This is a genomic window from Microbacterium sp. KNMS (assembly GCF_053851835.1).
Genome location: NZ_JBSQBP010000022.1, coordinates 1 through 56,737, shown reverse-complemented (window position 1 = coordinate 56,737; position 56,737 = coordinate 1). Strand labels below are relative to the sequence as shown.

50 protein-coding genes (1 of these 50 cut by a window edge) are annotated in these 56,737 nt (G+C 72.4%); 34 read left to right on the top strand and 16 right to left on the bottom strand.

Annotated elements, in window-relative coordinates:
* Positions 1-603 carry the 3' portion of an FMN-dependent NADH-azoreductase gene (locus ACWXWW_RS13660; protein ID WP_455970314.1) on the top strand. Its footprint begins 48 nt before the window's first position, so only the last 603 of its 651 coding nucleotides appear in the window; its start codon lies off the left edge, out of view; it ends in the stop codon at positions 601-603.
* 43 nt (positions 604-646) lie between these two features.
* Here ACWXWW_RS13660 and ACWXWW_RS13655 read toward each other — a convergent pair whose 3' ends face one another.
* Positions 647-1,531, bottom strand: coding sequence for a LysR family transcriptional regulator (locus tag ACWXWW_RS13655; protein ID WP_455970312.1), 885 nt, complete (start codon positions 1,529-1,531; stop codon positions 647-649).
* A 113-nt stretch (positions 1,532-1,644) separates the two neighbouring features.
* On the opposite strand from ACWXWW_RS13655, the gene ACWXWW_RS13650 reads away from it, so the two are divergent.
* On the top strand, positions 1,645-2,580 hold the full coding sequence (locus ACWXWW_RS13650; RefSeq protein WP_271173039.1) for an aldo/keto reductase: 936 nt from the start codon (positions 1,645-1,647) through the stop codon (positions 2,578-2,580).
* A 295-nt stretch (positions 2,581-2,875) separates the two neighbouring features.
* Here ACWXWW_RS13650 and ACWXWW_RS13645 read toward each other — a convergent pair whose 3' ends face one another.
* The 4 genes from ACWXWW_RS13645 to ACWXWW_RS13630 all read right to left on the bottom strand — a co-directional run bounded on the left by ACWXWW_RS13645 (position 2,876) and on the right by ACWXWW_RS13630 (position 5,753).
* Positions 2,876-3,496 carry an ATP-binding cassette domain-containing protein gene (locus ACWXWW_RS13645; protein ID WP_455970310.1) on the bottom strand — a complete coding sequence of 207 codons (621 nt, stop codon included), beginning with the start codon at positions 3,494-3,496 and terminating at the stop codon, positions 2,876-2,878.
* 203 nt (positions 3,497-3,699) lie between these two features.
* On the bottom strand, positions 3,700-4,611 hold the full coding sequence (locus ACWXWW_RS13640; RefSeq protein WP_455970308.1) for an ABC transporter permease: 912 nt from the start codon (positions 4,609-4,611) through the stop codon (positions 3,700-3,702).
* 3 nt (positions 4,612-4,614) lie between these two features.
* On the bottom strand, positions 4,615-5,352 hold the full coding sequence (gene modA, locus ACWXWW_RS13635; protein WP_455970306.1) for a molybdate ABC transporter substrate-binding protein: 738 nt from the start codon (positions 5,350-5,352) through the stop codon (positions 4,615-4,617).
* A gap of 8 nt (positions 5,353-5,360) precedes the next feature.
* Complete coding sequence (locus ACWXWW_RS13630; protein WP_271173035.1) at positions 5,361-5,753, bottom strand: TOBE domain-containing protein; 393 nt, start codon at positions 5,751-5,753, stop codon at positions 5,361-5,363.
* 95 nt (positions 5,754-5,848) lie between these two features.
* Between ACWXWW_RS13630 and ACWXWW_RS13625 the strand changes: the two genes are divergently transcribed.
* The 3 genes from ACWXWW_RS13625 (at position 5,849) to ACWXWW_RS13615 (ending at position 7,916) form a co-directional block, all read left to right on the top strand.
* Complete coding sequence (locus ACWXWW_RS13625) at positions 5,849-6,214, top strand: hypothetical protein (RefSeq protein WP_282978882.1); 366 nt, start codon at positions 5,849-5,851, stop codon at positions 6,212-6,214.
* Positions 6,215-6,283: 69 nt separating this feature from the next.
* Entirely contained in the window at positions 6,284-6,850 is a 567-nt protein-coding gene (locus ACWXWW_RS13620) for an NYN domain-containing protein (RefSeq protein WP_419775773.1), read from the top strand.
* Positions 6,851-6,872: 22 nt separating this feature from the next.
* Positions 6,873-7,916 (top strand): glycoside hydrolase family 43 protein, encoded by a 1,044-nt coding sequence (locus tag ACWXWW_RS13615; protein WP_455970304.1) that lies wholly within the window; start codon positions 6,873-6,875, stop codon positions 7,914-7,916.
* Here the strand turns inward: ACWXWW_RS13615 and ACWXWW_RS13610 are convergent.
* Positions 7,903-8,820, bottom strand: coding sequence for an EamA family transporter (locus tag ACWXWW_RS13610; protein ID WP_455970303.1), 918 nt, complete (start codon positions 8,818-8,820; stop codon positions 7,903-7,905). The two genes, ACWXWW_RS13615 and ACWXWW_RS13610, sit on opposite strands and share 14 nt — an antisense overlap.
* A gap of 73 nt (positions 8,821-8,893) precedes the next feature.
* Between ACWXWW_RS13610 and ACWXWW_RS13605 the strand changes: the two genes are divergently transcribed.
* Positions 8,894-9,829: a LysR family transcriptional regulator gene (locus ACWXWW_RS13605; protein WP_455970301.1), complete on the top strand. Its 936-nt coding sequence runs from the start codon at positions 8,894-8,896 to the stop codon at positions 9,827-9,829.
* Between the two features lie 9 nt (positions 9,830-9,838).
* On the opposite strand, the gene ACWXWW_RS13600 is transcribed toward ACWXWW_RS13605, so the two are convergent.
* Positions 9,839-12,040, bottom strand: coding sequence for a beta-L-arabinofuranosidase domain-containing protein (locus ACWXWW_RS13600; RefSeq protein ID WP_455970299.1), 2,202 nt, complete (start codon positions 12,038-12,040; stop codon positions 9,839-9,841).
* A gap of 140 nt (positions 12,041-12,180) precedes the next feature.
* Between ACWXWW_RS13600 and ACWXWW_RS13595 the strand changes: the two genes are divergently transcribed.
* Positions 12,181-13,191: a DNA topoisomerase IB gene (locus tag ACWXWW_RS13595; RefSeq protein ID WP_455970298.1), complete on the top strand. Its 1,011-nt coding sequence runs from the start codon at positions 12,181-12,183 to the stop codon at positions 13,189-13,191.
* Here the strand turns inward: ACWXWW_RS13595 and ACWXWW_RS13590 are convergent.
* The gene (locus ACWXWW_RS13590) at positions 13,178-13,495 is read right to left on the bottom strand and encodes a hypothetical protein (protein ID WP_455970296.1); all 318 of its coding nucleotides are present in this window, start codon (positions 13,493-13,495) and stop codon (positions 13,178-13,180) included. The genes ACWXWW_RS13595 and ACWXWW_RS13590 overlap by 14 nt on opposite strands.
* 89 nt (positions 13,496-13,584) lie before the next feature.
* Here ACWXWW_RS13590 and ACWXWW_RS13585 point away from each other — a divergent pair, with 89 nt between their 5' ends.
* The 4 genes from ACWXWW_RS13585 (at position 13,585) to ACWXWW_RS13570 (ending at position 16,393) form a co-directional block, all read left to right on the top strand.
* Entirely contained in the window at positions 13,585-14,175 is a 591-nt protein-coding gene (locus tag ACWXWW_RS13585) for a TetR/AcrR family transcriptional regulator (RefSeq protein ID WP_455970294.1), read from the top strand.
* Between the two features lie 122 nt (positions 14,176-14,297).
* On the top strand, positions 14,298-14,639 hold the full coding sequence (locus ACWXWW_RS13580) for a hypothetical protein (RefSeq protein WP_455970292.1): 342 nt from the start codon (positions 14,298-14,300) through the stop codon (positions 14,637-14,639).
* Complete coding sequence (locus ACWXWW_RS13575; protein WP_455970290.1) at positions 14,636-15,154, top strand: DUF1697 domain-containing protein; 519 nt, start codon at positions 14,636-14,638, stop codon at positions 15,152-15,154. The genes ACWXWW_RS13580 and ACWXWW_RS13575 overlap by 4 nt, the downstream gene beginning before the upstream one ends.
* Before the next feature lie 243 nt (positions 15,155-15,397).
* A complete protein-coding gene (locus ACWXWW_RS13570) occupies positions 15,398-16,393 on the top strand; it encodes a PHP domain-containing protein (RefSeq protein ID WP_455970288.1) in 996 nt (331 codons plus the stop codon).
* 7 nt (positions 16,394-16,400) lie between these two features.
* Here the strand turns inward: ACWXWW_RS13570 and ACWXWW_RS13565 are convergent, their stop codons facing one another.
* From ACWXWW_RS13565 to ACWXWW_RS13550, 4 genes are read right to left on the bottom strand one after another with little or no spacing between them, the layout of a single operon-like run.
* Positions 16,401-17,327 carry a GlxA family transcriptional regulator gene (locus tag ACWXWW_RS13565; RefSeq protein ID WP_374727777.1) on the bottom strand — a complete coding sequence of 309 codons (927 nt, stop codon included), beginning with the start codon at positions 17,325-17,327 and terminating at the stop codon, positions 16,401-16,403.
* Positions 17,328-17,367: 40 nt separating this feature from the next.
* On the bottom strand, positions 17,368-20,853 hold the full coding sequence (gene cydC / locus ACWXWW_RS13560) for a thiol reductant ABC exporter subunit CydC (RefSeq protein ID WP_455970286.1): 3,486 nt from the start codon (positions 20,851-20,853) through the stop codon (positions 17,368-17,370).
* Positions 20,850-21,887 carry a cytochrome d ubiquinol oxidase subunit II gene (gene cydB, locus ACWXWW_RS13555; protein WP_271173021.1) on the bottom strand — a complete coding sequence of 346 codons (1,038 nt, stop codon included), beginning with the start codon at positions 21,885-21,887 and terminating at the stop codon, positions 20,850-20,852. The genes cydC and cydB overlap by 4 nt, the downstream gene beginning before the upstream one ends.
* Positions 21,888-21,907: 20 nt before the next feature.
* Positions 21,908-23,485 (bottom strand): cytochrome ubiquinol oxidase subunit I, encoded by a 1,578-nt coding sequence (locus tag ACWXWW_RS13550; RefSeq protein ID WP_455970284.1) that lies wholly within the window; start codon positions 23,483-23,485, stop codon positions 21,908-21,910.
* A gap of 164 nt (positions 23,486-23,649) precedes the next feature.
* Between ACWXWW_RS13550 and ACWXWW_RS13545 the strand changes: the two genes are divergently transcribed.
* Positions 23,650-24,009, top strand: a complete 360-nt coding sequence (locus ACWXWW_RS13545; protein ID WP_271173019.1) for a BlaI/MecI/CopY family transcriptional regulator — start codon at positions 23,650-23,652, stop codon at positions 24,007-24,009.
* 11 nt (positions 24,010-24,020) lie between these two features.
* Positions 24,021-24,833: a M56 family metallopeptidase gene (locus ACWXWW_RS13540; RefSeq protein ID WP_455970282.1), complete on the top strand. Its 813-nt coding sequence runs from the start codon at positions 24,021-24,023 to the stop codon at positions 24,831-24,833.
* A gap of 4 nt (positions 24,834-24,837) precedes the next feature.
* Here ACWXWW_RS13540 and ACWXWW_RS13535 read toward each other — a convergent pair whose 3' ends face one another.
* Positions 24,838-25,812 carry a LacI family DNA-binding transcriptional regulator gene (locus ACWXWW_RS13535; RefSeq protein WP_455970280.1) on the bottom strand — a complete coding sequence of 325 codons (975 nt, stop codon included), beginning with the start codon at positions 25,810-25,812 and terminating at the stop codon, positions 24,838-24,840.
* A gap of 105 nt (positions 25,813-25,917) precedes the next feature.
* Here ACWXWW_RS13535 and ACWXWW_RS13530 point away from each other — a divergent pair, with 105 nt between their 5' ends.
* Positions 25,918-28,137, top strand: a complete 2,220-nt coding sequence (locus tag ACWXWW_RS13530) for a beta-glucosidase (protein ID WP_455970279.1) — start codon at positions 25,918-25,920, stop codon at positions 28,135-28,137.
* A gap of 246 nt (positions 28,138-28,383) precedes the next feature.
* On the opposite strand, the gene ACWXWW_RS13525 is transcribed toward ACWXWW_RS13530, so the two are convergent.
* The 3 genes from ACWXWW_RS13525 to ACWXWW_RS13515 all read right to left on the bottom strand — a co-directional run bounded on the left by ACWXWW_RS13525 (position 28,384) and on the right by ACWXWW_RS13515 (position 32,131).
* Positions 28,384-29,562 (bottom strand): ROK family transcriptional regulator, encoded by a 1,179-nt coding sequence (locus ACWXWW_RS13525; RefSeq protein WP_455970277.1) that lies wholly within the window; start codon positions 29,560-29,562, stop codon positions 28,384-28,386.
* Between the two features lie 86 nt (positions 29,563-29,648).
* Complete coding sequence (locus ACWXWW_RS13520) at positions 29,649-30,659, bottom strand: ABC transporter permease (RefSeq protein WP_282978857.1); 1,011 nt, start codon at positions 30,657-30,659, stop codon at positions 29,649-29,651.
* A complete protein-coding gene (locus tag ACWXWW_RS13515; protein ID WP_455970348.1) occupies positions 30,656-32,131 on the bottom strand; it encodes a sugar ABC transporter ATP-binding protein in 1,476 nt (491 codons plus the stop codon). Before ACWXWW_RS13515 ends, ACWXWW_RS13520 begins: the two co-directional genes overlap by 4 nt.
* 155 nt (positions 32,132-32,286) lie before the next feature.
* On the opposite strand from ACWXWW_RS13515, the gene ACWXWW_RS13510 reads away from it, so the two are divergent.
* The 20 genes from ACWXWW_RS13510 to ACWXWW_RS13415 all read left to right on the top strand — a co-directional run bounded on the left by ACWXWW_RS13510 (position 32,287) and on the right by ACWXWW_RS13415 (position 56,694).
* Positions 32,287-33,339 (top strand): substrate-binding domain-containing protein, encoded by a 1,053-nt coding sequence (locus ACWXWW_RS13510; RefSeq protein ID WP_271173013.1) that lies wholly within the window; start codon positions 32,287-32,289, stop codon positions 33,337-33,339.
* A gap of 176 nt (positions 33,340-33,515) precedes the next feature.
* Positions 33,516-34,280: a sugar phosphate isomerase/epimerase family protein gene (locus ACWXWW_RS13505; RefSeq protein WP_455970276.1), complete on the top strand. Its 765-nt coding sequence runs from the start codon at positions 33,516-33,518 to the stop codon at positions 34,278-34,280.
* Between the two features lie 38 nt (positions 34,281-34,318).
* Positions 34,319-35,431, top strand: coding sequence for a Gfo/Idh/MocA family protein (locus tag ACWXWW_RS13500; RefSeq protein WP_455970274.1), 1,113 nt, complete (start codon positions 34,319-34,321; stop codon positions 35,429-35,431).
* A complete protein-coding gene (locus ACWXWW_RS13495) occupies positions 35,421-36,503 on the top strand; it encodes a Gfo/Idh/MocA family protein (RefSeq protein ID WP_455970272.1) in 1,083 nt (360 codons plus the stop codon). The genes ACWXWW_RS13500 and ACWXWW_RS13495 overlap by 11 nt, the downstream gene beginning before the upstream one ends.
* Before the next feature lie 17 nt (positions 36,504-36,520).
* A complete protein-coding gene (locus tag ACWXWW_RS13490; RefSeq protein ID WP_282978854.1) occupies positions 36,521-37,534 on the top strand; it encodes a sugar phosphate isomerase/epimerase family protein in 1,014 nt (337 codons plus the stop codon).
* A gap of 130 nt (positions 37,535-37,664) precedes the next feature.
* Positions 37,665-39,140, top strand: coding sequence for a C-glycoside deglycosidase beta subunit domain-containing protein (locus ACWXWW_RS13485; RefSeq protein WP_455970270.1), 1,476 nt, complete (start codon positions 37,665-37,667; stop codon positions 39,138-39,140).
* Positions 39,141-39,300: 160 nt separating this feature from the next.
* A complete protein-coding gene (locus tag ACWXWW_RS13480; protein ID WP_455970268.1) occupies positions 39,301-40,593 on the top strand; it encodes an ABC transporter substrate-binding protein in 1,293 nt (430 codons plus the stop codon).
* A gap of 177 nt (positions 40,594-40,770) precedes the next feature.
* A complete protein-coding gene (locus ACWXWW_RS13475; protein ID WP_455970266.1) occupies positions 40,771-42,060 on the top strand; it encodes an ABC transporter substrate-binding protein in 1,290 nt (429 codons plus the stop codon).
* 26 nt (positions 42,061-42,086) lie between these two features.
* A complete protein-coding gene (locus tag ACWXWW_RS13470) occupies positions 42,087-43,061 on the top strand; it encodes a carbohydrate ABC transporter permease (RefSeq protein ID WP_271173005.1) in 975 nt (324 codons plus the stop codon).
* Between the two features lies 1 nt (position 43,062).
* Positions 43,063-43,899, top strand: coding sequence for a carbohydrate ABC transporter permease (locus tag ACWXWW_RS13465; RefSeq protein ID WP_271173004.1), 837 nt, complete (start codon positions 43,063-43,065; stop codon positions 43,897-43,899).
* A complete protein-coding gene (locus ACWXWW_RS13460) occupies positions 43,896-45,404 on the top strand; it encodes a family 43 glycosylhydrolase (RefSeq protein WP_271173003.1) in 1,509 nt (502 codons plus the stop codon). Before ACWXWW_RS13465 ends, ACWXWW_RS13460 begins: the two co-directional genes overlap by 4 nt.
* On the top strand, positions 45,401-47,530 hold the full coding sequence (locus tag ACWXWW_RS13455) for a glycoside hydrolase family 3 N-terminal domain-containing protein (protein ID WP_455970264.1): 2,130 nt from the start codon (positions 45,401-45,403) through the stop codon (positions 47,528-47,530). The genes ACWXWW_RS13460 and ACWXWW_RS13455 overlap by 4 nt, the downstream gene beginning before the upstream one ends.
* A complete protein-coding gene (locus ACWXWW_RS13450) occupies positions 47,527-50,109 on the top strand; it encodes a hypothetical protein (RefSeq protein ID WP_455970262.1) in 2,583 nt (860 codons plus the stop codon). The genes ACWXWW_RS13455 and ACWXWW_RS13450 overlap by 4 nt, the downstream gene beginning before the upstream one ends.
* 99 nt (positions 50,110-50,208) lie before the next feature.
* Positions 50,209-51,003 (top strand): TIM barrel protein, encoded by a 795-nt coding sequence (locus tag ACWXWW_RS13445; RefSeq protein ID WP_455970261.1) that lies wholly within the window; start codon positions 50,209-50,211, stop codon positions 51,001-51,003.
* Positions 51,000-52,565: a GMC oxidoreductase gene (locus ACWXWW_RS13440; protein ID WP_455970259.1), complete on the top strand. Its 1,566-nt coding sequence runs from the start codon at positions 51,000-51,002 to the stop codon at positions 52,563-52,565. Before ACWXWW_RS13445 ends, ACWXWW_RS13440 begins: the two co-directional genes overlap by 4 nt.
* 100 nt (positions 52,566-52,665) lie before the next feature.
* Positions 52,666-53,064, top strand: coding sequence for a C-glycoside deglycosidase beta subunit domain-containing protein (locus tag ACWXWW_RS13435; protein ID WP_271172998.1), 399 nt, complete (start codon positions 52,666-52,668; stop codon positions 53,062-53,064).
* Complete coding sequence (locus tag ACWXWW_RS13430) at positions 53,061-54,167, top strand: sugar phosphate isomerase/epimerase family protein (protein WP_421075129.1); 1,107 nt, start codon at positions 53,061-53,063, stop codon at positions 54,165-54,167. The genes ACWXWW_RS13435 and ACWXWW_RS13430 overlap by 4 nt, the downstream gene beginning before the upstream one ends.
* Positions 54,164-55,198: a sugar phosphate isomerase/epimerase family protein gene (locus tag ACWXWW_RS13425; protein ID WP_271172996.1), complete on the top strand. Its 1,035-nt coding sequence runs from the start codon at positions 54,164-54,166 to the stop codon at positions 55,196-55,198. The genes ACWXWW_RS13430 and ACWXWW_RS13425 overlap by 4 nt, the downstream gene beginning before the upstream one ends.
* 11 nt (positions 55,199-55,209) lie before the next feature.
* Entirely contained in the window at positions 55,210-55,641 is a 432-nt protein-coding gene (locus ACWXWW_RS13420) for a C-glycoside deglycosidase beta subunit domain-containing protein (RefSeq protein ID WP_282978840.1), read from the top strand.
* A gap of 51 nt (positions 55,642-55,692) precedes the next feature.
* Positions 55,693-56,694: a sugar phosphate isomerase/epimerase family protein gene (locus tag ACWXWW_RS13415; protein ID WP_455970257.1), complete on the top strand. Its 1,002-nt coding sequence runs from the start codon at positions 55,693-55,695 to the stop codon at positions 56,692-56,694.
* Positions 56,695-56,737 lie beyond the last annotated feature (43 nt).

The window sequence follows — 56,737 nt, the reverse complement described above, 5'->3', positions numbered from 1 at the left end:
AGCCGCTCCCTCGGCGACCTCGTCGAGTCCGAGTGGACGGCAGCGCACCCCGATGACGTCGTCGTGCGCCGCGACCTCGCCGCCGAGCCCGTCTCGGCCACCGTGTGGCAGAACGCCGTGACGGCGGGCCTCGCGCTCGAGGCCGATCGCACCGAGGAGCAGCGCGCGGCGCAGGCGCTCGCCCGCGCCTTCGCCGACGAGCTCATCGACGCCGACGCCCTGCTTTTCACCGTGCCGCTCTACAACTACGGCGTCTCGCAGCACTTCAAGACCTGGTTCGATGTCGCCTACACCGACCCGCGCATCGACCCGCAGGGCACGGCGCTGCAGGGCAAGCCCGCGACGCTCGTGACCGTGCTCGGCGGCAACTACGCGCCTGGGACGCCCAAGGAGGGCTGGGACCACTCGACGGCGTGGCTGCGCCGCGTGCTCGAGGATGTCTGGGGCCTGGACCTGCGGGTCGTCCAGCGGCCGTTCACGCTCGTGGGCGTGAACCCCGCCCTCGACGCCTTCGCCGACGTCGCGGCGGACCTGCGGGCGGCGGCCGAGGACGCCGCCCGCGTCGCCGGCCGGGAGCTCGCGGAGTCCCTCCAGGCGGCGTGAGGTCGTGAGGAGGGTCGCTGTCTGGCGTCCCTCCTCACCCGCGTCACCGCGCGGGTGCCGCCTGGGTCCGCACGAGCTCGAGCGCGAGGGCGGTGGCCGGCTCGGACGGACGCCGCGCGATCGCCGAGACGACCCACGGAGGCGCATCCGCGGGCATCGGCCGCACCGTGAGCGCTGCGGCCTCGGGCTTCGCCCCGACGTGCGCGGGCACGATCGCCACGCCGAGGCCTCGGCGCACGAGGTCGATGAGCGTGTGGACGTCGCCGGTGGTGCACCGCACGCGCCGCGCGATGCCGCGCGCGGCGCAGACCGCGTCGTTGAGCGAGCGCACCGCCCACGACCCCTGGAAGTCCACGAAGTCGACGTCGTCGAGGTCGGCCCACGAGACGGGCTCCGCGCCCGAGAGCGGATGGCCGGGCGGCGTCAGCAGGACGAGCGGCAGGCGACCGAGCTCCTCCCGGTGAAGCGAGCCGAGGTGTTCCGTCGCCGCGACGAGACCGAGGTCGAGGTCGCCCTCGCGGACCCGCGCGGCGAGCTCGTGCGACCCGGCCTGCGCGAACTCGAGCTCGACGAGGGGATGGCGCAGGTGGACCTGCTCGAGCAGGCCCGAGACATCCACGAGGCCGAGGCACTGCTCGGCGCCGATGCGCAGCCTCCCGCTCAGCTCCTCCGTGGCGCGCGCGACGGCGCCGCGCGCTGCGGACGCCTGCGCGAGCATCGAGCGCGCGTGCGGCAGGAGCGCGCGGCCGGCCGGCGTCGTCTCCACCCCGCGGGGCGAGCGCGTGAAGAGGTCCGTGCCGAGCTCGGCTTCGAGCGCCCGGATGGCCGCCGACAGGCCCGACTGCGAGATGCCGCAGACGGCGGCCGCGCGCGTGAACTGCTGCTCGTCGGCGAGGGTGACGAGGTACTCCATCTGGCGCAGATCCATCAGCACTTCTCCTTCTGGCAGGCATCTGCTCCAGTTGTTGGATTTCTGCCGCACCGCTCCCTATCGTAGGAGCGCCCGCGGCGCCGTCGCCGGGCGGCACCGGAAGGACACCCATGAAGACCGTCTCCCTCGGCCCCGGAGGCCAGCAGGCTCCCAACGTCATCGCGGGGCTCATGCGCATCTCCGACAAGACCGACGCGCAGATCCGCGAGCTCGTCGACACCGCCCGCGAGGCCGGCATCGACTTCTTCGACCACGCCGACATCTACGGCACCGAGCTGCACCAGTGCGAGCGCCGCTTCGCCGAGGCGATGCGCCTCACGCCGTCTGAGCGCGCCGAGCTCACGATCCAGACCAAGTGCGGCATCGTGCGCGAGGGGCCGTACTTCGACTTCTCGTACGAGCACATCGTCACGTCGGTCGAGGAGTCGCTGCGCGCGCTCGACACCGACTACATCGACGTGCTCCTCCTGCACCGCCCGGATGCGCTCGTCGAGCCCGACGAGGTCGCCCGCGCGTTCGACGAGCTCGAGGCCGCGGGCAAGGTGCGCGCGTTCGGCGTCTCGAACCACACGCCGCGTCAGATCGACCTGCTCAAGACGGCCGTGCGCCAGCCCATCGTCGCCAACCAGGTGCAGCTCTCGATCACGCATGCGCCGATCATCACGCAGGGCATCGCGGCCAACATGCTCGGCGTCGAGCAGTCGCAGGTGCTCGACGGCGGAGGGCTCGTCGAGTACAGCCGCATCAACGGCATCACGCTGCAGGCGTGGTCGCCCTTCCAGGCCGGCTTCTTCACCGGCGTGTTCCTCGGCTCGGAGGCGCACCCCGAGCTGAACGCCGTGATCGACCGCCTCGCCGCGCAGTACGGCGTCGAGCCGATCGCGATCGCGACGGCGTGGATCACCCGTCATCCCGCGGGCATCCAGGTCGTCCTCGGCACGACGACGCCGGCCCGGGTCGCGGCGGCCGCGCAGGGCAGCGACATCCCGCTCACGCGCGCCGAGTGGTACGAGCTCACCCGCGCGGCGGGCCACATCGTCCCGTAGGGCGGCTTCGCGGGCCTGCCGGGAGGCCGGGCGGCCTGTCGTGCGGCCGGGCGGCCGGGCGGGCCGGGCGGGCCCGCCGCCCAGCCGACGACGCGGGCCTGCCGCAAGGCCGGGCGGCCCGTCGCCAGGAGGATCACGCTTTCCCAGGACGGATACGGCAGAACCGTCCTGGGAAAGCGCGATCCTCCTTTGAGGGCCGCGGGGTCGACGTCGGACCGGAGGTGGCGGCCGCTGTATGCGGGCGCGGGTCGACGCGCAGGCCACGTAGTGCCCGACTGGCGCGCGCCGGCGCACGTCAGCCGACGACGCGGCCCTCGGCCATCCGGATGGTGCGGTGCGCGAGGGCCGCGACGTCGTCGGCGTCGTGGCTGACGAGGATGGCCGTGCGCCCGGCGAGGACGCGCGCGAGGACCGCCCGCAGCTCGGGCCGGGCCGTCGCGTCGAGCGCGGTCGTGGGCTCGTCGAGCAGGAGGACGGCCGGCTCGGCCGCGAGGGCCCGGGCCAGGGCGACCCGCTGCGCCTGGCCTCCGGAGAGGTCGGATGCGCGGCGCTCGGCGAGGTGCCGTACGCCGGTCTCGAGAAGCCAGCGCTCCGCGGCGTCGCGCGCGGAGGACCGCGACAGGCCGGACGCGCGCGGACCGAACGCGACGTTGTCGCGGACCGTGAGGTGGGGGAAGAGCAGGGTCTGCTGCGTCATGAGGGCGATGCCGCGTCGATGCGGCGGAACCCAGCGGCGTCCGTCCGCCAGGGGCGCCCCTTCGAGCACGACGGCGCCCGCGTCGGGGCGGATGAGCCCCGCGACGAGCTCGAGCGCGGTCGACTTGCCCGCGCCGTTCGGCCCCACGATCGCGACGGTCTCCCCGCGCGCGACGTCGAGGTCGACGGCGACCCCGCGGCCCGTCACCCGTGCGTGCACCTCGAGGAAGCGAGCCGCGTCATCCGGGCTCTGCCGCGTTTCGGGGCGACCCGGCGTCGGTTCGCCGTGTTTCGGGGCGAGGCTGTGTGGGGGTTGCCGCGTTTCGGGGCGACTCGGCGTCGGTTCGCCGCGTTTCGCGGCGAACCCGGTGGGACCCGCCTTGGCCCCGGGGCCATCCTCGAACCCGCCCGCCTCCTCGTCGGTCACGGTTGCCCCCTCCGCGGACGATACGCCAGCACGACGCCGCAGATGGCGAGCACGATGAGCACGAGCGACAGCGCCACGGCCGAGGCGCTGTCGCTCTCCCGGACGAGATACACCTCGAGGGGAAGCGTGCGGGTGACGCCCTGCAGGCTCCCGGCGAAGGCGAGGGTCGCGCCGAACTCCCCGAGCGCACGGGAGAAGGAGAGGATGGCCCCCGAGAGGATGCCCGGCGCGATGAGCGGGAGCGTCACGCGCCACAGCACGCGCCCCGGCGATGCCCCCAGCGTCGCCGCGACCGCGGCGTAGCGCGTGCCGGCGGAGCGCAGCGCCCCCTCCACGCTCATCACGAGGAACGGCAGGGCGACGAACGTCTGGGCCATGACGACCGCCACCTCGGTGAACGGGATCTGGATCCCGAACGGCGTGAGCGCCTGCCCGACGAGCCCGCGGCGCCCGAACGCGTACAGCAGCGCGATGCCTCCGACGACCGGCGGCAGCACGAGCGGCACGAGTGCGAGCGCGCGCAGCGCCTTCAGCCCGGGGAAGCGCCCCCGCGCGAACACGGCCGCCATCGGAACGCCGATGAGCAGGCACAGCGCGGTCGAGACGAGGGCCGTCCGCAGGCTCAGCGCGAGGGCGTCGCGCGCGGCCGCCCCGGACAGCAGGTGCCAGAAGTCGCCCCACTCCGCGCGCAGCACGAGGGCGGCGAGGGGCACGAGGATGAGCGCGAGCCCCAGCGCGGCCGGAATCCACAGCCAGCGCGGCAGGTCGGTGGCGATCGGCCGCGCCGCCCGAGCGGATGGCCGCCCCGCCCGAGCGGGGCGCCCCGCCCGGACGGATGGCCGCGCCGCGGCGACCTCGGGCGGTCGCGGGGCGCGGGCCGCCGCGTCTCTCTCCTCGTGCTCGACCATCCGCTAGTCCGCCGGGAGGAAGCCCGCGTCGGCGAGGACGCGCTGCGCGGGGTCGTCGAGGACGAAGTCGACGAACGCGCGAGCGAGCGCCGGGTCGGGTGCGCCGTCGAGCGCCGCGATGGGGTAGTCGTTCACGGCGGCATCGGGCGCGTCGACCGGCACACCGTCGACCGCGTCGCCCGCACGGCGGACGTCGGTGGCGTAGACGACGCCCGCATCCGCCTCGCCCGAGGTCACCTTGCCGAGCACATCCGTCACGGCGTTCTCCTCGCTCGCAGGGTCGACCGCGACGTCGAGCGCCCGCTCGACCTCGGCCGTCGCGCGCCCGCACGGGACGGCGACCGCGCACACCACGACGACCACGTCGTCGCGCTCGAGATCCGCGAATCCCCGGATGTCGGCCGGATTGCCCGCGGGCACGGCGATCTCGAGGGCGTTCCGCGCGAACACCGCCGGCTCGTCGGCGGCGTGCTGTGCGACGGATTCCATGGTCGCCGTGTCGGCCGAGGCGAACACCGCGGCTGGCGCTCCCTCGGCGATCTGCGTCGCGAGGCCCGCCGACCCGTCGAAGCTCAGGCTGACCGAGACACCCGGATGCGCCTCCTCGAATGCGGCGGCGATCTCGGTGAAGACCTCGGTGAGCGACGCCGCGGCGAACACGTGAAGCTCCTGGCCTGCGGTCGGCGGCGCCGCGCAGCCGGACAGCGCGAGCGCGACCGCACCCGCCACTGCTGCGCGCACCCGCCGTCTCACGGCGTCTCCACGAGGACGGTCGTGGCCTTGACGACGGCCACCGCGACCGAGCCCGGCTCGAGGCCGAGCTCGCGCACCGCCTCCGTGCTCATGAGCGACACGACGCGGTGCGGCCCGCACTGCAGCTCGACCTGGCTCATGACGGTGTCGCTCGTGACGGCCGTGACGAGTCCCGTGAAGCGGTTGCGGGCGGAGCGGCCCCCGGAGAGCGGATCTTCGGGGGCGTCGGCATGCGACCGCGCGAATGCGGCGAGCTCGGCTCCGTCGATGACCCGGCGACCCGCGTCGTCGCGGTGCGCCGCGAGCGCGCCCGCCGCGATCCAGCGTCGGACGGTGTCGTCGCTCACGCCGAGCAGGTGGGCGGCGTCGCGGACGCGGATGTCGGGCATGCGCTTCTCGATTCGCAGATGCGGATGATCTGGGTTGATTCTGCCGCAGATGCGGCATGCATGGGCGTCCAAGGTCGAGCGGCTACCGTCGTCGCATGCGCCGACTCGCCATCCTCCCGCTCCTCGCCGTGGGCTTGCTCGCCGGCTGTGCACAGGCCGCCGACATCGCCGGCGACGCCCTCGGCGTCCCGGTCGACGAGATCTGCACGACCGCCGATGCCGCCTACGCGCAGTACCAGGCGATCCTCGAGCAGGGCGACGTGACCGCGGAGCAGGCCGACGTCGCGCGCGACGACCTCGTCGCGACCCTCGAGCGGCTCGCTGATGACGTGGGCGGCCAGCCGGGGGAGCTCATCCGCGCGAACGCCGAGCAGCTGTCGCAGGTGAGCGATCTCACGGCGCCCGAGACGGTCGAGGCCGTCGAACAGGCCAAGGGCGCGCTCGCGACCCTCTGCGGCTGAGCCGCCCGGCGCCCTCGTAGGATCGGACGAGGCCCCGCCACCTCGACGGCGCCGGATGGGGAGGCGCGCATGCGCGTGAGCGGTGAAGACGTGACCTGGGTGCTCGTCGACGGCGAGAACATCGACGCGACGCTGGGGACGTCGATCATCGGGCGACGGCCGCAGCCGGATGAGCGGCCTCGGTGGGACCGGCTCGTCTCGTTCGCGGCGCGGCAGTGGAACCAGCGCGCACGCGGCGTGTTCTTCATCAACGCCTCGTCCGTCATCCCGCAGAGCTTCGTCCAGGCGCTCAAGGCGATGGACTACGAGGTCGTGCTCCTCGCAGGCGCCCCCGACGAGAAGGTCGTCGACATCGCGATCCAGCGCACCCTGCGGGCCCTGGCTGACCGCGACGACGACGTGATGCTCGTGAGCCACGACGGGGACTTCCTCGACGACGTCGCGGCGCTCATCGGCGGCGACCGGCGCGTCGGAATCGTCGCGTTCAACGAGTTCCGGAACGCGGGGTATGCGACCCTGCCCGGCCTGCAGCGATTCGACCTCGAGTACGACGCCGCGGTGTTCGACGCGCAGCTCCCGCGCCTCCGCGTCATCCCGATCGACGAGTTCGACCCCGCGACCTTCCTGGGCGCGTAGGGCGGAGCCCGGGGTCGCGGCGGTGGCCGTCCCTTGGTATCGTGCACTTGTGCAACGTTGTAAATTCTCCTCGTACCTCTTCGTCCACTTCACGGGCGAAGACGACGACGCGGCCGAGCAGGTCCACTTCGCGGTGAGCGACGGCGCCTCCCTGAGCGACTGGGACCTGCTGGCGGACGGCGCGCCCGTGCTCACGTCGGAGCTCGGCACGCGGGGCGTGCGCGACCCGTTCCTGCTCCGCAAGGAGGACGGCGGGTTCGTGATCCTCGCGACCGACCTCAAGGTGCACGGGGCCGGCGGCTTCGGTGTGGGGCAGGAGAACGGCAGCACCGACATCCTCGTCTGGGAGTCGGATGACCTCGTGACCTGGACGGGCCCGCGTGCGGTCTCGGTGATGGGCCCCGAGGCCGGCAACGTGTGGGCCCCGGAGGCCGTCTGGAGCGCGGAGCACGGCGCCTACCTCGTCTACTGGGCTTCGAACCTCTACCCCGAGGGCGGCGAGCGACGGGCCGCCGACAGCTACAACCGGATGATGATCGCGCAGACGGCCGACTTCGCGACCTTCTCGGAGCCGCGCGTGTGGATCGACGTGCGCCGGGGGCCCGGGTACGGGACGATCGACTCGACTCTCGCGCGCGACGGCGCCCACTGGTACCGCTTCACGAAGGACGAGGAGCCCGGCACCATGCACGTGTTCGCCGAGCGCGGCGACGACGTGCTGCGCCCGACCGAGGGGCGCATCGGCTCGGCGTGGGAGCTGCTCGCCGAGGGGATCGGCAGCGACGTCATCTCGCACGGCGAGGGGCCGATCATCGTCCGCTCGCTCGACGAGCGCTCGTGGCTGCTCTTCATCGACTGGCCGCCCTACGGCGGCGGCACGGGCTACCGCGTCTTCGAGAGCGCAGACCTCGCGGATGGCACGTGGACGCCGAGCGCGCACGCGGTTCCGCCGCGCTTCCGGCACGGCTCGGTCGTGCCGATCACGGCGGAGGAGCGGGAGCGCCTGCTCGCGGCCTGGCCGTCGCGTCGCGTCACGACGGCGGAGGCCGCGGTCAGTCGCGGATGACCGGGATCGCCCCGGTGAGGGCGGATCCGGGTGCGTCCTCGCTCGCCCGCCGCGCCGCGAGGGCGGTGCCGACGCTCGCGGCGACGACGAGCGCGATCGCGGCGATCCGCAGCGGGCTCATCGCCTGAGCGAGGAGCAGCCATCCGGCCGCCGTCGCGATGACGGGCTCGAGGCTCAGGAGCACTCCGAACACGCGCTGCGGAAGCCGCCGCAGCGCCATGAGCTCGAGCGCGTACGGGATGACCGAGGCGAGGAGCGCCGTCCCGACGGCGAGCACGAGGAGGTGCGGCTCCGCGACCACCTCGACCGCCGCCGGCACGCCGAAGGGCAGCAGCGCGGTCGAGGCGATGACGAGCGCGACCGCGAGCCCGCCCATCCCCGGGACGAGCTGGCCGACGCGCGCGCTCGTGCGGATGTAGAGGGCCCAGAACGCGGCGGCCACGAGCGCGAACACCACGCCTGCTCCATCCAGGGGGACGCCGATGGCGCTGTCGACGCCCAGGAGCGCCATGCCGACGAGGGCGACGCCGACCCACGCGAAGTCGAGGGCGCGTCGCGTGAGCACGGCCGCGAGCACGAGCGGACCGAGGAACTCGATCGCGACCGCGGTGCCCAGCGGGATCCGCTCGAGGGAGGCGTAGAAGGAGCCGTTCATGGCCGCGAGGGAGAGGCCGTACGCGGCCACCCATCCCCACTGCTCGCGGGTCCAGGTGCGCACGCGCGGGCGCACCGCCGCGCACAGGATGAGCGCCGCGATCGAGAGGCGCAGCGCCGTCACGCCCCACGTCCCCAGCTCGGGGAAGAGCTGCACGGCGAGCGCCGCGCCGAACTGCAGCGACGTGCACGAGCCGATGACGAGGGCGACCGAGGCGGTCATTCCCCGAGGGCGGATCCGGGTGAGCATGCCTCCAGTCTCGCCGGAGGCCGCTGGTCAATCCAGCAACCGTTTCTTAGCACGAAGCGTAAGGTGAGCTGATGTGTTGAATGTCGCGCGCCTCCGCCTTCTCAGCGAGCTCAGTCGCCGCGGGACGATCGCCGAGACGGCGCGGGCGCTCGCGTACACGCCGTCGGCGGTGTCGCAGCAGCTTGCTCAGCTCGAGCGGGAGACGGGCGTGCAGCTGCTCGAGCGCGTCGGACGCGGTGTGCGGCTGACCGGCGATGCGCTCGCCCTCGTGGCGCATGCGGATGCCGTCTTCGCGCGGCTCGAGGAGGCCGAGGCCGAGCTGACCGCCGCACAGAGCACGCTGCGGGGACGGCTGCGCGTGGCCTCGTTCCAGAGCATCGTGCTCGCGCTCGCGCCGGCGGCGCTCGAGCTGCTCGCCGAGCGCCATCCCGAACTCGATGTCGCCATCGCCCAGCGCGACCACGGCCCGGCCTACGACGCGCTGCTCTCGCACGAGTTCGACGTCATCATCGGCGAGGAGTACCCCGGCATCCCCGAGGTCGTCCGCGACGGCGTCGATCGCGCCGAGCTCCTCGTCGACCCGCTCGGCCTCGCCCTGCCGGCGGAAGGGCGGCTCTCGCGGAGGCCGCGTCGCCTCGCGGAGCTCCGAGACGCGCCGTGGGTGCTCGATCCGGCCGACACCCCGACCGGCGCCTGGGGCAGGGCGCAGTGCCGCGGCGCCGGCTTCGAGCCCATAGTGCGCTTCGAGAGCACGGACCCGCTTCTGCACGCGCACGTCGTCCGGATGGGGCAGGCCGTCGGGTTCCTCCCCGCGCTGCTCGGCGAGCCGCACCTCGCCGGCACGCAGCTCGTGAGCCTGCTCGGCGAGCCGCACCGCGTGCTCTACACCGCCGTCCGCTCGGGTCGCGCGGGGCATCCCGCCGTGCGCGCGTTCCGGTCGGCCCTCGTCGACGCGCTCGCGGCGCGGCACCCCGCCGCTCCCGTCTGGAGCGCGGCGCTGGCCGAGTAGGACCCGCGCTCAGCGCAGGAGGCGCGCCGAGACCACGCCCGGCGCGGGAGCACCGTCGACGGGCGAGAGGGTGATCCGCGTGCCGGGCGACGGCGGCGCCATGACGACCTCGAGCGATGTCGCGCCGGGCGCGAGGCGCTCCTCGACGGCGAGCTGCTCGCCGACGCGCACCGCGATCGCCGTCGCCTCGGCGGATGGCCGCAGCTCGAGGCGCAGGCGACGCGACTGCCACGCGGGGTCGCGGAGCTCGATCGAGAGGCCGGTTCCGAGCTCGCGCCAGTGCGCGTCGCCCTCGACGCCGACGGTCGAGCCGTCGCCCGAGAAGGCGTGGTCGGACTCGGGCTGCTGCTCGCCGAACGCCACGGCGTCGACGGTCGCCGCGTCGATCGCGAGCCGGCCGTCCTGGGCGAGGAGCGCGTCCCTGCGGCCGGGGCCGTCGGCGACCGGCCAGTAGACGGTGTACCGGCTGTCGTGGATGCCCGCGAACGGCTCGAGGTCGACGGCGCCCGCCGGGTCGTCCGTCTCGAGCCGGAAGCGCAGCGGGCCGACCTGGGCGACCGCGTCGGCGCCCTCCGCGACGAGCGGCAGGTCGGCGAACGGGAGCAGCGGGCCCGACGCGATGTGGCCCATCCGGCTGTCGTCGGCGACGAGCCCGTCGAGCCCGTCCTCCCCCGCGCGCGCGGCGAGGACGACGGGCCCCGCGAGGTAGGCCTGCCACGGCGACCCGTCGGGCAGGCGCTCCGCACGCAGGGCGAGGGGCACGCGGAAGACGATCTCGTCGCCGTCCGCCCAGGTCCGCGTGATCCGCACGGCGCCGTCCTCCGCGGTCGCCTCCGCGTCGTCGCCGTTCACGCGGAGGTCGCGGAGTCCGTCGCTCCAGCCCGGCACGCGCAGGCGCAGCGCGAACGCGCGCGCGCCATCCGCCTCCACCGCGATCCGCACCTGCTCGTCGGCGGGGAAGTCCGTCGTCATGCGCAGCCGGACGCCGAACTCGGATGCGTCGAGGTCGGCGGGTGCGAAGAGGTTGACGGCGAGCGCGTCGCCCTCCTGACCGAAGATCCACTCGCCGTACCGGGCCTGCATCTCCATGCCCGTGCCGACGCAGCACCAGAAGCACTGGTCGGGCTGCGAGTAGACGCGGTAGTGGCGGGGGCGCATCGGCGTGAAGTAGACGAACCCGCCGCGCTCGGGATGCTGCGCCGAGAGCACGTGGTTGAAGAGCGCGCGCTCGGCGAAGTCGAGGTGGGCGGGATCGAGCTCGGCCTCGGCGAGGGCGCGCGTGAGCTTCAGCATGTTGTAGGTGTTGCAGGTCTCCGGCCCCTCGCGGTCCTCGATCATCGGCGCGAAGTCGTCCGGCGCGTGGAAGTGCTCGCGGACGCTGTTGCCGCCGATCGCGACCGTGCGCCGCTCGACGACCGTGCGCCAGAACGCGGCGGCCGCTGCGCGCTCGCCGGCGACCGCGTAGCCCACGGCCTTCGGGATCTGCGTGTTCGCGTGGCGCCCGGTCAGATCGTCTCGCCCCTCGCGGAGGGGGTCGAGGATGGCGCGGTGCGCGAAGCGACGGGCCATCGCCGCGAGGTCGTCGCGTCCGGTGAGCGCCGCGAGCTCCGCGAAGGCCTCGTTCATGCCGCCGAACTCGGTGTCGAGCATGGCCTCGAAGGCCGCGTCGTCGATGCCGTCGGCGATGTCGAGCCACCAGTCCGCGAGACGGACGGCGATGTCGAGCGCGCGCTCGTCGCCGCCGACGACGTGTGCGTCGATGAGCCCCTGGAACGTCTTGTGGAGGTTGTACCAGGGCACCCAGTGCCCGCTCGATGCGAGCGCCCGGGCCGCCGCCACGCCGCCGTCGCGGAGCCCCGCGAAGAGCTGCTCGCCGCCGGGCACGCCGCCGACCCACCCCGTGCCGCGCGCCTCCTGCGCACGCGCGAGCTCGCCCACGGCGTAGCGGAGTCGGCGAAGGGCCTCGGGATGGCCCGTCGCTGCGTGCAGGTGGGCGAGGGCCGAGATCCAGTGCCCCGCGGTGTGCCCGTCGAGCCCCGCATCCTCCCAGTTGCCGTACGAGCGGTCACGCGGCTCGAGGCCCGCCTCGCGCAGGAAGGGCGCGAGCAGCCGGTCGGCGTCGAGCGAGAGCACGTAGTCGAGGTCGACGCGCAGCGCGTCGGCGAACGGGCCGGCGGTCACGCGCACCGCGCGGGCAGGGAAGAACTTCATCGTGGCTCCCGGGAGGGCAGAAAGGGCGTCGAGTGTCGAGCGTAGGGCTACGACGTTGGAAAGCCCAACATCCGCGACCCTCTCCGGAGGCGCTGTCAAGGCCTGACGGGCGGCGGATGCCGTCGGGCAGACTCGACCGCATGCCCCGGCTCCGACGCACCTCTCCCCAGGAGCCGGGCTGGACGCGGCGCCGCTCCGGCCGCGGGTTCGTCTACCTCGATGCCGACGGCGAGCGGCTGCCCGCGGAGGAGGTCGCTCGCATCCGCGCGCTGGCCATCCCGCCCGCATGGCGCGACGTCTGGATCACGCCCTACCCCAACGGGCACCTGCAGGCCGTGGGCACCGACGACGCGGGGCGCCGGCAGTACCTGTACCACCCGCAGTGGCGGGCGCGCCGCGATGCGCAGAAGTTCGACCGCGTGCTCGACTTCGGCGTCGCGCTGGGCCGTGCGCGCCCGGCCATCCTCGGCGAGCTCGGGCTCGACGGCATGCCGCTCGAGCGCGCGTGCGCGACTGCCGTGCGGCTGCTGGACCTCGGCTGCTTCCGCATCGGCGACGACGTGTACGCCGACCGGCACGGCAGCTTCGGGCTCACGACCCTCGAGCGCGCGCATGTGCGGCGGAGCGGCGACGCGCTCGTCTTCCGCTTCATGGGCAAGTCGTGCGTCGCGCACCGCATCGAGATCGCGGATGCCCCCGTCGTCGCGGCGATCGAGAGCATGAGGCGGCGACGCGACGGCGAGCCCGCGCTCCTGGCATACCGGGAGGCGGGCGGATGGCGGCGCCTCACGCCCGCGATCGTCAACGACTACGTGCGCGCCTCGACGGGGGCCGACGCGACCGCGAAGGACTTCCGCACGTGGCATGCGACGGTGCTCGCGGCCGCGCGCCTCGCCGAGCGCGGGCTCGACCTCGACGAGGGCGCGAGCGCGACGAAGCGCCGCCGCGCGGTGACCGCGACCATGCGCGATGTCGCCGAGTTCCTCGGCAACACCCCGACGATGGCGCGGACCTCGTACGTCGATCCGCGCGTCGTCTCGGCGTTCGACGAGGGGCGCACGATCGCGGCCGCCGTGCGTCGGCGCCATGCCGACGCCGACGCACGGCAGGTCGCGCTCGAGCGCGCGACGCTCCGGCTCATCCGTGGCTGACGACCTCGGGGGACGTCTCGGGAGCGGCGGGGGTGGCCGGCGCGACGGGTGTGGCCGGCGCGACCTGGGCGGCCTCGGCGGCGCGGCGCGCGCTGATCGCCATCCAGGCGCGCATCAGCTGCGGGACGACGAGGTACACCGCGAGCGGCACGACGACGACCGTGAGTGCGAGCGAGCGGAGGACGGGCGGCCAGGTCTCGCTGAACGGCGCGCTGGCGTAGAGGCCGATCGTGACGAGCGGGAAGATCGCGAGCCACGTGATGACGGCGCGGACGTGGACGGAGGGCGGGGTGGGCGCGGGCATGGCATCTCACTTTCCAACTGACTGGTTGGGAACAGTGAACTACGTTCCGACGCCGAAGGCAACTGTTCAGTTGGGAATAGGATGGGCGGATGGCCTACACCCCGGAGGAGACGCGGCGACGCCTGCTCGAGGCGGCCGTCGACGAGTTCAGCGCGCACGGTCTCGCCGGGGCGCGCGTGGACCGGATCGCACGTGCCGCCGGGGTGAACAAGGAGCGCATCTACGCGCACTTCGGCGACAAGGAGGCGCTCTTCGGCGCGGCGCTCGAGAGCGAGCTGCTCGCGGTCATCCACGCCGTCCCCATCGAGGGCGAGGGCGCCGAGGCGGTGCTGCGGTACGTCGAGGCCGTCTTCGACTACCACGCAGCGCATCCTCAGCTCTCGCGCCTGCTCGCGTGGGAGGGCCTCGAGCGCGAGACCCCGGTCGCGTTCGAGGCGCGCTCCGAGGCCCACCGGCGCAAGGTCGCTCAGCTGCGCAGGACCCTTCCCGCCCTCGACGACGCGGCCGCCGCCGAGCTGCTCCTCACGATCGTGACCCTCGCCGACGGCTGGCAGGTGTTCCGCTCGGTGGACCGGCTGTACGTGGGCGATGCCGCCGACCGCCCCGAGCGCGTCGCGGCGCGACGCGCCTTCGTCGTCCGCACGGTGCGCGCGCTTCTGGGGTCGCTCGTCGGCTCATAGGGTCGCGGCTCGTGCACAGGCCACGCCTCGCGGTGTGGCGACGCCGACGACCTCCACAGGTGCGGCTCCCGGTCGCCGCTCGTGACAATGTCGTCGGGTCGGTTCAGACTGGAGGAGTGCAGATGAGCGAGCCGCAGGTGTGGGTCTTCGTGGCCCTCTTCGCGGCGTTCGCGTTCGCGACGCTCGGGATCATCTCGACGAACTTCACCCGCATCCTGCGCGCCGAGATTGGTGGCCTGCGCGGCGAGCTGCGCGGTGAGATCGACGGTCTGCGCGGCGAGATGAACGCGCGGTTCGACGCGTCGAACGCGCGCCTCGACGCGACCAACGCCCGGCTGAACGCCGAGTTCGCCGGTCTGCGGGCGGAGATGAACGCGCGGTTCGACGCTGTCCACACGAAGATCGACCATCTCGACTCGGACGTCACGGCCCTCACCCGCCGGGTGATGGGCGAGGCGGGATGACCGACTTCGTCGCCCTGCTCCGCGGCGTCAACGTGGGCGGGATCACCGTGCGCTCGGCCGACCTGCGCGCGCTGTTCGTCGAGCTGGGCTTCGCCGATGCGCGCACGTTCCTCGCAAGCGGCAACGTGCGCCTCACCGCCGGCGAGAATCGCGCCGCCCTCAAGCGGCGGATCGAGCGGGCGCTCGGGGAGAGGTTCGGCTACGAGGCGTGGATCGTGCTGGCCACCTGCGATGAGCTGCGAGCCGCCCTCGCCGCCTTCCCGTTCGATGCGTCCGACCCCGATCGCCAGCCGTACATCGTCTTCTGCGCCGACGCCGAGGCGCGCGACGCCGTGCTCGCGCTCGCGGCGGAGGCCCCCGACGACCCGGTGGCGGAGGGCCCCGGCGTCGTCTACTGGAACCCGCCGAAGGGTGCGAGCGTGTCGACGGCGTTCGCGAAGGAGCTCGCCAAGCCGCGCTGGAAGGCCGTGACGACGACGCGGAACATCCGGACGGTCGAGAAGATCGTCGCCTGAGACGCCGCCCGCGAGAGCGCGGCCCGGAAACAGCCGAACGGGCCCGCTGTGCGTCAGGCCCGTTCGGAAGGTATGGCGGACGAGGTGGCGGTGCGAGCGTCAGCCCCGTCGAATACCCTCACAGCGTCTCCCGGATGGCGCGCGGGCGACAGCGGCGTGATGGACAGCGTCCGCAAGGATCTCGCCATCCCTGCTCGTCGTGCGGCCGTGCCGTCGTCGATCCCGCGCGGCAGACTGGCAGCCATGGACCCGCTCGACGCGCTCACCGAGATCGCCTATCTGCTCGAGCGCGAGCGGTCGTCGCGCTACAAGTCGAAGGCGTTCCGCACCGCGGCCGATGTCGTGGCGGGTCTCTCACCCGAGGAGCTGCGCGATGCGGCGCGGCTGCGGCGCCGGCAGGGGATCGGCGAGTCGACCTTCCGCGTCATCCAGGAGGCGCTCGCGGGCGAGGTGCCGGCCTACCTCGCCGATCTGCGCGAGCGCACAGGGGGCGTCGGCCGCAGCGCCCTCCGCGGCCTCCTGCGCGGCGACCTCCACTGCCACTCCGACTGGTCGGATGGCCTCAGCCCGATCGACCTCATGGTCGTGGCAGGCCGGCGGCTGGGTCACGAGTACCTCGCGCTCACCGACCACTCGCCGCGGCTCACGGTGGCGAACGGGCTCTCGGCCGAGCGGCTCGAGCGGCAGCTCGAGGTCGTCGCGGCGTTCTCGGACGAGGGGTTCACGCTCCTGAGCGGCATCGAGGTCGACATCCTCGACGACGGCGCGCTCGATCAGGACGACGCCCTGCTCGCGCGCCTCGACGTCGTCGTCGCGAGCGTGCACTCGAGACTGCGCATGGATGCCGCGAGCATGACCCGCCGCATGCTCGGCGCCATCCGCAACCCCCGCACGCGCGTGCTCGGCCACTGCACGGGGCGGCTCGTCGAGGGGGCGCGCGGCACGAGGCCGCCCTCCGCGTTCGACGCGCACGCGGTCTTCGCGGCATGCGCCGAGCACGACGTCGCCGTGGAGATCAATGCGCGCCCCGAGCGCCAGGATCCGCCGGACGACCTCATCGCCCTCGCGCTCGAACAGGGATGCCTGTTCTCGATCGACAGCGACGCGCACGCCCCCGGGCAGCTCTCGCTGCTCGACTATGGAGCCGAGCGGGCCGAGCGCGCGGGCGTCCCGCCCGAGCGCATCGTCACGACGTGGCCCCTCGAGCGGCTGCGGGCGTGGCTCGAGCGCACCGCGTGAGCGCGGGCTACTCGCCCTGCGTGAACGTCCGCCGGTAGTCGGTCGGGGTCGTCCCGAGGATCCGCTGGAAGTGCAGGCGCAGGTTCGCTCCCGTGCCGAGCCCGACATCCGCCGCGATCTGCTCGACGCTCCGCTCGGATCTCTCCAGCAGCTCGCGCGCGAGGTCGATCCGCGCGCGCATGATCCACTGCATCGGCGTGTAGCCGGTGTCCTCGACGAACCGGCGCGAGAAGGTCCGCGGCGAGACCGCGGCGTGCCGCGCGAGCACCTCGAGGGTGAGCGGGTCGCCGAGGCGATGCAGTGCCCACTCGCGGGTCGCCGCGAAGCGCTCGCCGATGGGCTCGGGCACGCTGCGCGGCACGTACTGCGCCTGGCCTCCGCTGCGATACGGCGCGGCGACGAGCCGCCGTGCGGCATGATTCGACGCGGCGACGCCCAGGTCGGAGCGGAGGATGTGCAGGCACAGGTCGATCCCCGACGCCGCGCCTGCCGAGGTGAGGACGCTGCCCTCGTCGACGAACAGCACGTTCTCGTCGACGCGGACGCGCGGGTGCCGGCGCGCGAGCGCGCGCGTGTAGTGCCAGTGGGTGGTCGCGCGGCGTCCGTCGAGGAGGCCGGTCGCCGCGAGCGCGAACGCCCCCGTGCTGATCGCGGCCAGGCGCGCTCCGCGCGCGTGGGCCGCGATGAGCGCCTCGACGACCGCCGCGGGCGGGTCGTCCTGGTCGGGGGAACGGTAGCCCGGGATGAAGACGATGTCGGCCCACTCGAGCGCCTCGAGCCCGTGGGCGACGTGATACGAGAGGCCGTCGCCGCCCGTGACGAGACCGGGTGCGGGGCCGCAGACGCGCACCTCGTACGGCATGCTCGCGCGGGTCGTGAAGACCTGCGCGGGGATGCCGACGTCGAGCGGCTTCGCGCCCTCGAGCACGATCACCGCGACGCGGCGCAGCTCGGACCGCGGGGGAGACACGGCACTACTCTCGCACGGACCCCAGCTGCACGACCGCGTCATCGGGACGACGGTCGTCGGCCCGGTGCGACACGAGCACGACGACGCGGTCCGCGGTCGCACCGCGGACATCCGCCATCATCGCGGCGGCCGTCGGGGCGTCGAGGTGCGCGGTCGGCTCGTCGAGCAGGATGACGTCGGCGCGCGCGAGGAGCGCGCGGGCGACCGCGAGGCGCTGGCGCTCGCCGCCGGACAGGGCGGAGCCGCCCGCTCCCACCCGCGTCGCGAGCCCGTCGGGCAGCGCGTCGAGGAGAGCGCCGAGACCGGCCAGCGCGAGGGCGTCGTGCAGCGCCGCGTCGTCGGGCGCGTCGTCGTGCGCGCGGGCGAGCAGGAGGTTGCCGCGCAGCGTCGAGTCGAAGACGTAGGCGTCCTGCGGGCACCAGGCCACACGCGAGCGCCAGGCGCGCTCGTCGAGCGACGGGAGTGGCGCCTCGTCGGCGCGGATCTCGCCGTGCGCGACGGGGAGGGCGCCCATGATCGCCGAGAGGAGGGTCGACTTGCCCGATCCCGACGGGCCATCGAGGACGAGCCAGCGTCCGCGTGCGGCCCGGCCCGAGACATCCGTCACGGCGGGGCGCGACGTGCCGGGGTACCGGACGGCGACGTCGTCGAGCGTGACCGAGGCGACGGGCCCCGCGAGGGCGCCGTCACCCCACGGCGCGGATGGGGCCGGCCGCAGCACGGGCGCGAGGCGGCGCACGACCTCGCGCAGGGCCGGCAATCGGTGGGCGGCCGTGACGAGGCCCGCGATCGGCTCGAGCACGGCGAGCGCGAGGAGCGCGATCACCGACACCTGCTCGGCCGGCGAAGCGGAGGAGAGGAGCGCGACCGTGCACGCGAGGATCGACGTCGCCGCCGTGACGACGGCGCCGCCGAGCCCCGCGGCCCAGGCGGCGCGGCGCTCGGCCTGGGCGAGGCGCGCCGCGGCGGCGTCGAGCTCCGCGAGAGCCGCCTCGGAGGCGCCGTTCCCCCGGAGATCGGCGGACGCCGAGGCGAGGGCCGACGTGCCGCGGACGATCTCGGAGCGCGCGGCGACGCGTGCGCGGCCCGCCCCCCGCTCGGATGCGATCGCGAGCGCGGCGGCGACGGCGGCGGCCGCAGCGAGCACGAGGAGGACGAGCAGGGCGAGGTGCGGCACGACGAACCAGGTCGTGACGGAGGCGCCGAGGATGACGAGGACGCCGACCGCGAGCGGCGCGATGACGCGGGGGAGCTGGTCGCGCAGGTCGTCGGAGAGCGTCACGAGGTAGTCGACGGGCGCCCCGCCCTCGAGGAGGCGGCGGGAGCCCGCGCCGCGCGCCGCGATCGCGCGCCACAGACGCAGCCGCAGGTCGTCGACCGTCCGGAACGCCGCGCTGTGCGTCACGAGGCGCTCGGCGTAGCGGCCCACGGAGCGCCCGATGCCGAACGCCCGCACGCCGACGATCGCGACGAGGAGGTACATGATGTACTCCTCGACGCTCGCCCGGACGATGAGCCATCCCGAGACGGCCGTGAGCGCGAGCCCCAGTCCCGTCGCGATGACGCCGAGCCCGACGGCACCCGCCCACGCCGCGAGGTGCGGCCGGACGAGGGAGGCGAGCGTGACGCCATCCGCCGGGCCATCCGCCGGGCCGTCCGGGGCCGAGGCCGCCTCATGCATGTCTCGGTTGTTGCGGGTGACGGCGCCCGTTTCTGTCGTCGAGTGAGACATGCTGACCGGGGCGGTCGCCGGGTCCGGCGGGGCGGCAGCCGCGCCGACCGGCACCGTCATCGTCGCGAGGGCGAGTGTCTCGGGCTCGTGGCTCGCGAGCACGACCGTCGCGTGCGCGGCGCGATGCAGGATGGCCGCGCGCACGCGCTCCGCCGCGGTGCGGTCGAGGTGCGCGGTCGGCTCGTCGAGCACGAGCAGCTGCGCGCCCGCGTCGACCCGGGCGAGGGCGCGCGCGACCGCGAGACGCCGCAGCTCGCCGGGGCTGAGCTCGGGGATCGCGGCCTCGGCGACGTGCGCGAGACCGAGCTCGGCGAGAGCGGCTTCCGGGTCCGGCGCGCCGTGCAGCGCGAGCTCCGCCCGGGGCGTGGCCGCGAACGCGCGCGCCGCCTGCGGGGCCCAGCCGACGCCATCCGCCCCGGTGATCGTCCCGGTGACCTCGGCGTCCGCGGGGAGCGTCCCCGTCAGCGCGGCGAGCAGCGTGGACTTGCCCGAGCCGCTCGGCCCCGCGACCGAGACGATGCCCGACAGCTCGGCGTTCAGCCCCTCGATCACGGGCCGATCGCGCCCCGCGTACCGCACCGCGACGTTCTCGAGCCGCACCGGGCGCAGGGGATTCCGTCGAGAGCAGGACGAGTCGGGCATCCGCGTCCTGATCTCGGCGGATTCTCCTGCGGTGGGCGAGGGGGAAGGGGCGGATGTCGCGGCGGGCTCCGCGCGCCCCCGCGAGCGGATGTCGCGGGCGAGCGGGCGCGCGAGGAGCGCCTTCGCGCGCTCGAGCGCGGCGAGGCCGTCCTGCGAGGCGTGGAACGCCGTGCCGACCTCGCGCAGCGCCGCGTAGCACTCGGGCGCGAGGATGAGGGCGAGCAGCGCCGGCTCGAGCTCCATCGTCCCGTCGAGAAGCCGGAGCCCCAGGAACACCGCGACGATCGCGACCGAGATCGTCGCGATGAGCTCGAGCGCGAGCGCCGACAGGAACGCCCAGCGCAGCGTCTCCTGCGTGCGCGCACGGTAGGCGCCCTGGATGCCGTCGAGGGCGCGGGTCTGCGCCTCGACCCGGCCCAGCCCGACGAGCACGGGGAGGCCGCGCGCCAGCTCGGCCAGGTGGTCGGCGAGACGGGTGAGTGCCGACAGCGCCGCGTCGGTGCGCTGCTGCGTGTGCCGGCCGATGAGGATCATGAACAGGGGCACGAGCGGCACCGTGAGGACGACGACCGCGGCGCTCAGCCAGTCGGCGCCGAGGATCCGCAGGCCCACGATGAGGGGCACGACCGCGGCCGCGATGAGCGCGGGCAGCGACTGCACGTAGTAGTCGTCGAGGTCGTCGAGCCCGTCCGCGGCGAGGACGGCGGTCCCGCCGCCGTCGACGTCGCCCGCGGCGATGCGGCGCCAGAGCCGCGCGCGCAGGTCGCGCTTGACGTCCGACGCGATGCGGCGCGCCGCGACCGAGGTCGCCCACTCCGCGCCGACCCTCAGCAGCGCGCCCGCGAGACCCGCGACGAGCACAGCGCGGATGGCCGCGGCATCGAGGCCGCCCGCCGCGAGGCCGCCGATTCCGCGGGCGACCGCGTCGGCGATGAGCACGAGGCCGACCGCCCGCAGCGCCGCGAGCACACCGAGCGCGACGAGCCGCGCGCGCGGCACGGGGCCGAGGTCGGGCCGCCGGAACCCGGGGGCCGCTGCCGCGCGCTCGGCCTCGATGGCCCACGGATCGATGCCGGGCTCGCGGATGGCCCGCTCGCGGGCCGCGGGGGCGGTCACCGCGCGCGCAGGGCCGCGGGGAGCACGACGTGCGCGTCAGGGATCATGCCCGGCGTGACGCGCTTGCGGAAGATCCAGTAGCTCCACGCCTGGTAGAGGATCACGACCGGGAGGCCCACGCACGCGACGACCGTCATGACCCCCAGTGTGTACTCGCCGCTCGCCGCGTTCCAGACCGTGAGGTCGAAGGCGGGGTCGATCGTCGACGGGAGGACGCGCGGGAACATGCCCGCGAAGATCGCGCCCGCGCCGAAGAGGCCGAAGCCGGCGTAGCCGAGGAACGCCCGCCCCTCGCGGCGCCGGCGCGCGTTCGCCCATCCGAGCACGGCGGCGACGACGGCGAGACCGACGAGCGTCCACGAGAGGGGCGTCCCGCCGTGGGCGAGCTGCACCCACAGGGCCCAGACGGCCGCGGGCACGAGGCAGAGCGGAGCCCAGCGCGCGGCGAAGCGCCCCGCGCGCTCGCGCACCGGACCATCCGCCTTGAGCCCGAGGAAGGTCGCCGCGTGGGCGAGGGCGAAGCCGACGACCGCGAGACCGCCCAGGATCGCGGGCAGGGTCAGCCAGACGAACGGCCCGCCGACGCGATCGCCGTTCTCGTTCAGGGGCAGCCCGGTCGACGTGAGCGCGAGCGCTGCGCCGACGCAGAACGCGACGACGATCGAGCCGACGCCGATGCCGTAGGTCCAGATGCGGGCCCAGCGCGCCGTCGCGACCTTGCCGCGGTACTCGATCCCGACCGCGCGGACGATGAGGCCGAGCAGCATGATCGTGAGCGGGAGGTAGAGCGCCGAGAAGAGCGACGCGTACCAGTGCGGGAAGGCCGCGAAGATCGCCGCGCCGGCCGTGATCAGCCACACCTCGTTGCCATCCCACACGGGGCCGATCGTGTTGAGCATGACGCGGCGATCGCGGTCGTCGCGCGTGCCGAGGATCATGTGCATCCCGACGCCGAGGTCGAATCCCTCGAGCAGGAGGTAGCCGGTCCACAGGATGGCGATCGCGATGAACCAGAAGACGGGGAGCGTGTCCATGGGGGTTCCTCTGCAGTCGGTCAGTAGGCGAACGCGAGCACGTCGTCTCGCTGCGCGTCGTCGTCGGGATGGTCGTCGTCGCGCGGGTGGGACAGCTCGGGCATCGCGCTCGCGACGCCTCCGCGCACGTACGTGGTGAGGAGGAAGAGCTCGACGACGAGGAGCACGGCGTACACCGAGGCGAGCGCGATCACGGAGAAGAGGAGCTCGCCCGCGGTGACGCCGGGCGAGACCGCCGCCGCCGTGAACATGAACACCCCGTCGACGCCGGTCGCGTCGGGGTTCGGCGCGACGACGAACGGCTGGCGGCCCATCTCGGTGAAGATCCAGCCGGCGATGTTCGCCGCGAACGGCGCGAGGATGCCGAGCAGGGCGAGCCGCATGATCCACGGCGAGCGCGGGACGGTGCCCTTGCGGGTCAGCCACAGCGCGACGACCGCGGCCGCCGCGACGATTCCGCCGAGCCCGATCATGAGGCGGAAGCCCCAGTAGGTCACCCACATGACGGGCACGTACTCGACCTCGCTGCCCGCGCGGTCGCCGTAGAGCGCGTCGTCGGGGATCGTCTCGCCGTACTGGTCGACGTACTGCGGCTCGAGGTCGCTGATCCCGGGCATCTCGGCGCCCCACTCGCCGGTGCCGAGGAAGCCGAGCACGCCGGGCACCTCGATGAGCGTGATGACGTCGGAGCAGTCGCGGGAGCCCGGGTCGCCGAGGGAGAGCACCGAGAAGGCCGAGCCGGTGTGGCAGGCCGCCTCGGCGGCGGCCATCTTCATCGGCTGCTGCTCGTACATGAGCTTGCCCTGGATGTCGCCGGTCAGCACCGTGCCGCCGAACCCGAGGATCGCGACGACCGCCCCGATCCGCAGCGACCACAGCCACACGCCGTGGTCCTTCTCGTCGCGACCGGGGACATCCGCTCGCCCGACGACCACGCGGCCGTCGGCGCCGACCGCGTCGATGCCGTCGTGGCGGCGGCGCCAGAGGTGGTACCAGGAGAGGCCGAGGAGGAACATCCCCGAGACCACGAGCGCGCCGAAGATCGTGTGGGTGAAGGCCGCGATCGCGGTGTTGTTCGTGAGGACGGCCCAGATGTCGGTCATGACGGGGCGGCCGTCGGCGCCGAGCTCGACGCCGACGGGGTGCTGCATCCAGGAGTTCGCGACGATGATGAAGTACGCCGAGGCCCACGAGCCGATCACCGCGCACCAGAGCGCGGCGAGGTGGAGCCCCTTGCGCAGTCGGCCCCATCCGAAGATCCAGATCCCGAGGAACGTCGATTCGGCGAAGAAGGCCAGCAGGCCCTCGAGCGCGAGCGGGGCGCCGAACACGTCGCCGACGAAGCGCGAGTACTCGCTCCAGGCCATCCCGAACTGGAACTCCTGCACGAGGCCGGTCGCGACGCCGACGATGAAGTTGATGAGGTAGAGCTTCCCCCAGAACTTCGTCATGCGCAGGAAGCGCTCGTCGCCCGTGCGGACCCACGCGGTCTGCAGCACGGCGACCGTCATGCCGAGCCCGAGCGTGAGCGGGACCATGAGGAAGTGGTAGACGGTCGTGATGCCGAACTGCCAGCGGGCGATGTCGAGGACGTCCACGCGCGTTCTCCTTCGGGAGGTGTGGGCCGGACGCCGCGTCCGGCCGAAACCAATTCTACGCCGTGTAGAACTAGTTCGACAGAGCATAGAAGAAATTCGACCGGGGGTAGAATTGGCGCAGGCGGTCGGATGGCGCGGCCGCGACACGAGGCGAGGAGGTGCGCATGGGAACGCTCGGCGAACTCGAACGCGCCGTCATGGATGCGGTGTGGGACGCGCAGATGCCCATGACCGCGTATGACGTCAAGGAGCAGCTCGAGCAGGATCAGGGGCGCGCGCTCGCCGCGACGACCCTGCTGACCGTGCTGTCCCGTCTCGAGAAGAAGGGCTTCGTGGCCTCCGACCGATCGGTGCGCCCGCACCGCTACACGGCCGTCGCCTCGCGCGCCGACCACGTCGCGGAGCTCATGCACGAGGTGCTCGGCGAGTCGGCCGACCGGATGGCCGTGCTCGAGCGCTTCGTGGGCGGGGTCTCCGACGAGGACGCGGCGGTGCTGCGCAAGCTCCTGCGCGGCGGGGTCTGATCGAGCCGCCTGTGACGCGCATCGGAGCCGTCGTCGGATCCGGGCTAAACGGCGCCCTCGTCATCCCCCACGAGACGATCGTGTGGGGAGCGGTCGTCCTCGGCCTCTTCGCCCTCGCCCTCGCGTGGCCCGTTCCGGTCGCGTTCTCCCGCGCGGCGTGGCCCATGCGGGCTCCCGTCGTCGCGCTGCTCCTGTGGCAGGCGATCGGCCTCGCGGGTGGACTGTCGATGATCGCGGCCCTCGCGCTCGCCGGATATGCGGTCGCCCCCGGCCATCCGCTTCTCGCGCTCGTGCCCGCCGCCGCGTTCACGGTGTACCTGCTCGCCCACCTCGGCGTGACGATCGCGCAGGTGGTCCGGCAGCGGCGGCGCCACCACGCCCTCCTCGACATGCTGACGTCGCCGCACCCCACCCGCGCCCGCACGCGCGTGCTCGACGACGCCGTCCCCGTCGCCTACTGCCTGCCGCGCGGCGTGGGCTCGGTCACCGTCCTGTCGCAGGGGCTCCTCGACCGGCTCGACCCGGACGAGCTCGTCGCCGTCATCGCGCACGAGCGCGCGCACGTCGAGCAGCGCCACGACCTGCTGCTGCTCGCGTTCCGGGCGTGGCGTGCCGCGCTGCCGTGGTTCCCGATCGCGGCCCTCGCCGAGGCGGAGGTCGCGGCGCTCGTCGAGATGCTCGCCGACGACCATGCGCGCCGCGAGGTGCGCGACGAGGTCCTGGCTCGGGCCATCCTGCACGTGGGCGCGACGGGTGTCTCGGGTGCCGAGGTCGTGTCGGGCTCCACGCGCGTGAGCGACCGCTTCCGGAGACTCGCGGCGTAGCGGCCTACGCCGACTCGCGCACGACGACCCGCGGCGCCGTGCGGGGGAGCACGGGCTGCTCGCCCGCGAGGATCGCATCGATCGTCGCGAGGTCGACGTCGGCGTCCGCCACGTCGCCCTGGGCGACGGTCGTCAGCTGCGGGAACGTGCGCCGCGCGACGGGGAGGTCGTCGATGCCCATGACCGCGAGCTCATCGGGAAGCGCGATGCCGGCGCGGCGAGCGGCGCCCAGCACGCCGACCGCGACCTCGTCGTTGTAGGCAGCGACGGCCGTGACGCCCTCGTCGCGCAGGCGCCGCAGCGCACGGGCGAGCGGCTCCTGATCGAGCAGCGGGATGGCCGTGAGGGCGACCCCGTGCCGTGCGGCAGCCGTGCGCGCGCCGGCCAGCCGCAGCTCCGACAGGCCAGCGAGCTCGGACTCGGGCGGCCCGACGTAGGCCACCGAGCGGTGCCCGCGGCCGGCGAGGTGCGCGACCTGCACCTCCGCGATGTCGCGGATCCCTGCGCTCGACGGCGTGGCGAAGACCCGCGCGACGCCGGCCTCGCGGATGCGTCGGATGATGTCGTCGGAGAGCTCCCCGAGCGCGAGCACGGTGGTCGGGTGCAGGCGCTGCGCGAGCGTCACGAGAACCTCGCCGCCGGCGTCGGCGCCCGTGTACTGGTTCACCACCGGCACGTATCCGCGCTCGACGAGCGCCCTCGAGAGCGTGCGGGTCGCCGTCGCGACGAGCTCGCCCGGCGGGATGGTGCTCGTGTCGATCACGACGATCCCTGTGCTGCCGGATGCCAGCGCGCGAGCGTGCACGCTTGGCACGTACCCGAGGTCGGCGGCGGCCTGCAGCACGCGGCGGCGCGTCGGCTCAGGGATCGTCTGGCCCGGGGTGTCGTTGAGGACGTAGCTCACGGTGGCGCGCGAGACGCCGCTCGCGCGCGCCACATCGGCGGCGGTGACGCGGCCGGCTCGTCGGGAGGTGGTCATGGGCGTCCTTGCTTTCCGAGGAGGATCCCGATACATTCAACCCTAGACTGAAGCGCGTAAGTGATCTCGGAGCCGAGGTCGCCGCGGACGAGAAAGGCCTCCCTGATGCACGCAGCCGTCTCCCGACTGTCCCTCGACGAGAAGATCTCCCTGCTCACGGGAGACTCGTTCTGGACCACGCGCGGTGTCGAGCACGCGGGCGTGGAGGGGGCGGTCCTCACCGACGGCCCGCACGGCGTCCGCCTGCAGACGGGGAGCGCCGACCACCTCGGCATCAACGACAGCCACCCCGCGACCTCGTTCCCGACGGCCGCGGCGACCGGCTCGACATGGGACCCCGAGCTGCTCGAGGAGATGGGCGAGGCGCTCGGACGGGAGAGCCGGGCGCTCGGCGTCGACGTGCTGCTCGGACCCGGCGTCAACATCAAGCGCTCGCCGCTGTGCGGGCGCAACTTCGAGTACTTCTCCGAGGATCCGCTGCTCGCCGGGGCGCTCGGCGCCGGATGGGTCCGCGGGCTCCAGGCGCAGGGTGTCGGGGCCTCGCTCAAGCACTTCGCGGCGAACAACCAGGAGACCGAGCGCATGCGCGTGAGCGCCGAGGTCGACGAGCGCACACTGCGCGAGATCTACCTTCCGGCTTTCGAGCGCGTCGTGAAGGAGGCCGAGCCGGCCACCGTCATGTGCGCGTACAACCGCATCAACGGCACGTACGCGTCGGAGCACCGGTGGCTGCTGACCGACGTCCTCCGCGACGAGTGGGGCTACGACGGGTACGTCGTGTCGGACTGGGGCGCCGTGAGCAACCCGCCCGCGGCCGTCGCGGCGGGTCTCGACCTCACGATGCCGGCGGCCGGCCCCCGCCACGCCGCGGACATCCGCGCGGCGCTCGACCGCGGCGACCTCGACGAGGCGGCCATCGACCTCGCGGTGTCGCGCATTCTGACCGTGCACGACCGCCTCCGTGCGGCACGGGGCGAGACTCCCGCGGTCGATCATGACGCGCACCACGCTCTCGCCCGCCGGATCGCGGCCGAGAGCACCGTCCTCCTCGCGAACGAGGGCGGCATCCTGCCGCTGTCGGCCGATGAGGGATCGATCGCCGTGATCGGCGAGTTCGCCCGGTCGCCGCGCTACCAGGGCGCGGGGAGCTCGCACATCCAGCCCACGCGCCTCGACGCCGCGCTCGATGCCATCCGCGAGGTCGCGGGCGACGTGTCCTTCGCCGCGGGCTTCCGGCTGGACGGCGAGGCGGATGCCGCGCTCCTTGACGAGGCGGTCGCGGCGGCCCGCGCCGCCCGCACGGTCGTGCTGTTCCTGGGGCTCCCCGCCGAGGACGAGTCCGAGGGGTTCGACCGCACGCACATCGACCTGCCGCGCGTGCAGCGCGACCTCCTCGACGCCGTCCTCGCCGTCAACGAGCGCGTCGTGGTGGTGCTCTCGAACGGCTCCGTCGTCTCGCTCGACGGCATCGTCGGCCGGGTGCCGGCCATCCTCGAGATGTGGCTCGGCGGCCAGGCCTCCGGCTCCGCCGCCGCCGACGTGCTCTTCGGAGTCGCCGAGCCGGCGGGGCGCCTCGCCGAGACCATCCCGCTGCGCCTGGCCGACAACCCCGCGCACGTGAACTTCCCCGGCAGCCCGAAGAAGGTCGTGTACGGCGAGCGGGTCTACGTCGGGTACCGCTGGTACGACCGCACCGAGCGCGAGGTGGCCTTCCCGTTCGGATTCGGGCTCGGCTACACGACGTTCGAGCTCACGGATGTCGCGGTGTCGGTTCCCGACGCGGGCCTCGCGCACGCCGTGGTCGAGGTGACGGTCTCGAACACGGGCGCGCGCGACGGCGCCGAGGTCGTGCAGGTCTATGTCGGCGACCCCGAGGCGTCGGTCGACCGGCCGGTGCGCGAGCTGCGCGCCTTCCGGAAGGTGCGCCTCGCGGCGGGGGAGTCGACGCGCGTGCGGCTCGAGCTCGACGAGCGTGCATTCGCCTTCTGGGGTGAGACGGGCTGGACCGTCGAGCCCGGCGCGTTCACGGTCGAGGTCGGCACGTCGTCGCGCGACATCGTCGCGACGACCGAGATCGAGCTCGACGTGCCGCCGGTCGTGCCCGAGCTCGACCTGGAGTCGACGATCGGCGACTGGCGGCGTCATCCGGTCGGTCGCGGCGTGCTCGAAGGCGCGCTCGCGGCGCAGGGCGGCGCGTCGGCGGCGATCTTCGCCGACCCCGAGATCAGCCGGATGATGGAGTCGATGCCGCTGCGCACGATGCTCGGCTTCGGCGGCGAGGTCGACGGGACGGCCGCGACCGAGGCGCTGCTCGCCCAGCTCTGAGCGGCACCACCTCCGGACCTGGGCAGATGGGCCTTTGTCGGGGTCTCAGTTGGCGTCCTTTAACGGCCGGTTTTCGGACCGCAACTGCGACCTGGATGGCGGAGGTCCGGAGGCCCGGCGGATGGCGGATGGGTCTTCGTCGGGGTCGCAGTTTGCGTCCTTAAACGGCCGGTTTTCGGACCGCAACTGCGACCTGGACAGATGGCGGAGGTCCGGAGGGACAGATGGCGGCGGTCCGGGAGGCGGTCAGGTCGGGGCGAAGGCGGTCGAGAGGCCGGCGGGCGAGAGCGCGTGCTCGACGGCGAGGATGCTCGCGCCGATCACGGCCGCCTTCGACGCGGCGGTGGACTGCACGATCGTGAGGTGCTCGGTCGCGAGCGGGGTGGAGCGCGTGTAGACGATCTCGCGCACGCCGGCGATGAGGTGCTCGCTCACGCGCGCCATCGATCCGCCGATCGAGATGACCGAGGGGTTGAGGAGGCTGACCGACGCGGTGAGCACCTCGCCGATGTCGCGCCCGGCCTGGCGCACGGCCTGGATGGCCTCGAGGCTGCCGTGCTTGACGAGCGCGACGACATCGTCGCCCGTGTGCGCCTCGACGCCCTGCTCGCGCAGTGTGCGGGCGATCGCGGGCCCCGACGCGAGCGCCTCGAGGCACCCGTGGTTGCCGCAGTGGCACGGGACGTCGACCCCGCGCGCCACGCGCACGTGCCCGATGTCGCCCGCGATGCCCTGCGCTCCGCGCTGCAGCCGGCCATCCGACACGATGCCCGCGCCGATGCCCGTCGCGACCTTCACGAAGAGGAAGTGGTCGACGCCCGGCCACGCGACCGCGCGCTCGCCGAGCGCCGAGATGTTGACGTCGTTGTCGACGAGCACCGCGACCGGGAAGTGCCGCTGCACCCACGCCGGGACGTCGAAGCGATCCCACCCCGGCATGATCGGCGGATTGACCGGCTGCCCGGTAGAGTGCTCGACCGGTCCGGGCAGGCCGATCCCGATCGCGGCGACGTCGGCCGACGACCGCTCGGTGTCGTCGAGAAGCCGCTGCGCGGACTCGACGAGCCACGTCAGCACCGCCTCGGGGCCCTGCGCGATCTCGACGCGCTCGCTCGCCTCGGCGAGGATGGCGCCGGTCAGGTCGGTGATCGCGACGTTCGCATGCGACGCGCCCAGGTCGGCGGCGACGACCACCTTCGCGGACGGGTTGAGCGCGAACTGCGACGGCGGGCGTCCTCCCGTGGAGACGGCGTCGGCGACCGCCGTGATGAGCCCCATGCGCATGAGCTCGTCGACCCGCGCGGCGACGGTCGAACGAGCGAGCCCCGTCGACTTGGCGAGCTCGGCGCGCGTGCGCGGCACCCCGTCGCGGAGCAGCTGGAAGAGGTCGCCGACGTCGGCGCGCCCCGTCGGGCTATCGGACATGCGCACTCACCTTCTCGCGCCGGCAGAAGTCGGCCGACTTCTGCCGTGATCCGTCATCCTACGTGCCGGTGTCGGCGGAAGCCGTGTCAGCTGCTGCGCGACGGCCGCCCGGCGAAGCGCTGCTGGAGCAGCACCGCGATGACGATGATCACGCCCTTGGCGACCGCCTGCGTCGAGGAGGACAGGTTGTTCTGCACGAAGACGTTGCTGAGCGTCGCGAAGATGAGCACGCCGAAGACCGTTCCGGTGATCGTGCCGCGGCCGCCGGTGAGAAGCGTGCCGCCGACGACGACCGCGGCGATCGCATCGAGCTCCCACAGCGAGCCGTGCGTCGAGGTGCCCGCGGTCGTGCGGCCGAGCAGCATGATCGCGGCGACGCCGGCGGCCAGGCCGCTGAGCGCGTAGAGCCACATCGTGTGGCGCTTCACCGCGATGCCCGCGAGGCGCGCGGCCTCGCGATTGCCGCCGATCGCGACCGTGCGGCGGCCGAAGGTCGTGCGGTTCAGGAGGAACCAGCCGCCCGCGGCGACGACGGCGAAGATCCAGATGAGCATGTCGATGCCGAGGATGTCGATGTTGAGCGCGCGGATGAAGTCGCGATCCGACACGATGAGCGTGCGGTTGTTCGCGAGGAGCTCGGCCAGGCCGCGCGCGCCGACGAGCATCGCGAGCGTCGCCATGAACGCCACGACCTTGCCGTACGCGATCACGACCCCGTTGATGAGGCCGGCTGCGGCGCCGACGACGAGCGCGATGAGCATCATGAGCGTCCAGTGCACCGAGTCGGCGAGGTCCTGCACGGCCGCGAGCGTCGCCACGACCGAGGCCAGGGCCACCACCGCGCCCACGGAGAGGTCGATCCCGCCCGCGATGATGACGAAGGTCATCGCGATGCTCACCACGCCGATGATCGACGCCTGGCGCAGGATGACGAGCGCGTTGTCGAACGTCGGGAACGTCCCGGGCGCCGTGATCGCCCCCACGACGACGAGCGCGAGGAGCGCGAGCACGAGGCCGAGGTTGCGTCCGACGGATCCCGAGAAGATGCGCCGCAGGGGCGAGGCCTGCGGCTCGGCGGCGGGGCTCTGCACGCTCATGCGGCGGCTCCTTTCATGACGAGATCGAGCACGCCGTGCTCGTCGATGTCGGATGCGGGAAGACGATCGAGCACGCGCCCGTCGCCGATGACGAGCACGGTGTCGGAGAGGCCGAGCACCTCGGGGATCTCGCTCGAGACGATGACGATCGCGGTCCCCGACGCGGCCAGCCGCCGGATGAGCCCGTAGATCTCGGCACGGGCGCCGACGTCGACGCCGCGGGTCGGCTCGTCGAGCAGCAGAACCCGGCTGCCCTCCACGAGCCATCGGGCGAGGAGGATCTTCTGCTGGTTGCCGCCGGAGAGCGTGGCCGCCGGTCGGTCAGGGTCGGCGGGCCGCAGCTCGAGGGCGTCCATCTGCTCCCTCGCCACGCGGCGCTCGGCCCGCTCGTCGAGCACGCCCCGTCGCGCGATGCGCGGGAACGTCGACAGGGTGATGTTGCGGAAGATCGGCTCGTCGAGCACGAGCCCCTGCGACTTGCGCTCCTCGGGGCTGAGGCCCATCCCGGCCTTCACCGCGGCCGTGACCGATCCGCGCGGCAGCGGGCGGCCATCCCGCTTCACCGTGCCCGCGGTCGCTCGCCGCGCCCCATAGACCGTCTCGAGGATCTCCGAGCGACCCGATCCGACCAGCCCTGCGAGGCCCACGATCTCCCCCGCGCGCACGGAGAATGACACGTCCTCGAAGACGCCGGCCAGCCCGAGGCCTTCGACCTCGAGCAGCACGGGCGCGTCCGGCGCGATGGGCGTCGCGGGCGGGAAGACGTTCTCGACCGTCCGGCCCGTCATATGGCGGATGAGGTCGGCCGTGGGGGTGTCGGCGACGGAGAGGTTGCTGGCCGTGCTGCGGCCGTCCTTGAGGACGGTGATGCGATCCCCGATCGCGCGGATCTCCTCGAGCCGGTGCGTGATGTAGATGACGGCGATGCCCTGGGCGGTGAGCTCGCGCACGACGTGGAAGAGGTTGCGGACCTCCTCGGCGTCGAGCACGGCCGACGGCTCGTCCATCACGATGAGGCGGATGTCGTGCGACAGCGCGCGCGCCATGCTCACGATCTGCTTGCCCGCTGCGCTCAGCGAGCCGACCTCCGCGTGCGGCGAGATGCCGGCGTGACCGAGGCGCTCGAGCAGTCGGCGCGTCTCGCGGGCGGCATCGCGCCGCCGGGTGACGCCGCCGCGCGCGAGCTCGTGCCCGAGGAAGATGTTCTCGGCGACCGTGAGATCGTCGACGACGTCGAGCTCCTGGTACATCGTCGCGATGCCGTGATCGATCGCCGCCTGGGGGCTCGTGATCGCGATCGGCTCGCCGTTCCAGCGGATCTCGCCGGCGTCGGGCTCGTGCGCGCCGGCGAGGGTCTTGATGAGCGTGGACTTCCCCGCGCCGTTCTGGCCCAGGAGGCAGTGCACCTCGCCCGGGAGCACGTCCAGGTCGACCCCGCGCAGGGCCTGCACTCCCGCGAAGCTCTTCTCGATTCCGCGGACCGAGAGTAATGACGCGGCGTGGTCGTCTTTGATCACGGCTGAAACCTAACACCGCGGGGCTTCTGCTGTCGATGAGTCAGAACCTGTACAGGCACCCGCAAGGCTGTTAGCTTGACCGCATCTGCATCACGTTTCAAGGAGGAGACATGGGCACAGTGCGCACGCGCGCAGGACGCGCTGCGGTCGCGGGGATGGCGGCACTCGCGACGATCGGCCTGCTCGCCGGGTGCACCAGCGACGGCGACGAGGGCGAGGGCGACGTCGTCGACCAGGGCACGACGAGCGACGAGAACGCCGAGGAGGGCGACACGGTCGTCATCGGATGGTCGGGGCCGGAGGCCGACCACGGCTGGCTGGGCGCCATCAACTCCGGCGCGCTCGCCGCGGCCGAGAGCTTCGGCGACGTCGAGCTGCGGCAGGCGGAGGGCACCAACGACGCGAGTCAGCAGATCGCGGCGGTCGAGCAGTTCATCAACGAGGGAGTCGACGCCATCGTCCTGCTCCCGACGGATGGCGCCGCGCTCACCGAGGTCGCGATCCAGGCCATGGAGGCGGGCATCCCGGTCATCAACGTCGACCGGGAGTTCTCGAGCACGTTCGCTTCGCGGGTCACCATCCTCGGCGACAACTACGGCATGGGCGTGAGCGCCGGCACCTACATCTGCGAGGAGCTCGAGGGCCAGAGCGACGCGGTCGTCGCCGAGATCGCGGGCATCGACTCCCTCCCGCTCACGCAGGACCGGTCGCAGGGCTTCGCCGACGCCCTCGAGGACTGCGGTCTCGAGGTGTCGGCCCGCGTGGCCGCCGACTTCACCGTGGCCGGCGGCGAGGCGGCGGCCTCGCAGCTGCTCTCGGCGAACCCCGAGATCGACGCGATCTGGAACCACGACGACGACCAGGGCGTCGGCGTGATGGCCGCGATCGAGGCCGCGGGCCGCGACGAGTTCTTCCTCGTGGGCGGCGCAGGCAGCGTCAACATGATGGAGCGGATCGAGGCGGACGACAGCGTCATCAAGGCGACGGTCATCTACCCCTCGACGCAGGCGGCCGACGGCATCGCGCTCGCGCGTCTCGTCGCGCAGGAGAAGACGATGAGCGATCTCGTCACGCCGAGCGTGCCGTATCGGATCGTGCTCGACGCGCCCGTCGTGACGAAGGACAACGTCGAGGAGTTCATCGACCTCGCCTTCGAGTCCTGACGGGGCGAGCCCGGAAGAGCCGAGGAGGAGGCGCCCGCGGGGGAGGCGGGCGCCTCCTCCTCTGTCTGTGAACACGCAACTTTTGCTTGTTGATCGACGGAAGTCCTGATACCGTCGGGGACGCGCCTGCGAGAGCGCGCCATCCCCCGAGACCTCACCGTCGAGAGAAGAGTCACATGACCTCTGCCCCCGCCATCGCGCTCCAGCTCTACACGATCCGAGAGGCGGTGGCCGAGGATGCGGGTGCCGCGCTCGCCCGCGCGGCCGAGATCGGCTTCGAGCGGATCGAGCTCTTCAACATCGTCGAGTGGCGCGCGCAGCTCGAGGCGGGCCTCGCCGCGCACGGCCTCACCGCTCCCACCGCTCACGCGGTGCTCTCGAGCGGCGAGCCCGAGCAGTTCTTCGAGGCCGCGCAGGCCCTCGGCGTGAAGACGCTCATCGACCCCTTCATCGCGCCCGAGCGCTGGACGAGCCGCGACGAGGTCCTCCGCATCGCCGACGAGCTCGCCGCGCACGCCGAGAAGGCGAAGGCGTACGACCTCGCGTTCGGCTACCACAACCACTTCTGGGAGGTGGAGAACGTCTTCGACGGCGAGACGGCCCTCGAGGTCCTCGCCGGCGCCCTCCCGGCCGACGTCGGTCTCGAGGTCGATGCGTACTGGGCAGCCGTCGGCGGCGCGGACGTGCCCGCTCTGCTCACGTCGCTCGGCGACCGGGTCCGGCAGCTCCACATCAAGGACGCGCCCCTCGTCGACGGCGCGCTGAGCAAGGACCGCGAGGACCAGCTGCCCGCGGGACAGGGCGCGATCGCGTGGCAGCCCGTGCTCGCCGCCGCGCCTGCGGCCGAGCTTCTCGTCGTCGAGTTCGACGAGTACCGCGGCGACATCTTCGACGGCATCGCCCAGGGCCTCGCGGGAACGCGCGCGCTGCTCGGCGCGTGACAGCCGCCATCCCGAACCAGAGAGAAAGAGAGCGTCCCGTGAGCGGACACCACCCCGTCGGCGTCGGATTCATCGGCGCGGGGATGATCAGCGACACCTACCTCGAGCACCTCGCGCAGTTCCCCGACGTCGAAGTCGTCGCGGTCGGCGACATCGACACGGTGCGCGCGAAGGCGCAGGCCGAGAAGCACGGCGTGCCGGTGTCGGGCTCGCCCGACGAGATCCTCGCGCACCCCGATGTCGAGCTCGTCGTGAACCTGACGATCCCGGCGGTGCACGCCGAGGTGTCGCTCGCGGCGATCGACGCCGGCAAGCATGTGTGGAGCGAGAAGCCGATCGCGGTCGACTTCGCCTCGGGTCAGGGCCTCGTGAAGCGCGCCGCCGAGAAGGGCCTGCGCGTGGGCATCGCCCCCGACACGGTGCTCGGCCGCGGCGTGCAGAGCGCGCTGCGGGCGATCGCGCGCGGCGAGATCGGCCAGCCGATCGGCGCGTCGACGGCGATGATGAGCCTCGGCCCCGACAAGTGGCACCCGAACCCCGACTTCTTCTTCCTGCCCGGCGCCGGACCGGTCTTCGACATGGGCCCGTACTACCTGACGACGCTCGTCAACGTGTTCGGCTCGGTCGCGAAGGCCTCGGCCTTCGGTCTCACGAGCACGCCGACCCGCACGGTCGTCGCGGGCGACCGCGCGGGGGCCGAGTTCCCCGTGCTCGTCCCGACGCACGTCAACGCGAACCTCGAGTTCGAAGGCGGGGGCACGAGCTCGAGCATCTTCAGCTGGGAGTCGCCCCTCATGCGCATGGGCGTGGTCGAGATCACCGGCACCGAGGGCACCCTCTCGATCCCGGACCCGAACATGTTCGAGGGGCCGCTGCGGATCATCCGCGCGGGCGGCGACCCGCGCGAGCAGCAGTGGGAGGAGCTCGAGAGCGACGGTGTCGTGGGCGGCCGCGGTCTGGGCGTGATCGACATGGTGCGCGCCATCCGGGAGGACCGCCCGCACCGCGCGTCGGGCGAGATCGGCCTGCACGTGCTCGAGACGATGATCGCGATCGAGCGCTCGATCGAGACCGGCGAGACGGCCGCGGTCGAGAGCCGGATCGAGCGCCCCGCGCCGATCCCCGCGGACTGGACGCCCTATGAGCTCTGAGATCGGAGCCGGCTTCGTCGGCGGCGGGTTCATGGCGCGCGTGCACAGCCGGGCTGCGCGGGCAGCCGGCGCCCGACTGCGCGGCCTCAGCTCGTCGTCGGCCGAGCGGGCGTCCTCCGCCGCGGCCGACCTCGACATCGAGAACGCCTTCTCGGGCTACGACGCGCTCCTCGACGACCACGACGTCGACGTCGTCCATGTGTGCACGCCGAACGCTCAGCACGCCGAGCAGACGCTCGCGGCGCTCGCGGCAGGCAAGCACGTCGTGTGCGAGAAGCCCATCGCCACGACGTCGGCCGACGCGCGCCGCCTCGTGGAGGCGCAGGCCGGCTCGGGTCTCGTCGGCGCCGTCCCGTTCGTCTACCGCTACCACCCGATGGTCCGCGAGGCGCGCGCCCGCATCGCCGAGAGCGGCGAGGCCGTGCTCTCGATCGACGCGGCGTACCTCCAGGACTGGCTGCTGGGCGCCGAGGACGGCAACTGGCGAGCCGGCGCGGAGGGCGGCGCATCCCGCGCGTTCGCCGACATCGGCTCGCACCTGTTCGACCTCCTCGAGTTCGTGACGGGCGAGCGGGTCGTGAAGCTCAGCGCGCTCACCCGCACCGTCTTCGAGGAGCGCGCGGGGCATCCGGTCGCGAACGAGGACATCGCCGCCGTCCTGTTCCAGCTCTCGGGAGGGGCACCCGGCACGGCGCTCGTCAGCCAGATGGCGGCCGGCCGCAAGAACGGTCTCGTGCTCGAGGTGCACACGGGCGATGCGGCCTACCGCTTCGAGCAGGAGCGCCCCGAGGACCTGTGGATCGGCCGGCGCGACGGCTCGCTCCTGCTCCCGCGCGAGGAGGGCCTGCTCGCCCCCGACGCCGCGCGCCTGTGCCGCGTCCCCTCGGGTCACCCGATGGGGTATCAGGACGCGTTCAACGCCTTCGTGTCGGACGCATACGCCGCGACCGCGGGGGCGGAGCCCGAGGGGCTGCCGTCGTTCCGCGACGGCCTGCGCGCCGCGCAGCTGACCGAGGCCGTCGTCGAGTCCGCGCGCACGGGCGCGTGGGTCGAGACGCCGGTGGACGCATGACGACCGGAGGAGGATCCATGGCCGAGGCACGCCATCCCGTCACGCTGTTCACCGGCCAGTGGGCCGACATGCCGTTCGAGGAGCTCGCGCGCCGCGCGGCCGAGTGGGGCTACGACGGGCTCGAGATCGCCGCGTCGGGCGACCACCTCGATCTGCAGCGGGCCGACGAGGACGACGCGTACGTGCAGTCGCGTCTCGACATCCTGGACCGCTACGGGCTCAAGGTGTGGGCGATCTCGAACCACCTCGCCGGGCAGGCCGTGTGCGACGACCCGATCGACTTCCGCCATCAGGCGATCCTGCGCGACTACGTGTGGGGGGATGGCGATGGCGAGGGCGTGCGCCGGCGCGCGGCCGAGGACATGAAGCGTGCCGCCCGCGTCGCGCGCAAGCTCGGCGTCGACACGGTCGTCGGCTTCACGGGATCGAAGATCTGGCCCTACGTCGCGATGTTCCCGCCCGTTCCCGCCGACGTCATCGACGCGGGCTACGAGGACTTCGCGAACCGGTGGAACCCGATCCTCGACGTGTTCGACGCCGAGGGCGTGCGGTTCGCGCACGAGGTGCACCCCTCCGAGATCGCCTACGACTACTGGACGAGCGTCCGGACCCTCGAGGCCATCGACCGGCGCGAGGCCTTCGGGTTCAACTGGGACCCGTCGCACATGGCGTGGCAGGGCGTCGACACGGTCGCGTTCATCACGGACTTCGCCGACCGGATCTACCACGTCGACTGCAAGGACACGCGGATCCGCAGGGCATCCGGTCGGCAGGGCATCCTCGGGTCGCACCTCGCCTGGGGCGACCCGCGGCGGGGGTGGGATTTCGTCTCGACCGGGCACGGCGACATCCCGTGGGAGGACGCGTTCCGCGCGCTCGCCGCGATCGGCTACGACGGCCCGATCTCGATCGAGTGGGAGGACGCCGGGATGGACCGGCTGCACGGGGCAGCCGAGGCGGTCGGCTACATCCGCTCGCTGCTGTGGAAGCTCCCCGAGGCGTCGTTCGACGCCGCGTTCAGCAACCAGTAGACGCATCCGGCACGGCGCCGCTCCGGGGTTCCGGGGCGGCGCCGTCGTGTGCTCCGTCGGGCTTATGTTGAAAAGAGGCGAAAGTACGTCTACTCTCGGCGTATACGAATCCGCCGACGAAGGAGTCGCCATGCCCAACGGTCTGCTCGATGCCGCGAGCCTCCGCGTCCACCCCGACGGAGCGGCGCTCCAGCTCACCATCCCGTGGTACCGGAGCCTCTGGCTGTCCTCCGTCACGAGCATCGCCCTCACGGTCGACGGCGAGCAGGTTCCCGAGAGCGATCTCACCTTCGAGCTGAACGGCACGCGCTACGCGATCGCCGACCTCCCGCAGCAGAGCGACGTCCTCTGGTATCTGCAGGACCATCCGCTTCTCATCGTCCGCCGCGCGGCGCCGATCGCTCTCGGCGAGACGCACGAGATCGTGCTGCACGGCGAGCTGCGCCTGCCCTACATGCAGATCGCGCCGGGGCAGGACGGCGGCCCCGGGCTGTACGTGCCGAACGTCGTGCACCATGAGCTGACGCTCACGGCCACCGACCGCGACGCCGCGCCCGTCGGCCTCGAGCTCGAGGTGCCGTCGGCGCCCGAGCGATCCGATGACGACCCGTTCCGTCTCGGCCTGACGCTGTACTCCGCGAGCGCGGAGTTCCGGGCCGGCTGGTACGACTTCGACGGCCTGCTCGATCGCGTCGCCGAGCTCGGCATCGGGCCGGGCATCGAGATCGTCGCATCGCAGATGGTGCCGACCTACCCGCGGGTGTCGGAGGAGTTCGAGCGCGCGTGGCGCGCGGCGTTCGACCGGCACGGCTTCGAGGCGAGCTCGTTCGGCGCGAACCTCGACATGGGGCGTCGACGCGACCGCGACATGACGCCCGATGAGGAGTTCGAGGTCACCGAGCTGCTCTTCCGCGGCGCGAAGCGCCTCGGCTTCCCGCTCGTGCGCATCCAGTCGGCCAAGCCCGACCTGCTGCGTCGGCTGCTGCCCGTCGCCGAGGAGCTCGACCTCCGTCTCGCGTACGAGATCCACGCGCCCTCCGGGCCGAACGCCCCCGAGGTGCTGCGCATCCGCGACCTCTACGCCGAGCTCGACTCGCCCCTGCTGGGCTTCGTCGCCGACTTCTCGGCGACGATGCGGGCGATGTCGCCGACGCTGCTGCGCGCCGTGCGGCGCGCGGGCCTCGACGACGAGGCCGTCGCGCGGCTGCAGGAGATCTGGGCGACGGATGAGCCGATGCGCGCACGGCAGGAGGAGTTCATCGCGTACCTGCGCGGTCGCGACTTCGACCCGGGCCGGCTCGGATCGTTCGCTCACCTGGCCTTCAACATGCACGGCCACGTCGACCCGCGCGAGTGGGCCGACATCATGCCGCAGATCCTGCACGTGCACGCCAAGTTCTACGACATCGACGAAGCCGGCCAGGAGCCCGCGATCGACTACCCCGAGCTCGTGCGCGTGTTCGTGGAGGGCGGCTATCGCGGCTTCTGGTCGAGCGAGTGGGAGGGCCACGCGTTCGCCGAGCTCGGCGAGGTCGACCCGCTCGCCCTCGTGCGGCGCCAGCACGACCTCATCCGCGCGAGCATGCGCACCGGGCAGCCCGCCTGAGCGCGGGCAGCCCGACTGAGCACGGGCGGCTTCCACGCGGGTGATAACCCGCATCGGAAACACTTATGTGACTTTCTGACCTAACCCGGTCATGCTGTGGACAGGAGCACCCGAGCTCCTGTCCCTGCACTTCCGACGACGATGTCAGAAAGGCCAGATCATGACACAGCGCACCACGCGGCGGCTCGCCGCGATCGCCATCCCCACCGCGGGCCTCATCCTCCTCGCAGGATGCGCGGGCGGCTCGGATGGCTCGGGCGACGGAGGCGACGACGGGGGAGAGTCCGTCGAGTTCAGCTTCATGTACGCCACCTCGAACAACCTCGAGAGCCCCTACGAGACCCTCGCGAACGAGTACATGGAGGCGCACGACGGCGTCACCATCTCGACGAACCCGCTCCCGAACGACAGCTACGGCGAGACGCTCCGCACGCAGCTGCAGGCCGGCAACGCCCCCGACGTCATCCAGACCACCCCCGGATCGGGTGACCCCCGCAGCGTCGTCCCGCTCGCCGAGGCCGGCTTCCTCGAGCCGCTCGGCGACACCGCGGCCGGTCTCGTGCCCGAGGGCGCCGACGCGCTCTTCACTGTGGACGGGGAGGTCTACGGGCAGCCCATGGACTTCACCCTCTCGACGCTCGTCGTGAACATGTCCGCCGCCGCGGAGGCGGGGCTCGACGACTTCCCCGCGACGACGGACGAGCTGCTCGCCTCCTGTGGCGAGGTTGCCGAGAACGGCGCGTCGCTCGTCGTGCTCGCGGGCGCCGCCGCGCCCAATGCGGGTCTCACCGCCCAGGCCATCGCCGCGACGCGCGTCTACGCCGAGACGCCCGACTGGAACGACCAGCGCGCCGCAGGCGAGGTGACCTTCGCCGAGAGCGACGGATGGCACGACGTGCTGCAGACGATCCTCGACATGAAGGACGCCGGGTGCTTCCAGCCCGGCGCCGAGGGCGCCGGGTTCGATGCCATCACGAACGGCCTCGCGCAGGGCACCTCGCTCGGGAGCTTCATCCCGTCGGGGTCGGCCGTCGAGATCGGCCGTGCCGCGCCCGACGTGGAGTGGGCCATCCAGCCCTTCCCGCCCGCTGACGGCGGCGACCCGTACCTCATCGCGAGCTCGAACTACACGATCTCGATCAACGCGGCGTCGGAGAACAAGGAGGCGGCGGCCGAGTTCCTCGAGTGGCTCGCGCAGCCCGAGCAGGCGGAGCGCTTCTCCGAGCTCTCCGGCGAGCTCCCCGTCTCCGGCATCGAGGGCCTTGACCTCACGGGCACGATCTACGAGCCCGTGGCGGATCTCCTGCAGTCCGGCCACTACGCGGGGCTTCCGAACGCGTTCTGGAAGGGCGAGGTCTACGAGAAGCTCTCGAGCGGCGTGCAGGGCCTGCTCACGGGCCAGAAGACGGTCGACGCCGTCCTCGCCGACATGGACGCGGCCTGGGGCGACTGACCTGCGACAGGGGGATCGGCGGGCGGAAGCGCCCGCCGATCCCTGTGTCGGCACCGGCTTATGTCGGATATCGAAATTAGTTATGTGTGTTTTCGACCTAGGTGGTCGATACTGAAGGGGGCCCCGCACCTGGGCGGGAGCCGCAGCACTCGACGACGACGTCAGAAGGGCAACGACATGACACAGCAGCGTCGCATCATCCGGGCAGGCGCCCTCGCAGGAACCGCGGCGATCGGAGCGCTTGTGCTCGCGAGCTGCTCGACCTCCGCCGGCGGCGGCGCGGGAGACGGCCAGAGCTTCTCGCTCGCGTTCCCCGTCTCGAACGAGGCGAAGACCCCGTACGAGATCCTCGCCGAGCAGTACATGGAGGAGAACCCCGACGTCGAGATCACGATCGACAAGCTGCCCGGCGAGAGCTACAACACGACGATCCGGACCCAGCTGCAGGGCGGCAACGCCTCCGACATCTTCCTCTCCGCTCCCGGCAACGGCCAGTCCTTCAGCATCGTCCCGCTCGCCGAGGCCGGGCTCCTCGAGCCGCTCGGCGAGACGGCGACGAGCCTCATCCCCGCCGGCTCGGAGCACCAGTTCGTCGTCGACGGCGCCGTGTACGGGCAGCCGCTGAACATCGCGCCCGCGGGCGTCGTCGTGAACCAGACGGCCGCCGAGGCCGCCGGCATCACGGAGTACCCGGCCGACTGGCAGGGCGTGCTCGACGCGTGCGAGACGGCGGCCCAGGCGGGCGGCTCGTACTTCGTCGTGGCCGGCTCGATCCCGCCCAACGCGGGCATGATGGCGCAGGCGGTCGCCGCGACGCGCGTGTACGCCGAGGACCCCGACTGGAACACGCAGCGCGCCGAGGGCGAGGTCACCTTCGCCGACAGCGAGGGATGGCAGCAGACGCTCCAGGCGATCGTCGACATGAACGACGCGGGGTGCTTCCAGCCCGGTGTCGAGGGCGCGGGCTTCGACGCCATCACGAACGGGCTCGTCCAGGGCACGTCGAGCGCGATGTTCGGCCCGAGCGGCGTCGCGCGCGACCTCGGCGAGGCCGCGGGCGGCGAGGCGACCTTCGTCGCGCAGACGTTCCCGCCCGCCGACGCGGCCGACGGCGCGTTCGGCTACGCCAGCTCGACCTACTCGTACTCGATCCCGGCGTCGTCGAAGAACAAGGACGCGGCGAAGGCGTTCCTCGAGTGGATGGCCGAGCCCGCGCAGGCGGAGACGGTCGCCGAGGAGTCCGGCACGCTCCCGATCACGGGCTACGCAGAGATGGACTTCACCGGCACGGCGTTCGAGCCGCTGGCCGACATGCTCGCCGCGGGCGACTTCGTGCCGTTGCCGAACTCCGACTGGTCGAACCCCGCCGTGTACGACGCCCTCGGCGCCGGCGTGCAGGGTCTCCTCACCGGTCAGAAGACGGTCGAGCAGGTGCTCACCGAGATGGACACGGCCTGGGGCGAGTGACCCGGCCGGACGCGAGGGACAGGACGATGACCGCGATGCTGCAGCACGACACAGCCGACGAATCGGCGACGGAGGCCGTCGTCGTCCCCCGAAGCGGCAAGCGGCGGGGGCTGCGCCCGAAGGCGCGGCCCCGCCGCCCCGGCCTGCTGACGTTCGGGCACTGGTGGTGGGCCCTTCCGGGCATCCTCATGGTGCTCGGCATCCACTACGCCGCGACGATCGCGGGCGGCTTCTTCGCCTTCACGGACTGGACGGGCCTCGGCTCGTTCGAGTTCGTCGGCTTCGCGAACTTCGAGCGCATCTTCGGCGACCCCTCGAAGATGCTCGCGCTGGGGAACACCCTCTTCCTGGCGTTCGGCTCGGTGATCCTCACCAACGTCCTGGGTCTCGCGCTCGCCGTCGCCCTCAACCGGCTGCTCAAGACGCGGTACATCCTCCGCACGCTCTTCTTCATGCCCGTGGTGCTGAGCCCGCTCGCCGTCGCCTACATCTGGAAGTTCATCTTCGACTTCAACGGACCGCTCAACGCGTTCCTCACGGCGATCGGGATGGGCGACCTCGCCCGCGCGTGGCTCGGCGACCCGACGTTCGCGATCTGGACGATCCTCATCGTGATCGTCTGGCAGCAGACCGGCTTCTCGATGGTCATCTACGCCGCGGGCCTGGCGGGGGTCCCGGTCGAGATCGAGGAGGCCGCGACGATCGACGGAACCACGCTCTGGCAGCGGTTCTGGCACGTGACGCTCCCGGCCATCCGCCCCGCCGTCGCGATCGCGACCACGCTCGGCCTCGTGAACGGCCTCCGCATCTTCGACCAGATCATGGCGCTCACCGGCGGAGGCCCCGCCGGCGCCACCGAGACCCTCGCGACCGAGGTCTACAAGCAGGCGTTCTCGCTCGGCCAGTTCGGGTACGGCGCCGCGCTCGCCCTCGTGCTCACCGCGATCATCCTCGTCTTCGCGATCATCCAGCAGCGCGTGACGCAGGAGAAGGAGGACTGACATGTTCCGCTACACGAAGCTCACCGCGGTCCGCGAGGTGCTCATCTGGGTGCTCGCGCTCGTGTTCCTGCTGCCGTTCTTCTTCCTCGTCTCCACCGCGCTGAAGACCGACGAGGAGGTCTTCCGCTCCTCGCCGCTCGCGCTCCCCGAGGCGCCGCAGCTCGCCAACTTCGTCGACCTGTTCGCCGCGCAGGGGCAGGGCAACATCCTCGCCGGGCTCGTGAACTCGGTCGTCCTCACCCTCGGGGCGATTCTCGGCCTCGTGCTGCTCGGCTCGCTGACCGGGTACGTCATCATGCGCTCGACGCAGCGGTGGACGAAGGGCGCCTACTACCTCTTCCTCATCGCGATCATCCTGCCCGCGCAGCTCGGCACCGTGCCCCTGTACATCGGGGCGCGCGCGATCGGGCTCACCGGCTCGCTGTGGGGGATGATCATCCTCTACACGGGGATGATGCTGCCGCTCGCGATCTTCCTCTACGCGGGATTCTTCCGCGGCCTCGGCACGGAGTACGAGGAGGCCGCGGCGATCGACGGCGCCACCCGGACGCAGATCTTCTTCCGGATCGTGCTCCCGCTCATGGCCCCCGCGACCGGCACGGTCGCCATCCTCACGGGTCTCATCGTGTGGAACGACTTCATGACCGCGCTCATCTTCCTCGGCGGATCCGACGCGCAGACCCTGCCGGTCGCGATGTACTACTTCATCGGATCGCTCGTGTCGCAGTGGAACAAGATCTTCGCGATCGTGCTCGTCTCGATGATCCCGATCCTCGCGTTCTACCTCGTCGCGCAGAAGAAGTTCATCCAGGGCTTCGCAGGCGGTCTCAAGGGATGAGCGCCTCCCTGCAGCGGACGCCCGCCGACCTCGGCGACGGGACGTTCCGCAACCCGATCCTGCCCGGCGACCGTCCGGATCCCTCTGTCCTGCGCGTGGGTGACGCGTACTACCTGACCTGCTCGTCCTTCGACGCCTCACCGGGGCTCGCGCTCTGGCGCTCGGAGGATCTCGTCTCCTGGTCGTTCGCGGGCACGGCGCTCGAGCATCCGCTGAGCACCGTGTTCGCGCCCGACCTCGTCGAGCACGGCGGTCGGTACTTCATCTACTTCCCGTTCATCCCGAGCGCATGGGGCGACGCGCGGATCGACGACGCGCAGGTCTGGGTCGTGCACGCCGATCACCCGGAGGGCCCGTGGAGCGCGCCCGTCTTCACCGGCATCTCGGGTGCCATCGATCCGGGTCACGTCGTCGGCGAAGACGGAGAGCGGTACCTCTTCGTCAACGGCATCCGCCGCTGCCGCCTCTCCGCCGACGGCCTCACGGCGGTGACGCCGCTCGAGCAGGCGTATGACGGGTGGCAGTACCCGGATGAGTGGATCACGGAGTCCTACGCGCTGGAGGGGCCGAAGTTCTTCCGCCGCGGCGAATGGATCTACCTCGTCAGCGCCGTGGGCGGCACGGGCGGACCGGCGACCGGACACATGGTGATCGTGGCGCGCTCGCGGTCGGTGCTCGGCCCGTGGGAGAACGCCCCCGGCAATCCGATCGCTCGCACACGGTCGGACGACGAGGCGTGGTGGTCGCGCGGGCACGCGACGATCCTCGAGGGCCGAGACGGCCGCTGGTGGATGGTCTCGCACGGGTACGCGCGTCGCTTCCGCACACTCGGACGCCAGGCCCTCCTCGAGCCGATCGAGTGGACCGAGGACGGATGGCCGGTGGCGCCCGCGGAGGACCTCGGCGCCCCGCTTCCGAAGCCCGCGCCCGGAAGGCCCCACGCGGTTCCCGCGCCGTCGGACGACTTCGCGGAGCCCGCGTGGGGCGAGCGGTGGGTGTTCGACGACCCGGGTCGCGACGAGCTCGACCGGGTGCGCTTCGATGGAGGGCTCGTGCTGCGGGGCAAGGGCGCGTCGCCCGCCGATGCGTCGCCGCTCACGACGTGGGCGATGGACAGGGCGTTCGAGATCGAGGTCGAGATCGAGGTGCCGGACGGCACGGAGGCGGGGCTCCTCCTCTGGTTCAACCGGCGGATGTTCTACGGCATGAGCTGGGACGGGCGGACGCTCGCGAGCTATGCCGGGGGCATCCGGACGCACCGCCGCGAGCAGGTCGAGCCGGGTTCGATCATCCAGCTGCGCCTCGTCGACGATCAGCACATCGTGACCGGATGGTTCCGCCGTCCGGGTGAGGAGTGGAGCCGTCACGGCGTGCGCTACGACGTCGAGGGAGCCCACTCGGCGACCCTCCAGGACCTGAAGAGCCTCCGACCTGCCCTCTTCGCGGCCGGAGACGGCGCCGCGACCTTCCGCGGGTTCCGCTACCGCGTGCGGGAGGCGTCATGAGCGCCCGCGTCGAGGCACTGCTCGCTCGCCTCAGCTGGGAGCAGAAGCTCGCCCAGATGCAGAGCGTGTGGCGTCGGGATCTCGGCGAGGCGACCGCGCTCGCACGGCGCGGCATCGGCGCGCTCTTCTGGCCCGCATCGGCACGCGAGACCAATCAGCTTCAGCGCGCGGCCGTCGAGTCCGGCGGCGTCCCGCTGCTCATCGCGCTCGACGTCGTGCACGGTCAGCGCACGATCTTCCCCACTCCGCTCGCGCAGGCCGCGTCGTTCGACCGCGCCGTCGCCGCCGCGGACGCCCGCGTCTCGGCCCGCGAGGCGCGCTCGGGCGGCGTGAACTGGACCTACTCCCCGATGGTCGATGTGACCCGAGACCCCCGGTGGGGGCGCGTGGTCGAGGGCTTCGGCGAGGACGCGCTCCTCACCTCGACGCTCGGCGCCGTCAAGGCGCGCGCCTACCGCGCGGAGGGCGTCGCGGCCTGCCTCAAGCACTTCGCGGCCTACGGGGCCGCGGAGGCCGGACGCGACTACAACACCGCCGACGTCTCCCGGCGACGCCTGCGCGACGTGTACCTCGAGCCCTTCCGCGCGGGAGCGCACGCCGGCGCGGATACGGTCATGGCGGCGTTCACCTCCCTCAACGGGCGCCCGATGCACGCCAATGCGCCGCTGCTCACCGGGGTGCTCAAGGGCGAGTGGGGATTCGAGGGCCTCGTCGTGGGCGACGCCGAGGGGGTCGCGCAGCTCGTCGCCCACGGCGTCGCCGAGACCGAGAAGGATGCGATCCGCCAGGCGATCGAGGCCGGCGTCGACATCGTCATGGGGGGAGCGGAGCTCGTCGACGCGCAGGGCGCCGCCCTGCTCGCGCCCGGCGAGGTCGACGCGGACCGCGTCGACGACGCCGTGCGCCGCATCCTGTCGCTCAAGGAGCGGCTCGGGCTCCTCGACGATCCGTTCGTCCGAGAGGAGGCGGAGATCCTCGCGCCGACCGAGGAGTCGCTCGCCGCCGCGCGGTCGGCCGCCGAGCGCTGCATCGTGCTCCTGCGGAACGAGGGCGCGCTGCCCCTCGCGCAGCGGGGACGCGTCCTCGTCACGGGGCCGTACGCCCGGAGCCTCGATCACCTGGGCGCATGGGTGCAGCACTTCGCCGCGCCGGCGACATCGACCCTCGCGGACGCGCTCGCCGCGGAGCTCCCGGAGGTCGACTGGGTGGAGGCGGCCGGCTCTGGCTTCCTCTCCGGCTCCGACGAGGACATCGCCGAGGCGGTCTCGCGCGCAGCCGATGCCGACCTCGTCATCGTGGCGGCGGGTGAGCCGAGCCGGCTCTCGGGCGAAGCCGCGTCGCGGGCGGACGTCGCGCTCCCGGCCGCGCAGACGCGGCTCATCCACGCCCTCGCCGACGCGGGTGCCCGTGTCGTCGTGGTGCTGCACACGGGGCGGCCCCTGGTCGTCGAGGACTGGATCGAGCGCGTCGACGCGGTGCTGTGCACCTGGCACCTCGGCACGCAGGCGGCACCGGCCATCGCGGGCGCCCTCTCCGGACGCGTGAACCCGGGCGGCCGGCTGCCGATGACGTTCCCGCGGGCCGTCGGGCAGATCCCGATCCATCACGACCACGAGCGCACGGGACGACCCGCGCGGACCGGCGGCGAACTCCTCGACCCCGCGGCGGTCGATGACGAGACCATCTTCGGCCCCAACAACACCGACGACCACTACACGTCGAAGTTCCTCGATCTGCCGCTCGGCCCGCGTTTCGCGTTCGGCCACGGGCTCTCCTACACGACCTTCGCCCTCGACGACCTGGAGGTCGTCCGCGACGACGGCGGATGGCTCGTGTCGGTGCGCGTCCGGAACACCGGCGTGCACGACGGCGAGGACGTCGTCCTGCTCTTCGCGAGCGACGAGTGCGCGAGCGTCGCTCAGCCGGTCCGCCGTCTGCGCGGCTTCGAGCGCGTCGCCGTCCCCTCCGGAGGCGCGGCGCGCGTCGCCTTCCGGCTCGAGGCGTCCGACCTGGGCTTCTGGACCGACGACGAGCGGTTCGTCATCGAGCCAGGGGGCTTCGAGCTCGCCGTGGAGGACGGCATGTCCGCCGTGCGGACGCGGATCGTGCTCGAGGAGGCCTCATGACGCTCCCGCAGCTCCGCGACGTCGTCGACGGCGTCGTCCCGAACGCGATCATGCCGCTGTTCTGGCAGAAGGGGGGCCCGGTCGAGACGATCGTCGAGGAGGCGCACCGCATCGCCGACGCGGGGATCGGCGCGGTCATCCTCGAGGCGCGGCCGCACCCGGAGTTCCTGGGCGACGGATGGTGGCGCGACGTCGACGCCGTGCTCGAGGTGGCGCGCGAGCGCGGGCTCAGGGTCTGGTTCTTCGACGACGACACGTTCCCGACCGGCCATGCGGCGGGCGCCCTCGAAGGCGCGCCCGCCGAGCGGCGCCGCCGGTTCCTCGCCGAGCGGCACACCGACGCGGTCGGGCCCGCCCGCGGAGCGTCGTTCATCGTCGACCGGCGGAAGTTCTTCGGCCCCGACGCGGGGTGGGATCCAGGCCAGCTCGTCCGCGTCGTCGCCTACCGGCGCGAGGAGGGCGGCGAGGCGCTCATCGGAGAGCCGATCGACCTCACCGAGCGCATCGCCGACGGCCGCGTCTTCTGGGACGTGCCGGAAGGGCACTGGCGCGTGTTCTTTGTGTCGGTCGTGTCCGACGGGGCGAGCGAGCGGCATCGCGACCACCTCTCGTACATCGACGCCGATGCGACGCGCCTGCTCCTCGACACCGTGCACGAGGCCATCCACGCGCGGTACGCCGACGACTTCGGGGGCGTCATCGCGGGCTTCTTCACCGACGAGCCCGGGTTCTACAACGACCGCGAGACGTTCGACTTCACCTCGACGGTCGGCAAGCCGGGCGTCGTCCTGCCGTGGCACCCCGACCTGGGCCTCGATCCGCTCGCCGCGCCCCTGCTGTGGTGGGACGGCGATGGGGCGACACGGACGCGCCTGGCGTACATGGACGCCCTCACGCGCCTCTACGAGCGCAGCTTCGCGCGGCCCGTCGCGGAGTGGTGCCGTGCGCACGGCGTCGAGCACATCGGCCACGTCGTCGAGGACAACGGCGCGCACATGCGACTCGGCCCCGGCGCCGGCCACTACTTCCGCGCGATGGCCGGGCAGGACATGGCGGGCGTGGACGTCATCGGCGCGCAGGTCGTGCCGGGGTTCGGCCGAGGGCCGCTTGCGAACATGGCCGGCGCGGGCGACGGCGAGTTCTTCCAGTTCGGTCTCGCGAAGCTCGCGTCGTCGGCCGCGCACATCGACCCGCTCAAGCGCGGTCGCTCGATGTGCGAGGCATTCGGCGCGTACGGCTGGTCGTTCGGCCTGCGGCATCAGGCGTGGGTGACATCCCACCTCCTCGTCCGCGGCGTGACGCACATCGTGCCGCACGCGTACTCGCCGGCCGAGTACCCCGACCTCGACTGCCCGCCGCACTTCTTCGCGCGTGGGCGCAATCCCCAGTACCGCCACCAGGCGGTACTGAGCGCGTACACGAACCGGGTGAGCCACCTTCTCTCGGGCGGGCGGCACATCGCGCCCGCCGCGGTGCTGTACCCCGCCGAGGCCGACTGGCTCGGGCGGGCGATGCCGGCGGAGCGCCCCGTCCGCCTGCTCGCGGAGGCGCAGATCGACGCCGACATCGTGCCCGCCGACGCGCTCCACGATGCGGTCGTTGCGGATGGCGCGCTGCGGGTCCATGAGGAGGCCTACGACGTGCTCGTCGTCCCGGGCAGCGCGCTGCTGCCCGATTCGACGGCGCGGACACTGCAGCGACTCGCACAGGACGGCCTCCCGGTGCTCTTCGTCGACGAGGTGCCGGCGGTCGCGGACGGTGACACGCGCCTTCTGCAGAGCGCCTTCGCGCCCGTCGCGCAGGCGGGGCTCGCGGCTGCCGTCGCCGAGCGCACCGCGCGCGCCGTGCGCGTCGCCGCGCCTGCCCCCGAGCTCCGCGTGCACCGTGTCGACCAGGGCGCCGCCGATGTCGTCATGCTCATGAACGAGGGCGTCCGCGCCACGCTCCCGGTGCGCGTCGCGGTTCCGCGCGGCGGCGAGGCGGTCTCCGTCGACCCGTGGACGGGGACGCTCCGCGCGGTCGCTCACGAGGGTGGAGCGGACGAGGTCGCGATCGACGTGACGCTCGCCCCGGGGGAGACCGCGCTCCTCATCGTGGGCGATCCCGCCGCGTGGGCCGGGATGCCCGTCGCGCCGCTGCGCGAGCGCGCCACGCCATCGCCCGTCCCGGGGCCCTGGCGCATCGAGACGGCCTCGGCTCTCGCCTACCCCGCCTTCGAGGCGTGGCGGAGCATCGACGACCTCGTCCCGCTCGACCGGCCGGGGCTCCTGCCCCGCTTCAGCGGGACCATCCGCTACACGACCCGCGTCCTCGGGCACGCGCCATCTGCGCCCGCCGTGATCGACCTCGGCGAGGCTCACGAGGTCGCGCAGGTGTTCGTGAACGGGGCCGATCTCGGAGTGCGGGTCGCGCCGCCCTACCGCTACGACGTGCCGGCGGGCGTCCTCACGGGCGACGACGAGCTCGTCGTCGAGGTCGTGAACACACTCGCGAAGGAGCAGCCCGACTTCTTCTCAGCATGGGCCGCGCAGGAGCCGACCGGCCTGCTCGGACCCGTCGTGATCGAGGGGGCCCGATGAGCACCCGCCGATTCGAGGACGGCCGGATCGTCGAGCACGGGGGCGGCGCCTCCGTGCATGCCGTCCACGACCACCCGATGTTCTGATCCAGGAGGACCGATGTACCAGCTCGCACCGAATATCGAACTGCTCTTCAGCGAGGCCGGCGACTACCCGGAGCGCGTGCGCGCGGCGGCGGCGGCCGGGTTCGACGCCGTCGAGATGTGGGGCCCGACCGGGGTCGACGCGCCCGCGAAGCCCAAGGACATCCCGGCGCTCCGCGCCGCGCTCGAGGAGACGGGGACGCAGCTGACCGCGCAGCTCGCCGAGCCGCGCACGCAGTTCATGATCCCGCCGTGGGACCACTCGGAGTTCTTCCGCAAGCTCGACGAGGGCGTCGAGATCGCGCGTGCGCTCGGATGCCCGCGCATCGTCGTGGGCAGCGGGACGGGCTTCGGCGGCTGGAAGCGGCAGGTCCAGCTCGACAAGCTCATCGAGATCTACCGGACGGCGATCGCGCAGATCGACGGGTCGGGTGTCACGCTCGTGCTCGAGCCGGTGAACGTGCGCGTCGACCACCCCGGCTCGCTGCTCGACCGCACCTCCGAGGCCGCCTACGTCGCGCGCGGCGTCGACTCGCCCGCGTTCGGCGTCCTGTACGACATCTACCACTCGGCCGTCGAGGGCGAGGACATGGCGGCGGAGCTCGCGGGCGCGGGCGACCTCGTGAAGTACGTCCAGCTCGCCGACGCCCCCGGACGCGGCGAACCGGGAACGGGCGAGCTCGACTGGGAGGAGCGCCTCGGCATCCTGCGCACGTCGGGGTACGACGGCCCGATCGGACTCGAGTACTACCCGACGGTCGAGTCGTCCGCATCGGTGCGGCGCATCGTCGAAGCGGCGGCCCGCGCATGAGCCGCTACCCGAACGAGGTCGACGTCGTCATCGTCGGCTCGGGGCCCACGGGCGCCGCCTACGCGCGGATCCTCTCCGAGCGCGCGCCGGGGGCGCGGATCGCCATGCTCGAGGTGGGGCCGACCGTGTCTGACCCGCCCGGCGCGCACGTCAAGAACATCGTCGACGACGCCGAGCGCGCCCGCGCGCAGGTGCGCTCGCAGGGCCCCGCGGCGGAGACCGCCACCGTCACGAACCCGGGCGCGGTCAAGGCGGGGCAGCGGCGCGCCCGCGCCGGCACCTACCTGCTCGATGACGGCTACGCCCAGGACGGCGAGGACGGCCTCCCGGTGGCCGCGTTCTCGAGCAACGTCGGGGGCATGGGGGCCCACTGGACCGCCGCGTGCCCGCGCCCCGGCGACAGCGAGCGCATCGGCTTCCTGGACGAGGACGGCGCCCTCGACGAGCTCCTGTCGGAGGGCGAGCGCCTCCTGGGCGTCACCTCCGACGCCTTCGACGCCGCGCCGTTCTCCGGGCTCGTCCGCGAGCGCCTGGCCGCCGAGGTCGACGCCGAGCGGCCAGCGGACCGCCGCGTGCAGCGGATGCCGCTGGCCGTGCACCGTCGCGACGACGGGCGTCTCGTGTGGTCGGGATCCGACGTCGTCTTCGGCGACGTCACGCGCGCGAACCTCGGGTTCTCGCTCCATGACGAGTCGCTCGTCACGCGCGTGCTCGTCGCCGACGGCCGCGCGTCGGGTGTCGAGGTCCGCGACCTCCGCGACGGGCAGACGCATCGGATCGCCGCCCGGTTCGTCGTCGTCGCGGCCGACGCGCTGCGGACGCCCCAGGTGCTCTGGGCGTCCGGCATCCGCCCCGAGGCCCTCGGCCGCTACCTCAACGACCAGGCGCAGATCGTCTTCGCGTCGCGTCTGCGCGACGTCGAGGCGCCCGCGACCCGGGAGGGCGGCGACGGCGCTCTCAGCGAGACGAGCGGCGTGAGCTGGGTGCCGTTCACCGACGACCTGCCCTTCCACGGTCAGATCATGCAGCTCGACGCGTCGCCCATTCCGCTCGCGGATGACGACCCTGTGGTGCCGGGATCGATCGTCGGGCTCGGGCTCTTCTGCGCGAAGGACCTGCAGGCCTCCGACCGGGTCGCCTTCGACGACTCCCGGGTCGACGCGTACGGGATGCCGGCCATGCGCATCCACTACACCCTCACCGATCGCGACCGCGCGGTCATCGAGCGCGCGAAGCGCGAGATCGTCCGACTCGGGAATGCGGTCGGGGAGCCGCTCGACGACCGCCCCTTCGTCATGCCCCTCGGGTCGTCTCTGCACTACCAGGGCACGGTGCGGATGGGCGCGGCGGACGACGGCGCCTCCGTGTGCGACCCGCACAGCGAGGTCTGGGGCGTGCCGGGGCTCTTCGTCGCCGGCAACGGCGTCATCCCGACGGCCACGGCGTGCAACCCGACGCTGACCGCGGTGGCGCTCGCGGTGCGCGGCGCGCGCCGCATCGCGGAGAGGCTCAGCCTTCAGATGGCATCCGAGCAGGTCTCGGGAGCCGTGACCGCAGGCTGAGACCGCCGTGAGGGGCTCCGGGCCCCACCAGGCCTTGACTTAGGTAGAAAAGAAGCATTAGTCTGACGGAAGTCAGACAAAGACGTCTTGGAGGACATCCGTGATCCCCGATCGCATCATCGAGCCCGGCACGCTCAGGACCGACGGCGCGCGCGTCGCGGTCGACGTGCGCATCCCCTGGTACCGCGCATTGCCCGCGTCGTGCATCGCCGGCGCCACGCTCACGGTCGACGGCGTCGAGGCGCCGGCCGACTCGCTGCGCTGGCGTCTCAACGGCGAGGAGCGCACCTTCGCCGACATGGTCGACGACACCGAGAGCTGGTGGTTCCCCGTCGACTCCGCCGTGCTCTCCGGCGACCTCCCGGTGCCCGCGGACGACGCGGAGCACCGCGTCGAGGTGGGCCTCACCCTCTACATCCCGTACATCATCATCGGCGACGACGAGACCCTCCACATCGAGGAGCGCGACGCCAAGACCATGAAGGCGGCAGCCGCATGACGAACCTCGGCGCGCCCATCCAGGGCGTCACCCTCTACAGCTTCACGCGCGCGTTCCATGGCCGCGAGTACGACCTCGAAGGGCTCATCCGCAAGGTCGCAGCCGAAGGCTACGGCCCCGGTCTCGAGATCATCGGCTTCTCGAGCTTCCGCGGCTTCCCGGAGGTCGACGACGCGTTCGCGGGCCGCTTCCGGGATCTCGTCGCCGAGACCGGCCTCGTCACGACCTCGCTCGCGATCAACGCCGACATCGGCATCCACCGCGACCGCCTGCTCGACCAGGACGAGCTCATCGCGTACATGCGGAGGCAGATCCTCGCCGCCGCCAAGCTCGGCTTCCCGATCGCGCGCGTGCAGATCTCGATCACGCCCGACTCGATGGAGGCGCTCGCTCCCATCGCCGAGGAGCACGGCGTGACGCTCGCGCTCGAGGTGCACGCGGACCAGTACGCCTCCCATCCGCGCATCCTCGCCCTGCGCGACCGCTACGAGAAGGTCGGCTCGCCGTTCCTCGGCTTCACGATGGACTGGGGCGCCACCGTGACCGGCTTCGCGCCGTCGCTCATCGAGGCGTACCGCCGTCGCGGCGCATCGGAGGAGCTGCTCGGCGAGGTCGTCGACCTGTGGAGCGCGTTCTACGAGCAGGGGCCGCCGGCCGACCAGGCCGAGCACGGACAGCGCTTCGGGCGCTTCATCGGCCTCGCGGCCCAGCACGGGCAGCCCGAGTTCGGCATCGACTTCGGCATCAACGGCACGGGGCTGTTCGGCCCTGCCCGCGTCGACGACTGGCTCGAGATCATGCCGTGGATCAAGCACGTGCACGGCAAGTTCTTCGGCATCGACGAGAACGGCGAGGAGCCGTCGGTTCCCGTCCGCGATCTCGTGACGCTCCTCGTCGAGAACGGCTACAACGGCGCGATCTCGAGCGAGTACGAGGGCTGGCACTGGAACCACTGGCAGTCGCCCTTCGAGATCATCGCGGGCGAGCAGGCCGTGCAGCGCTCCGCGGCGGAGGCCGCGGGCAGCCGCATGGTGACGGAGGCCGCGCAGGCGCGGACCCAGCTGGCAGCGTGGCTGCCTCGAACGGAAGGAGTGAGCGCATGACGAGCGATGGCATCGCCGGCACCGGCATCCGCCTCGGAACCACCCTGTACTCGATGACGAGCGAGTTCGCCGCCGGGCTGTACACGCCCGAGACGCTGATCGCCGCCGTCGCCGAGAACGGCATCGGGCCGGGTGTGGAGTTCAACATCGCGCAGCTCCTGCGCACCTACCCGGATGTCGACGCCGAGTTCACGAGGCTCTGGTTCGACACGCTCGAGAAGCACGAGCTCGAGCCGAGCGCGGTCGGGACGAACCTCGACATGGGCCGCCGCAAGGATCGCGACATGACCCCCGACGAGGAGTTCGACTTCTTCTCGCGGCAGCTCGCCACGGCGAACACGCTCGGATTCCGGAGGATCGTCATCCGCTCGGCCGGCAAGGAGCTGCTGCGTCGCCTCCTGCCGCTCGCGGAGAAGTACGACCAACGCCTGGGCTACGAGATCCACGCACCGCAGGGCCCCAACGATCCGAAGATCCTCGAGATCCGCGCGATGTACGAGGAGCTCGGATCCGAGCGCCTCGGGTTCACGGCCGACTTCTCATCGACCATGCACAGCCTGTCGCCGACGCTCCTGCGCACGCTGCGGACGATGGGCATGCCCGAGAAGTACTTCCCGGTCATGGACGAGATCTGGCGGAAGCCGCTGCCCATGCACGTGCGCAATCAGGAGTTCGAGGACTTCCTCACCGCGGAGGGCTTCGACTTCCTCCGGTTCGGGCCCTTCACGCGCCTCGCCTTCAACATGCACGGACTCGTGCCGCCCGAGGAGTGGCTCGACATCATGCCGCAGATCTTCCACGTGCATGCGAAGTTCTACGACATCGGGGCGGACGGCGAGGAGCCGGCCATGGACATCCCCCGCATCGTGCGCCAGTTCGTCGAGGGTGGCTACGAGGGCTTCCTGTCCAGCGAGTGGGAGGGCCACGCGTTCTCCGACCTCGGCGAGGCCGACCCGATCGACCTCGTCCGGAAGCAGCACGCGCTCATGCGCCGCGCGATCGAGGAATCCGTCGCGGCGGCGACGGTCTAGGAGGAGACGACATGGCCACTCACAACTCCCTGTTCTCGGAGAAGGACGTCACGCGCCGCGACGACGGCATCGCCGTCTCGATCCAGCTGCCGTGGTACCGCAGCCTCTGGCTGTCTGCCGTCGACGACGTCGACGTCACCGTCAACGGCGTCGTGATCCCCAAGGAGACGCTGCGCTTCGAGCTGCAGGGGCGCTCGTACACCGTGGCGGAGCTGCCCGACCAGTGGGACACCCTCTGGTTCGTCGCCGACCGACCTGACATCGTCATCCCGCTCGAGGGTGTCCTCGACGGCGGCGTGCCTGCCGTGGGGGAGCGCATCACTGTCGAGGTCGTGCTGACCATGCGCCTGCTCTACATGCAGATCGCGCCGGGGGTCGACGGCGGGCCCGGCCGGTATGTGACCAACCGCGTGCCGGTCGAGCGCGAGCTCGTGCTGGCCTGACCGTCGGTCCGCGAGTAAGTTGTAATCAACGACAATCGGGAGGAGTTCGCGATGGCGCGACCGATCACGCTGTTCACGGGTCAGTGGGCCGACCTGCCGTTCGAGGAGGTGTGCCGCCTCGCGGGGGAGTGGGGCTACGACGGCCTCGAGATCGCGTGCTGGGGCGACCACCTGGATCCGTGGCGCTGGGATGACGACGCCTACGTCCAGGGCAAGCTCGACACGCTCGAGCGCCACGGGCTGAAGGTGTGGACGATCTCGAATCACCTCAAGGGCCAGGCGGTCTGCGACGACCCGATCGACCAGCGCCACCGCGACATCCTCCCGGACGTCGTCTGGGGCGACGGAGATCCTGAGGGCGTGCGCCAGCGGGCGGCCGAGGAGATGAAGAACACCGCGCGCCTCGCGGCGAAGCTCGGCGTGAAGACTGTCACGGGCTTCACGGGGTCGTCGATCTGGAAGTACGTCGCGATGTTCCCGCCGGCGAGCGACGAGATGATCGCGGCCGGCTACCAGGACTTCGCCGACCGGTGGAACCCCATCATCGACGTGTTCGAGGAGGTCGGCGTCCGCTTCGCGCTCGAGGTGCATCCGTCGGAGATCGCCTACGACTACTGGACGGCCAAGGCGACGCTCGAGGCGATCGGGCACCGTGCGGGCTTCGGGATCAACTTCGACCCGTCGCACTTCATGTGGCAGCAGCTCGACCCGGTGGCGTTCGTGCTCGACTTCGCCGACCACATCTTCCACGTCCACGTGAAGGAGTCGGTGACGAACCTCGACGGACGCAACGGCGTGCTCGGGTCGCACCTGCCGTGGGCGAACCCGCGACGCGGCTGGACGTTCGTGTCGACGGGCCACGGCGCCGTGCCCTGGGAGCCGCTGTTCCGCGCGCTCAACGCGATCGGCTACGACGGCCCGACGAGCGTCGAGTGGGAGGACGCGGGCATGGACCGTCTGCAGGGCGCTCCCGAGGCGCTCGCGTTCGTGCGCAAGCTCAACGCCATCACGCCGCCCGCTGCGTCGTTCGACGCGGCGTTCTCGACGAAGTAGCGCGCGCAGAGAGCCGCCCCGGAGCCCGTCATGGGCTCCGGGG

Coding starts and splice junctions, on each gene's coding strand:
- ACWXWW_RS13595 (WP_455970298.1), top strand. CDS start 12,181: ATGCCCCGGCTCCGACGCACCTCTCCCCAGGAGCCGGGCTGGACGCGG.
- ACWXWW_RS13490 (WP_282978854.1), top strand. CDS start 36,521: ATGGCCGAGGCACGCCATCCCGTCACGCTGTTCACCGGCCAGTGGGCC.
- ACWXWW_RS13510 (WP_271173013.1), top strand. CDS start 32,287: ATGGGCACAGTGCGCACGCGCGCAGGACGCGCTGCGGTCGCGGGGATG.
- ACWXWW_RS13570 (WP_455970288.1), top strand. CDS start 15,398: ATGGACCCGCTCGACGCGCTCACCGAGATCGCCTATCTGCTCGAGCGC.
- ACWXWW_RS13440 (WP_455970259.1), top strand. CDS start 51,000: ATGAGCCGCTACCCGAACGAGGTCGACGTCGTCATCGTCGGCTCGGGG.
- ACWXWW_RS13415 (WP_455970257.1), top strand. CDS start 55,693: ATGGCGCGACCGATCACGCTGTTCACGGGTCAGTGGGCCGACCTGCCG.
- ACWXWW_RS13425 (WP_271172996.1), top strand. CDS start 54,164: ATGACGAGCGATGGCATCGCCGGCACCGGCATCCGCCTCGGAACCACC.
- ACWXWW_RS13655 (WP_455970312.1), bottom strand. CDS start 1,531: ATGGATCTGCGCCAGATGGAGTACCTCGTCACCCTCGCCGACGAGCAG.
- ACWXWW_RS13625 (WP_282978882.1), top strand. CDS start 5,849: ATGCGCCGACTCGCCATCCTCCCGCTCCTCGCCGTGGGCTTGCTCGCC.
- ACWXWW_RS13485 (WP_455970270.1), top strand. CDS start 37,665: ATGCCCAACGGTCTGCTCGATGCCGCGAGCCTCCGCGTCCACCCCGAC.
- ACWXWW_RS13585 (WP_455970294.1), top strand. CDS start 13,585: ATGGCCTACACCCCGGAGGAGACGCGGCGACGCCTGCTCGAGGCGGCC.
- ACWXWW_RS13505 (WP_455970276.1), top strand. CDS start 33,516: ATGACCTCTGCCCCCGCCATCGCGCTCCAGCTCTACACGATCCGAGAG.
- ACWXWW_RS13420 (WP_282978840.1), top strand. CDS start 55,210: ATGGCCACTCACAACTCCCTGTTCTCGGAGAAGGACGTCACGCGCCGC.
- ACWXWW_RS13530 (WP_455970279.1), top strand. CDS start 25,918: ATGCACGCAGCCGTCTCCCGACTGTCCCTCGACGAGAAGATCTCCCTG.
- ACWXWW_RS13470 (WP_271173005.1), top strand. CDS start 42,087: ATGACCGCGATGCTGCAGCACGACACAGCCGACGAATCGGCGACGGAG.
- ACWXWW_RS13475 (WP_455970266.1), top strand. CDS start 40,771: ATGACACAGCAGCGTCGCATCATCCGGGCAGGCGCCCTCGCAGGAACC.
- ACWXWW_RS13640 (WP_455970308.1), bottom strand. CDS start 4,611: ATGGTCGAGCACGAGGAGAGAGACGCGGCGGCCCGCGCCCCGCGACCG.
- ACWXWW_RS13430 (WP_421075129.1), top strand. CDS start 53,061: ATGACGAACCTCGGCGCGCCCATCCAGGGCGTCACCCTCTACAGCTTC.
- ACWXWW_RS13450 (WP_455970262.1), top strand. CDS start 47,527: ATGACGCTCCCGCAGCTCCGCGACGTCGTCGACGGCGTCGTCCCGAAC.
- ACWXWW_RS13465 (WP_271173004.1), top strand. CDS start 43,063: ATGTTCCGCTACACGAAGCTCACCGCGGTCCGCGAGGTGCTCATCTGG.
- ACWXWW_RS13455 (WP_455970264.1), top strand. CDS start 45,401: ATGAGCGCCCGCGTCGAGGCACTGCTCGCTCGCCTCAGCTGGGAGCAG.
- ACWXWW_RS13580 (WP_455970292.1), top strand. CDS start 14,298: ATGAGCGAGCCGCAGGTGTGGGTCTTCGTGGCCCTCTTCGCGGCGTTC.
- cydB (WP_271173021.1), bottom strand. CDS start 21,887: ATGGACACGCTCCCCGTCTTCTGGTTCATCGCGATCGCCATCCTGTGG.
- ACWXWW_RS13590 (WP_455970296.1), bottom strand. CDS start 13,495: ATGCCCGCGCCCACCCCGCCCTCCGTCCACGTCCGCGCCGTCATCACG.
- ACWXWW_RS13445 (WP_455970261.1), top strand. CDS start 50,209: ATGTACCAGCTCGCACCGAATATCGAACTGCTCTTCAGCGAGGCCGGC.
- ACWXWW_RS13525 (WP_455970277.1), bottom strand. CDS start 29,562: ATGTCCGATAGCCCGACGGGGCGCGCCGACGTCGGCGACCTCTTCCAG.
- ACWXWW_RS13460 (WP_271173003.1), top strand. CDS start 43,896: ATGAGCGCCTCCCTGCAGCGGACGCCCGCCGACCTCGGCGACGGGACG.
- ACWXWW_RS13545 (WP_271173019.1), top strand. CDS start 23,650: ATGGGAACGCTCGGCGAACTCGAACGCGCCGTCATGGATGCGGTGTGG.
- ACWXWW_RS13535 (WP_455970280.1), bottom strand. CDS start 25,812: ATGACCACCTCCCGACGAGCCGGCCGCGTCACCGCCGCCGATGTGGCG.
- ACWXWW_RS13600 (WP_455970299.1), bottom strand. CDS start 12,040: ATGAAGTTCTTCCCTGCCCGCGCGGTGCGCGTGACCGCCGGCCCGTTC.
- ACWXWW_RS13520 (WP_282978857.1), bottom strand. CDS start 30,659: ATGAGCGTGCAGAGCCCCGCCGCCGAGCCGCAGGCCTCGCCCCTGCGG.
- ACWXWW_RS13630 (WP_271173035.1), bottom strand. CDS start 5,753: ATGCCCGACATCCGCGTCCGCGACGCCGCCCACCTGCTCGGCGTGAGC.
- ACWXWW_RS13480 (WP_455970268.1), top strand. CDS start 39,301: ATGACACAGCGCACCACGCGGCGGCTCGCCGCGATCGCCATCCCCACC.
- ACWXWW_RS13650 (WP_271173039.1), top strand. CDS start 1,645: ATGAAGACCGTCTCCCTCGGCCCCGGAGGCCAGCAGGCTCCCAACGTC.
- ACWXWW_RS13575 (WP_455970290.1), top strand. CDS start 14,636: ATGACCGACTTCGTCGCCCTGCTCCGCGGCGTCAACGTGGGCGGGATC.
- ACWXWW_RS13610 (WP_455970303.1), bottom strand. CDS start 8,820: ATGCTCACCCGGATCCGCCCTCGGGGAATGACCGCCTCGGTCGCCCTC.
- ACWXWW_RS13620 (WP_419775773.1), top strand. CDS start 6,284: ATGCGCGTGAGCGGTGAAGACGTGACCTGGGTGCTCGTCGACGGCGAG.
- ACWXWW_RS13495 (WP_455970272.1), top strand. CDS start 35,421: ATGAGCTCTGAGATCGGAGCCGGCTTCGTCGGCGGCGGGTTCATGGCG.